This is a genomic window from Streptomyces sp. NPDC003011 (genome assembly GCF_053591515.1).
On the sequence record NZ_JBSFTY010000026.1, the window covers coordinates 1 to 56,916 of the forward strand.

52 protein-coding genes and 2 pseudogenes (1 of these 54 only partly in view) are annotated in these 56,916 nt (G+C 71.0%); 42 read left to right on the forward strand and 12 right to left on the reverse strand.

Annotated features, from left to right (window positions below; genetic code table 11):
* Together ACWD0J_RS15500 and ACWD0J_RS15505 are read right to left on the reverse strand one after the other, a co-directional pair.
* Window positions 1–1,006: pseudogene (locus tag ACWD0J_RS15500) on the reverse strand (tetratricopeptide repeat protein); the annotation flags it as partial.
* Window positions 1,003–2,841 carry an HSP90 family protein gene (locus ACWD0J_RS15505; RefSeq protein ID WP_451496318.1) on the reverse strand — a complete coding sequence of 613 codons (1,839 nt, stop codon included), beginning with the start codon at window positions 2,839–2,841 and terminating at the stop codon, window positions 1,003–1,005. The gene ACWD0J_RS15505 and the pseudogene ACWD0J_RS15500, both read right to left, overlap by 4 nt.
* A gap of 186 nt (window positions 2,842–3,027) precedes the next feature.
* Here ACWD0J_RS15505 and recG point away from each other — a divergent pair, with 186 nt between their 5' ends.
* From recG to mutM, 8 genes and pseudogenes are all read left to right on the forward strand, one after another.
* Complete coding sequence (gene recG / locus ACWD0J_RS15510) at window positions 3,028–5,229, forward strand: ATP-dependent DNA helicase RecG (protein WP_451496319.1); 2,202 nt, start codon at window positions 3,028–3,030, stop codon at window positions 5,227–5,229.
* Between the two features lie 146 nt (window positions 5,230–5,375).
* Window positions 5,376–5,969, forward strand: a pseudogene (rsmD, locus tag ACWD0J_RS15515) (16S rRNA (guanine(966)-N(2))-methyltransferase RsmD); the annotation flags it as partial.
* Window positions 5,970–5,995: 26 nt separating this feature from the next.
* Complete coding sequence (coaD, locus tag ACWD0J_RS15520) at window positions 5,996–6,475, forward strand: pantetheine-phosphate adenylyltransferase (protein ID WP_451496399.1); 480 nt, start codon at window positions 5,996–5,998, stop codon at window positions 6,473–6,475.
* 97 nt (window positions 6,476–6,572) lie between these two features.
* Window positions 6,573–7,706 (forward strand): cell division initiation protein, encoded by a 1,134-nt coding sequence (locus tag ACWD0J_RS15525; protein WP_451496320.1) that lies wholly within the window; start codon window positions 6,573–6,575, stop codon window positions 7,704–7,706.
* A gap of 163 nt (window positions 7,707–7,869) precedes the next feature.
* Entirely contained in the window at window positions 7,870–8,514 is a 645-nt protein-coding gene (locus ACWD0J_RS15530; RefSeq protein ID WP_451496321.1) for a YceD family protein, read from the forward strand.
* A gap of 2 nt (window positions 8,515–8,516) precedes the next feature.
* Window positions 8,517–8,690 carry a 50S ribosomal protein L32 gene (gene rpmF / locus ACWD0J_RS15535; protein WP_007493396.1) on the forward strand — a complete coding sequence of 58 codons (174 nt, stop codon included), beginning with the start codon at window positions 8,517–8,519 and terminating at the stop codon, window positions 8,688–8,690.
* 19 nt (window positions 8,691–8,709) lie between these two features.
* Window positions 8,710–9,582: a ribonuclease III gene (gene rnc / locus ACWD0J_RS15540; RefSeq protein WP_451496322.1), complete on the forward strand. Its 873-nt coding sequence runs from the start codon at window positions 8,710–8,712 to the stop codon at window positions 9,580–9,582.
* Between the two features lie 95 nt (window positions 9,583–9,677).
* Window positions 9,678–10,538: a bifunctional DNA-formamidopyrimidine glycosylase/DNA-(apurinic or apyrimidinic site) lyase gene (gene mutM, locus ACWD0J_RS15545; RefSeq protein WP_451496323.1), complete on the forward strand. Its 861-nt coding sequence runs from the start codon at window positions 9,678–9,680 to the stop codon at window positions 10,536–10,538.
* Here the strand turns inward: mutM and ACWD0J_RS15550 are convergent.
* Window positions 10,511–10,912 (reverse strand): winged helix-turn-helix transcriptional regulator, encoded by a 402-nt coding sequence (locus tag ACWD0J_RS15550; protein WP_451496324.1) that lies wholly within the window; start codon window positions 10,910–10,912, stop codon window positions 10,511–10,513. The genes mutM and ACWD0J_RS15550 overlap by 28 nt on opposite strands.
* 118 nt (window positions 10,913–11,030) lie before the next feature.
* The gene (locus tag ACWD0J_RS15555) at window positions 11,031–12,194 is read right to left on the reverse strand and encodes a CAP domain-containing protein (RefSeq protein WP_451496325.1); all 1,164 of its coding nucleotides are present in this window, start codon (window positions 12,192–12,194) and stop codon (window positions 11,031–11,033) included.
* Window positions 12,195–12,362: 168 nt separating this feature from the next.
* On the opposite strand from ACWD0J_RS15555, the gene ACWD0J_RS15560 reads away from it, so the two are divergent.
* The 4 genes from ACWD0J_RS15560 to ACWD0J_RS15575 all read left to right on the forward strand — a co-directional run bounded on the left by ACWD0J_RS15560 (window position 12,363) and on the right by ACWD0J_RS15575 (window position 18,771).
* Entirely contained in the window at window positions 12,363–12,644 is a 282-nt protein-coding gene (locus ACWD0J_RS15560) for an acylphosphatase (protein WP_451496326.1), read from the forward strand.
* A gap of 381 nt (window positions 12,645–13,025) precedes the next feature.
* Window positions 13,026–13,229: a hypothetical protein gene (locus tag ACWD0J_RS15565; RefSeq protein WP_030667279.1), complete on the forward strand. Its 204-nt coding sequence runs from the start codon at window positions 13,026–13,028 to the stop codon at window positions 13,227–13,229.
* 224 nt (window positions 13,230–13,453) lie between these two features.
* A complete protein-coding gene (locus tag ACWD0J_RS15570) occupies window positions 13,454–17,164 on the forward strand; it encodes an AAA family ATPase (RefSeq protein ID WP_451496327.1) in 3,711 nt (1,236 codons plus the stop codon).
* 188 nt (window positions 17,165–17,352) lie between these two features.
* Window positions 17,353–18,771 (forward strand): sugar porter family MFS transporter, encoded by a 1,419-nt coding sequence (locus ACWD0J_RS15575; RefSeq protein WP_451496328.1) that lies wholly within the window; start codon window positions 17,353–17,355, stop codon window positions 18,769–18,771.
* Window positions 18,772–18,994: 223 nt separating this feature from the next.
* Here ACWD0J_RS15575 and ACWD0J_RS15580 read toward each other — a convergent pair whose 3' ends face one another.
* Window positions 18,995–19,966, reverse strand: a complete 972-nt coding sequence (locus ACWD0J_RS15580) for an LLM class flavin-dependent oxidoreductase (RefSeq protein ID WP_451496329.1) — start codon at window positions 19,964–19,966, stop codon at window positions 18,995–18,997.
* Window positions 19,967–20,266: 300 nt separating this feature from the next.
* Here ACWD0J_RS15580 and ftsY point away from each other — a divergent pair, with 300 nt between their 5' ends.
* Window positions 20,267–21,469, forward strand: coding sequence for a signal recognition particle-docking protein FtsY (ftsY, locus tag ACWD0J_RS15585; protein WP_451496330.1), 1,203 nt, complete (start codon window positions 20,267–20,269; stop codon window positions 21,467–21,469).
* Window positions 21,470–21,625: 156 nt separating this feature from the next.
* Here the strand turns inward: ftsY and ACWD0J_RS15590 are convergent, their stop codons facing one another.
* The gene (locus ACWD0J_RS15590) at window positions 21,626–22,288 is read right to left on the reverse strand and encodes a bifunctional DNA primase/polymerase (RefSeq protein WP_451496331.1); all 663 of its coding nucleotides are present in this window, start codon (window positions 22,286–22,288) and stop codon (window positions 21,626–21,628) included.
* Window positions 22,289–22,722: 434 nt separating this feature from the next.
* On the opposite strand from ACWD0J_RS15590, the gene nsdA reads away from it, so the two are divergent.
* The 5 genes from nsdA (at window position 22,723) to ffh (ending at window position 30,367) form a co-directional block, all read left to right on the forward strand.
* Window positions 22,723–24,234: a transcriptional repressor NsdA gene (gene nsdA / locus ACWD0J_RS15595; RefSeq protein WP_451496332.1), complete on the forward strand. Its 1,512-nt coding sequence runs from the start codon at window positions 22,723–22,725 to the stop codon at window positions 24,232–24,234.
* Between the two features lie 326 nt (window positions 24,235–24,560).
* Window positions 24,561–25,901, forward strand: coding sequence for an ammonium transporter (locus ACWD0J_RS15600; RefSeq protein WP_451496333.1), 1,341 nt, complete (start codon window positions 24,561–24,563; stop codon window positions 25,899–25,901).
* Window positions 25,898–26,236: a P-II family nitrogen regulator gene (locus ACWD0J_RS15605; RefSeq protein ID WP_235474567.1), complete on the forward strand. Its 339-nt coding sequence runs from the start codon at window positions 25,898–25,900 to the stop codon at window positions 26,234–26,236. The genes ACWD0J_RS15600 and ACWD0J_RS15605 overlap by 4 nt, the downstream gene beginning before the upstream one ends.
* 26 nt (window positions 26,237–26,262) lie before the next feature.
* Window positions 26,263–28,710 carry a [protein-PII] uridylyltransferase gene (locus tag ACWD0J_RS15610; RefSeq protein ID WP_451496334.1) on the forward strand — a complete coding sequence of 816 codons (2,448 nt, stop codon included), beginning with the start codon at window positions 26,263–26,265 and terminating at the stop codon, window positions 28,708–28,710.
* Window positions 28,711–28,813: 103 nt separating this feature from the next.
* Entirely contained in the window at window positions 28,814–30,367 is a 1,554-nt protein-coding gene (gene ffh, locus ACWD0J_RS15615; protein ID WP_451496335.1) for a signal recognition particle protein, read from the forward strand.
* A 158-nt stretch (window positions 30,368–30,525) separates the two neighbouring features.
* On the opposite strand, the gene ACWD0J_RS15620 is transcribed toward ffh, so the two are convergent.
* Window positions 30,526–31,383 (reverse strand): methyltransferase domain-containing protein, encoded by an 858-nt coding sequence (locus tag ACWD0J_RS15620; protein ID WP_451496336.1) that lies wholly within the window; start codon window positions 31,381–31,383, stop codon window positions 30,526–30,528.
* A 200-nt stretch (window positions 31,384–31,583) separates the two neighbouring features.
* Here ACWD0J_RS15620 and proS point away from each other — a divergent pair, with 200 nt between their 5' ends.
* The 18 genes from proS to ACWD0J_RS15710 all read left to right on the forward strand — a co-directional run bounded on the left by proS (window position 31,584) and on the right by ACWD0J_RS15710 (window position 46,391).
* Window positions 31,584–32,999 (forward strand): proline--tRNA ligase, encoded by a 1,416-nt coding sequence (gene proS / locus ACWD0J_RS15625; protein ID WP_451496337.1) that lies wholly within the window; start codon window positions 31,584–31,586, stop codon window positions 32,997–32,999.
* A 260-nt stretch (window positions 33,000–33,259) separates the two neighbouring features.
* Window positions 33,260–33,862, forward strand: a complete 603-nt coding sequence (locus tag ACWD0J_RS15630) for a hypothetical protein (RefSeq protein WP_451496338.1) — start codon at window positions 33,260–33,262, stop codon at window positions 33,860–33,862.
* Window positions 33,863–34,154: 292 nt separating this feature from the next.
* On the forward strand, window positions 34,155–34,574 hold the full coding sequence (gene rpsP / locus ACWD0J_RS15635; RefSeq protein WP_451496339.1) for a 30S ribosomal protein S16: 420 nt from the start codon (window positions 34,155–34,157) through the stop codon (window positions 34,572–34,574).
* Window positions 34,575–34,579: 5 nt separating this feature from the next.
* Complete coding sequence (locus tag ACWD0J_RS15640; RefSeq protein WP_005479813.1) at window positions 34,580–34,819, forward strand: RNA-binding protein; 240 nt, start codon at window positions 34,580–34,582, stop codon at window positions 34,817–34,819.
* A 109-nt stretch (window positions 34,820–34,928) separates the two neighbouring features.
* On the forward strand, window positions 34,929–35,486 hold the full coding sequence (gene rimM, locus ACWD0J_RS15645; protein WP_451496340.1) for a ribosome maturation factor RimM: 558 nt from the start codon (window positions 34,929–34,931) through the stop codon (window positions 35,484–35,486).
* Window positions 35,483–36,316: a tRNA (guanosine(37)-N1)-methyltransferase TrmD gene (gene trmD / locus ACWD0J_RS15650; protein ID WP_451496341.1), complete on the forward strand. Its 834-nt coding sequence runs from the start codon at window positions 35,483–35,485 to the stop codon at window positions 36,314–36,316. The genes rimM and trmD overlap by 4 nt, the downstream gene beginning before the upstream one ends.
* Before the next feature lie 135 nt (window positions 36,317–36,451).
* A complete protein-coding gene (gene rplS / locus ACWD0J_RS15655; RefSeq protein WP_451496342.1) occupies window positions 36,452–36,802 on the forward strand; it encodes a 50S ribosomal protein L19 in 351 nt (116 codons plus the stop codon).
* A 45-nt stretch (window positions 36,803–36,847) separates the two neighbouring features.
* Window positions 36,848–37,591, forward strand: coding sequence for a signal peptidase I (lepB, locus tag ACWD0J_RS15660; RefSeq protein WP_451496343.1), 744 nt, complete (start codon window positions 36,848–36,850; stop codon window positions 37,589–37,591).
* Window positions 37,584–38,681, forward strand: a complete 1,098-nt coding sequence (lepB, locus tag ACWD0J_RS15665; RefSeq protein WP_451496344.1) for a signal peptidase I — start codon at window positions 37,584–37,586, stop codon at window positions 38,679–38,681. Before lepB (ACWD0J_RS15660) ends, lepB (ACWD0J_RS15665) begins: the two co-directional genes overlap by 8 nt.
* Complete coding sequence (gene lepB, locus ACWD0J_RS15670; protein WP_451496345.1) at window positions 38,569–39,546, forward strand: signal peptidase I; 978 nt, start codon at window positions 38,569–38,571, stop codon at window positions 39,544–39,546. Before lepB (ACWD0J_RS15665) ends, lepB (ACWD0J_RS15670) begins: the two co-directional genes overlap by 113 nt.
* Before the next feature lie 152 nt (window positions 39,547–39,698).
* Window positions 39,699–40,475: a signal peptidase I gene (gene lepB, locus ACWD0J_RS15675; RefSeq protein WP_451496346.1), complete on the forward strand. Its 777-nt coding sequence runs from the start codon at window positions 39,699–39,701 to the stop codon at window positions 40,473–40,475.
* Entirely contained in the window at window positions 40,465–40,989 is a 525-nt protein-coding gene (locus ACWD0J_RS15680) for an NUDIX hydrolase (protein ID WP_451496347.1), read from the forward strand. The genes lepB (ACWD0J_RS15675) and ACWD0J_RS15680 overlap by 11 nt, the downstream gene beginning before the upstream one ends.
* 56 nt (window positions 40,990–41,045) lie before the next feature.
* On the forward strand, window positions 41,046–41,354 hold the full coding sequence (locus ACWD0J_RS15685) for a DUF2469 domain-containing protein (RefSeq protein WP_003993268.1): 309 nt from the start codon (window positions 41,046–41,048) through the stop codon (window positions 41,352–41,354).
* Window positions 41,355–41,478: 124 nt separating this feature from the next.
* On the forward strand, window positions 41,479–41,841 hold the full coding sequence (locus ACWD0J_RS15690) for a YraN family protein (RefSeq protein WP_451496348.1): 363 nt from the start codon (window positions 41,479–41,481) through the stop codon (window positions 41,839–41,841).
* 1 nt (window position 41,842) lies between these two features.
* Window positions 41,843–43,468 carry a YifB family Mg chelatase-like AAA ATPase gene (locus ACWD0J_RS15695; RefSeq protein ID WP_451496349.1) on the forward strand — a complete coding sequence of 542 codons (1,626 nt, stop codon included), beginning with the start codon at window positions 41,843–41,845 and terminating at the stop codon, window positions 43,466–43,468.
* Window positions 43,465–44,625: a DNA-processing protein DprA gene (dprA, locus tag ACWD0J_RS15700; protein ID WP_451496350.1), complete on the forward strand. Its 1,161-nt coding sequence runs from the start codon at window positions 43,465–43,467 to the stop codon at window positions 44,623–44,625. Before ACWD0J_RS15695 ends, dprA begins: the two co-directional genes overlap by 4 nt.
* Before the next feature lie 271 nt (window positions 44,626–44,896).
* On the forward strand, window positions 44,897–45,739 hold the full coding sequence (whiG, locus tag ACWD0J_RS15705) for an RNA polymerase sigma factor WhiG (RefSeq protein WP_451496351.1): 843 nt from the start codon (window positions 44,897–44,899) through the stop codon (window positions 45,737–45,739).
* A gap of 94 nt (window positions 45,740–45,833) precedes the next feature.
* Window positions 45,834–46,391 (forward strand): TetR/AcrR family transcriptional regulator, encoded by a 558-nt coding sequence (locus ACWD0J_RS15710; RefSeq protein ID WP_451496400.1) that lies wholly within the window; start codon window positions 45,834–45,836, stop codon window positions 46,389–46,391.
* A gap of 464 nt (window positions 46,392–46,855) precedes the next feature.
* Here the strand turns inward: ACWD0J_RS15710 and ACWD0J_RS15715 are convergent, their stop codons facing one another.
* Window positions 46,856–47,446 carry a M23 family metallopeptidase gene (locus ACWD0J_RS15715; protein WP_451496352.1) on the reverse strand — a complete coding sequence of 197 codons (591 nt, stop codon included), beginning with the start codon at window positions 47,444–47,446 and terminating at the stop codon, window positions 46,856–46,858.
* A 273-nt stretch (window positions 47,447–47,719) separates the two neighbouring features.
* On the opposite strand from ACWD0J_RS15715, the gene rpsB reads away from it, so the two are divergent.
* The 5 genes from rpsB (at window position 47,720) to ACWD0J_RS15740 (ending at window position 52,544) form a co-directional block, all read left to right on the forward strand.
* Window positions 47,720–48,670, forward strand: a complete 951-nt coding sequence (rpsB, locus tag ACWD0J_RS15720) for a 30S ribosomal protein S2 (RefSeq protein WP_451496353.1) — start codon at window positions 47,720–47,722, stop codon at window positions 48,668–48,670.
* Between the two features lie 95 nt (window positions 48,671–48,765).
* Complete coding sequence (tsf, locus tag ACWD0J_RS15725) at window positions 48,766–49,602, forward strand: translation elongation factor Ts (RefSeq protein WP_451496354.1); 837 nt, start codon at window positions 48,766–48,768, stop codon at window positions 49,600–49,602.
* 183 nt (window positions 49,603–49,785) lie between these two features.
* A complete protein-coding gene (gene pyrH, locus ACWD0J_RS15730) occupies window positions 49,786–50,544 on the forward strand; it encodes a UMP kinase (protein ID WP_286065002.1) in 759 nt (252 codons plus the stop codon).
* A gap of 168 nt (window positions 50,545–50,712) precedes the next feature.
* Window positions 50,713–51,270, forward strand: coding sequence for a ribosome recycling factor (gene frr, locus ACWD0J_RS15735; protein WP_451496355.1), 558 nt, complete (start codon window positions 50,713–50,715; stop codon window positions 51,268–51,270).
* Window positions 51,270–52,544 (forward strand): phosphatidate cytidylyltransferase, encoded by a 1,275-nt coding sequence (locus tag ACWD0J_RS15740; RefSeq protein WP_451496356.1) that lies wholly within the window; start codon window positions 51,270–51,272, stop codon window positions 52,542–52,544. The genes frr and ACWD0J_RS15740 overlap by 1 nt, the downstream gene beginning before the upstream one ends.
* A gap of 342 nt (window positions 52,545–52,886) precedes the next feature.
* On the opposite strand, the gene ACWD0J_RS15745 is transcribed toward ACWD0J_RS15740, so the two are convergent.
* Genes ACWD0J_RS15745 through ACWD0J_RS15760 form a run of 4 tightly spaced genes read right to left on the reverse strand, consistent with a single transcriptional unit; the run spans window position 52,887 to window position 55,873 of the window.
* Complete coding sequence (locus ACWD0J_RS15745; protein ID WP_451496357.1) at window positions 52,887–54,122, reverse strand: tyrosine-type recombinase/integrase; 1,236 nt, start codon at window positions 54,120–54,122, stop codon at window positions 52,887–52,889.
* On the reverse strand, window positions 54,122–54,319 hold the full coding sequence (locus ACWD0J_RS15750) for a helix-turn-helix transcriptional regulator (protein WP_451496358.1): 198 nt from the start codon (window positions 54,317–54,319) through the stop codon (window positions 54,122–54,124). The genes ACWD0J_RS15745 and ACWD0J_RS15750 overlap by 1 nt, the downstream gene beginning before the upstream one ends.
* Complete coding sequence (gene repSA, locus ACWD0J_RS15755; RefSeq protein ID WP_451496359.1) at window positions 54,316–55,695, reverse strand: replication initiator protein RepSA; 1,380 nt, start codon at window positions 55,693–55,695, stop codon at window positions 54,316–54,318. Before repSA ends, ACWD0J_RS15750 begins: the two co-directional genes overlap by 4 nt.
* Window positions 55,688–55,873, reverse strand: coding sequence for a hypothetical protein (locus ACWD0J_RS15760; protein ID WP_451496360.1), 186 nt, complete (start codon window positions 55,871–55,873; stop codon window positions 55,688–55,690). The genes repSA and ACWD0J_RS15760 overlap by 8 nt, the downstream gene beginning before the upstream one ends.
* Window positions 55,874–56,306: 433 nt before the next feature.
* Between ACWD0J_RS15760 and ACWD0J_RS15765 the strand changes: the two genes are divergently transcribed.
* On the forward strand, window positions 56,307–56,916 hold the 5' portion of the coding sequence (locus ACWD0J_RS15765; RefSeq protein WP_451496361.1) for a class I SAM-dependent methyltransferase. The gene runs 20 nt beyond the window's last position; the window shows 610 of its 630 coding nt (coding positions 1–610); the start codon lies at window positions 56,307–56,309; the stop codon falls past the right edge of the window.

Consider the following 56,916-nt stretch of genomic DNA (forward strand, 5'->3'; position numbering starts at 1 on the left):
CCGCTTTCGGAAGTTCCCGTCGCGCATCGCCACGAGGGCCACCAGCAGTCGGTTCAGGGAAGCCGGCCGGGCCGGGCACCCGCTGGTCGTCGAGGCCGAGTTCGGACAGCCGGTCCATGAGGAGGGCCACCACGGCCATGAAGTCCAGCTCGCTGCGCGGGTGTCCGCCGTCGGTGAAGTACGCCGGCCGTTCCGCGAGCAGCTCCAGTCCACGCGCCTCGTTCCCGGTCAGCGCGCAGAACTCGACGTGGTCCGCGTAGGCGCCGCGCATGCTCTCCATGGCCCGCACGAGCCGGAAGCCCCGCAGATGGCTGGCGCGCGCCTCGTCCACGCGGCCGAGCCGCAGCAGGGGCGCCAGGGAGGACGCGAGGACCGTGTGCGGCTCGTGGGCACAGCTGAACTCGCCCGCCAGGACCGGCTCCCACAGCTCCAGCGCCTCGGCGTCCCGGCCCCGCTCCGCCTGCCACCAGCCCTGCCCGTGCAGCTCGCACGCGTGGCAGTCGGACATGGCGTCCCGGTCGGCGGCCAGCCACGCGGTGTACGCCCGCTCGGCCCGCTCCACGTCCCCGACATGCGCGGCCACGCTGAACTCGGCGCCCCGCACGGCCCGTTCGGAGTGCCCGGCGAGCCGGTAGCGGTGCTCCATCTCGCCGAGCCACTTCTCGACGGAGGCCAGCGGAATGTGCGGCTGGTCGAGCATGCCGGACGACACCCACTTGAACGTCCAGTGCAGCGAGTGCGTCTCGTACGCGTCGAAGTCCTCGGGCCGCTCGTCCCACATGCGCAGCAGCCGCGCGAACGGGACGAACATCCTCGCCTTCTCGGAGCTGTAGTTGTAGACCTTCAGCTGGTGCCCGAGCGCCTCGATCACCGCGAGCGGGATGTTCAGCTTCTCCGCCTCGGCGAGCAGCTGCTCCGCGCGCGCGTTGCGGGCGGGCCCCTCCGGCTCCTCGGAGTTCTCCGCCATCGCCCGGCGCAGGCCGTCGAAGTCCGTGATCCCACTCATCGGTGACCGTCCTCGCTGTGCGTGGCCCACTCCAGGAGGCCGATGAACGCCCGGTTCAGCAGCGCCGAGTCCGCGGGCCTGAGCGGCCGCTGCGCCATCAGCAGCGCCTGCCCGTACAGGGACTCCGTGGCGGTGCCGACCAGTTCCGGGTCGCCGAGTGAACTGATCCGCCGGATCAGCGGGTTGAGATGGTTGAGCACCAGCCGCGTGCGCGGGGCGCTGCCGCGCAGCGAGCCGAGGATGCCCGCCCACAGGTCGTCGGCCTGCTCCTCGGCCTCAGCGCGGGCCTGCTCGTGCCGGGCCGCCCGGTCGTCCAGGTGCAGCGCGGGCACGGACAGCGGACGGAAGGCCCGCAGGACGACGTCACAGCCCAGGGGGTCCAGCTTCGCTCGCGCGCTCGCCAGGAAGCCCGCCAGAGCCAGCTCCTCGGCCGGGTCGACCGTGTCCAGATGGGCGGTCACGGTGTCCGCGTCCAGCTCGGCGACCACCGTCCCCGGCCGCACCGACGGCAGCGCCTCGATCAGCTCGCTGTCGTACGTGTAACCACCGTTGATCACCCCGACGCCCTGCGCGGACGCGATCGGCGCGACCTGCCGGTACTCCTCGACGGTCCGCGTGAAGTGCACCACCGGGTGCCGCTGCGCGAAGTCCGCCAGGGACAGCCGCCCGTCCGTCGTCTCGAAGGGCAGCCACGGCAGCATCGTGCGCAGCATCTCCCGGTCGTGCCGGGCCAGCGACTTCACGCCCAGGTGGTGCACGGCCAGGAAGTCCGCCAGCCGTTCCGGGTCGCCGGCCGCCAGGCCCGTCAGCCAGGACCGGATCCTCTCGCCCAGCGCCTCCCGTACGGCGGCCAGCGTCTCGTCCTCGTAGAGCGACTCGCGGGAGGCCGTGGGCCGCAGGCTGTCGGTGTCCAGGACGCAGCGCACGAAGAACGCCCAGTCGGGCAGGAGCTGTTCGGCCCGCTCGGTCAGCAGCATGCCCTTCAGATGCACGCGATGACCCGCCCGCTGCGCCGGGCTGACCGCCGACGGCAGGACGTACGCGACCCCGCGGATCCCGGCGAGCGGCACGGCCAGGTCGATCGCGTCCAGCGGGGTGAACCCGAACAGGTCGTGACAGTGCCGGGCCAGCGCCACCCGCCGGTTGGCCGGACTCGGATACGCCCGGTCCCAGGGAGCGGGCAGATCGGTGACCGCCTCCTCGCCCACCCGCACGTCGTACGGCAGCAGCGACCCGAAGTCCCGCGCCAGCGCCAGGACGCGCTCCCCGGTGAGCCACTCGCCGGCGCCGGCCCGTGCCGTCAGGTGCACGGTGGTGCCCGGTTCGGGGCGCGCCGCCTCGGGCAGCGTCCGCACGGTGTACGAACCGTCGTCGCTCGCCGTCCACTCCACGGGCGGTGCATCCGGCGTACGGGCGCTGCGGCTGACCACCCGGATCCGCTCGGCGACCACGAAGCAGGCGAGCAGCCCGATGCCGAACTGCCCGAGGAAGTCGGAGCGGGCCTCCTGGAGCCCGTCGGCCCGCTTGGAGCTGCGCCCGATGGTCGCCAGCAGAGTGTGCACGTCCGACTCGCTGAGCCCCACGCCCGTGTCCTCGACACGCAGGGACCCGCCCTCGGCGTACAGCCGTACGCGGGCGGGGGCGTCGGGCTGCTCCGCCCGCCGGGCGGTGATCGCGTCGACCGCGTTCTGCAGCAGTTCGCGCAGGTAGACCCTGGGGCTGGAGTAGAGGTGCTGGGAGAGCAGGTCCACCAGACCGCGCAGGTCGACCTGGAACGTATGAGGGGGCTGAGCTGGCTGGGGTGCCTGGGATGACTGAGAGTTCTGGGAGTCCATCGTCGCAGCGCCGGTGGGGGGACGGGCGACGGCGCGGGGTCGGGCGGTCCCGGGTGAGGCGGTGACCGCGAGGTGGGATGGCAGCGGAACAAGATGACCGGGAGCGCGTCATCCTAAGTCCCCAACGAGCCGTCTGACCAGGGGTTTCCCAGGACGTATACGGCGATGTCAGTGGCGTGGTGTGCAATGGATCTCGTGCCCGCACTGGAAGAACCCCTGAAAAAGGTGCTCGGCCCCGCCACCGCGAAGGTGATGGCCGAGCACCTCGGCCTGCACTCCGTCGGCGACCTCCTGCACCACTACCCCCGCAGATACGAGGAGCGCGGCCAGCTCACCCACCTCGCCGACCTCCCCATGGACGAGCACGTCACCGTGGTCGCCCAGGTCGCCGACGCCCGCCTGCACACCTTCGCCTCCGCCAAGGCCCCGCGCGGCAAGGGCCAGCGTCTGGAGGTCACGATCACCGACGGCAGCGGCCGGATCCAGCTGGTCTTCTTCGGCAACGGCGTGCACAAACCCCACAAAGAGCTCCTGCCCGGCACGCGCGCGCTCTTCGCGGGCAAAGTCTCCGTCTTCAACCGCCGTCTCCAACTCGCCCACCCGGCGTACGAGTTGTTGCGGGGCGACGCCGAGGAAACGGTCGACAGCTGGGCCGGCGCGCTCATCCCGCTCTACCCCGCCACCGCCAAGCTGGAGTCCTGGAAGATCGGCAAGGCGATCCAGACGGTGCTGCCCAGCGCCCAGGAAGCCCTCGATCCGCTCCCGGACTCCCTGCGGGAGGGCCGTGGCCTCGTCTCCCTCCCCGAGGCCCTCCTCAAGATCCACCGCCCGCACACCAAGGCGGACATCGAGGAGGCCCGCGCCCGCCTCAAGTGGGACGAGGCGTTCGTCCTCCAGGTCGCCCTCGCCCGCCGCCGCCACGCCGACGCCCAACTCCCGGCGGTCCCGCGCAGACCGAAGCCGGACGGCCTCCTCACGGCCTTCGACGCCCGTCTCCCCTTCACCCTCACCGACGGCCAGCAGAAGGTCACCAGGGAGATCTTCGACGACCTGGCCACCGACCATCCGATGCACCGGCTGCTCCAGGGGGAGGTCGGTTCCGGGAAGACCATGGTGGCCCTCCGCGCCATGCTCGCCGTGGTCGACGCCGGAGGTCAGGCCGCCATGCTCGCGCCCACCGAGGTGCTCGCCCAGCAGCATCACCGGTCGGTCGTCGAGATGATGGGCGAGCTGGCCGAGGGCGGGATGCTCGGCGGCGCGGAGCAGGCCACCAAGGTGGTGCTGCTCACCGGGTCGATGGGGACCGCCGCCCGTCGGCAGGCGCTGCTCGATCTCGTCACCGGGGAGGCCGGGATCGTGATCGGCACGCATGCGCTGATCGAGGACAAGGTGCAGTTCCACGACCTCGGGCTGGTCGTGGTGGACGAACAGCACCGGTTCGGCGTCGAGCAGCGCGACGCCCTGCGCGGGAAGGGCAAGCAGCCGCCGCACCTGCTGGTCATGACGGCCACGCCCATCCCGCGGACGGTCGCCATGACGGTCTTCGGCGACCTGGAGACCTCCGTCCTCGACCAGCTCCCCGCCGGCCGGTCCCCGATCGCCAGCCATGTCGTCCCGGCCGCCGACAAGCCCCACTTCCTGGCGCGGGCTTGGGACCGGGTGCGCGAGGAGGCCGAGAACGGCCACCAGGCGTACGTCGTCTGCCCCCGCATCGGGGACGACGAGGACGACCCGAAGAAGCAGAAGAAGTCCGCCGAGGACGAGGCCGAGAAGCGGCCCCCGCTCGCCGTCCTCGACGTGGCCGACCAGCTCGCCAAGGGCCCGCTGCACGGCCTCGGGGTGGAGGTCCTGCACGGCCGTATGCACCCCGACGACAAGGACGCGGTGATGCGGCGCTTCGCCGCCGGCGAGACGGATGTCCTGGTCGCCACCACGGTCATCGAGGTCGGCGTCAACGTCCCGAACGCCACCGTGATGGTGATCATGGACGCCGACCGCTTCGGCGTCTCCCAGCTGCACCAGCTGCGTGGCCGGGTGGGCCGGGGTTCGGCCGCCGGTCTGTGCCTCCTGGTCACCGAGATGGCCGAGGCGAGCGCGGCCCGCCAGCGGCTGAACGCCGTGGCCGCCACCCTCGACGGCTTCGAGCTCTCCCGTATCGACCTCGAACAGCGGCGCGAGGGCGACGTGCTCGGCCAGGCCCAGTCCGGCACCCGCTCCTCGCTGCGCATGCTGGCCGTCATCGAGGACGAGGAGATCATCGCCGAGGCGCGGGAGGAGGCGACGGCGGTGGTGGCGGCCGATCCGGACCTGGAGCGGCTGCCGGGCCTGCGCACGGCCCTGGACGCCCTCCTGGACGAGGAGAGGGAGCAGTACCTGGAAAAGGGCTAGCGGGCAGCCGGCCCCGCAGAGCAGCCGGCTTCAACGGCGCGAGGAACCGCACGGGCGGCCTCGACGGACCCGCGGCCGTGCACGGCACACAGCGCCCGCCACCTCCGCCTGCCAGACTGAACCCGTAACCGCCCCTCGAACAAGGACCGCAGATGACCCGCGTGATCGCCGGCGCAGCCGGCGGACGCCGCCTGGCCGTCCCGCCGGGAACCGGCACCCGCCCGACCTCCGACCGAGCACGCGAGGGCCTCTTCTCCACCTGGCAGTCCCTCCTCGGCGGCCCCCTGGACGGCGAGCGCGTGCTCGACCTGTACGCGGGCTCCGGCGCCGTCGGTCTGGAGGCGCTGTCCCGCGGCGCCGGGCACACCCTGCTGGTCGAGGCCGATGCCCGCGCGGCCCGCACGATCCGGGAGAACGTGAAGGCCCTCGGCCTCCCGGGCGCCGAGGTGAGGGCGGGCAAGGCCGAGCAGATCGTCCGGACACAGCCGCCGGCGCACCCCTACGACCTCGTCTTCCTCGACCCGCCGTACGCCGTCACGGACGACGATCTTCGGGAGATTCTGCTCACACTCCGTACGGAGGGGTGGCTCGCAACCGAAGCCCTCGTCACCGTGGAGCGCAGCACCAGAGGCGGCACGTTCCACTGGCCGCACGGCTTCGAAGCGATCCGGGCCCGTCGCTACGGCGAGGGAACGTTTTGGTACGGTCGCGCCGCCTCTACGTGCGAAGACGCACGATGACCGGACCGGAGAGCGAGGGATCTCAAGTGCGCCGCGCCGTCTGTCCCGGGTCGTTCGACCCGATCACCAACGGACACCTCGACATCATTTCCCGCGCCTCCCGTCTGTACGACGAGGTCTATGTCGCGGTCATGATCAACAAGTCCAAGAGAGGCCTGTTCGAGATCGACGAGCGGATCGACCTGATCCGCCAGGTCACCGCCGAGTACGGGAACGTCAGGGTGGAGGCCTTCCACGGCCTCCTGGTCGACTTCTGCAAGGAGCGCGACATCCCGGCCATCGTCAAGGGTCTGCGCGCGGTCAGCGACTTCGACTACGAGCTGCAGATGGCCCAGATGAACAACGGCCTCTCGGGCGTGGAGACCCTCTTCGTCCCCACCAACCCCACCTACAGCTTCCTCTCCTCCTCCCTGGTCAAGGAGGTCGCGACCTGGGGCGGAGACGTCTCCCATCTGGTACCGCCGATCGTCCTGTCGGCCCTCGCCGAGCGGCTCCGCAGAGGCTGAGCCGCTGAGGGCCCGCGCGCGCTGTCCGCCGGTCGCCTCATGGCCGTACAGTCTTTCCGTCCGTCTCCAACACAGCTGTAGAGAGTGGCGAGCACAGGTGGACGTGCAGAAGAAGCTCGACGAGATCGTGGCCGCGGTCTCCGGTGCCCGGTCGATGCCCATGTCGGCCTCGTGCGTGGTCAACCGCGCCGACCTGCTCGCGAAGCTCGAAGAAGTACGCGAGGCCCTGCCCGGATCCCTCGCGCAGGCCCAGGAGGTGATCGGCGACCGCGAGCAGATGGTCGAGCAGGCCCGTCAGGAGGCCGAGCGGATCATCGGGCAGGCGCACGCCGAGCGCGGCTCCCTCATCTCCGACACGGAGATCGCCCGCCGCTCCCAGGCCGAGGCCGACCGCATTCTCGCCGAGGCCCGCCAGGAGGCCGAGGAGATCCGCGCGGAGGCCGACGACTACGTCGACTCCAAGCTCGCGAACTTCGAGGTCGTCCTCACCAAGACCCTCGGCTCGGTCGGCCGCGGCCGCGAGAAGCTCCTCGGCACCGGCCCCGGCGTCGACGAGCAGGGTTACCAGGACGAGGACGCCCCCGAGCGCAGCCACGACCCGGAGACCCTGCGCCGCACCGCCGACGAGTACGTCGACGTCAAGCTCGGCGCCTTCGAGGCCGTCCTCGCCAAGACCCTGGAGGCCGTCGGCCGCGGCCGGCAGAAGCTGCACGGCCGCATCGCCAGCGACGACCTCAGCTCCCTCGCCGACGACGCCCTGCAGCACTCCAGCGACGCCGACTACCTGGCCGACCTGGTCGCCCTCGCCGAGGCGGACGCCCCGGGCACCCGGTCAGCCCCGGCCGAACAGCCCGTACCGCGCCAGTACGACCAGCAGGACATGCAGCCGGCGTACGGCTACCAGCAGCAGACCGCCGACCCCTACGGCGGCTACCAGCAGCAGTACGGCACCGGGCAGGACGCCTACGGCTACCAGCAGGCCGACCCGTACGCCGCCTCCGGCTACGCTCCGGCGGAAGGTGCCCCCTTCCAGGGCTACGACGGCCAGCAGGGGACCTACGACCCGCACCAGGCCCAGCAGCCGGTCCAGCAGGACCACCGGGACCACCAGGACCACCAGGGGTACGTCCCGCAGCAGGCGCACGCCCTCGACGAGACCAGCCTCTTCGACACCGGCATGATCAGCGCGGAGCAGCTGCGCGCCTATGAGCAGGGGCGCGGGAACGGCTGAACCGCCTCCCCGAGCGGGGGCGCCGGCCGACAGCGCACACCGGATTGGGCCGTGAGGGAAAGGTCCAGTATCCTGGCTCTTCGGTCGCGTGTACGTCCGCGATCAACGCTGCCCGGGAACACCGAAGGGCAGCGTCCCCGAGCTCATGAGATCGAAAGCAGGAATGGCCCTGAACGCCCGCCTCGACCACCGCAACCCTCTCGTGTTCGACACACACGAGCTGGGTCGGCGGCCTGGTGCGCTGCAGCGCCTGACCCGCACGATCGACGCCCCCAAGGATCTCGGGATCCAGGAGGTCATCGGAGTGCCGGAAGGCGCCCCGGTGGAGCTCGAACTCCGCCTCGAGTCGGTCATGGAAGGTGTGCTTGTCACAGGCACCGCCCGTGCGGTGGCCGAGGGGGAGTGCGTAAGGTGTCTGGAGCCGGTCGAGCTGGAGCTCGAAACGGACTTCCAGGAGATGTTCTCGTACCCTGACGCCGACGACCGTGGCCGCCCCAAGGCGGAACCGGCCGACGACGCCGAGGAAGACGAGGACAGGCTCTTTCTCGAGGACGGTTTGTTCGACCTCGAACCCGTGCTGCGTGATGCGGTGGTGCTCGCACTGCCGATGCAGCCGGTGTGCCAGGAAGACTGCCCAGGACTGTGCGCCCAGTGCGGCGCGCGCCTTGCGGACGACCCGGAACACCACCATGACGCCGTCGACATTCGTTGGGCGGCACTGCAGGGACTCGCCGGTTCACTCGGAGACGGCGAGAAGGACGAGATCAGCGGCGCCGAAGCTGGCGTCGACGAGAAGCAGGAGAAGTAGCCGTGGCTGTTCCGAAGCGGAAGATGTCGCGCAGCAACACGCGCCACCGCCGGTCGCAGTGGAAGGCTGCGGTCCCCACCCTGGTTGCGTGTGAGCGCTGCCACGAGCCCAAGCTGCAGCACATCGCGTGCCCGTCTTGCGGCACCTATAACAAGCGCCAGGTCCTCGAGGTCTGAGCGGCTGGTGAGAGGCACTGTGTCCACGCCCAAGAAGAACGCCGCCCGCGCCAGCGAGGGTGGCCCGGCGGACAACACGGCCTCGTCCCACACACTGTTGGAAGGGCGGCTCGGGTACACACTCGAGTCCGCCCTTCTGGTGCGTGCGCTGACCCACCGTTCGTTCGCATACGAGAACGGCGGTCTGCCGACCAACGAGCGTCTGGAGTTCCTCGGGGACTCCGTACTCGGCCTCGTGGTCACGGACACGCTGTACCGCACCCACCCCGACCTGCCCGAAGGCCAGCTGGCCAAACTGCGGGCCGCGGTGGTCAACTCGCGTGCGTTGGCGGAGGTCGGCCGCGGCCTCGAACTCGGCTCCTTCATCCGGCTCGGCCGCGGTGAAGAGGGCACGGGTGGCCGGGACAAGGCGTCCATCCTCGCCGACACCCTGGAAGCGGTGATCGGCGCGGTCTATCTCGACCAGGGCCTGGACTCGGCGGCGGAGCTGGTGCACCGCCTGTTCGACCCGTTGATCGAGAAGTCCTCCAACCTCGGAGCCGGCCTGGACTGGAAGACCAGTCTCCAGGAGCTCACCGCGACCGAAGGGCTCGGTGTTCCCGAGTACCTGGTCACGGAGACCGGCCCCGACCACGAGAAGACCTTCACTGCTGCCGCCCGCGTCGGAGGCGTCTCGTACGGCACCGGCACCGGCCGCAGCAAGAAGGAAGCGGAGCAGCAGGCCGCGGAATCCGCGTGGCGGTCCATCCGGGCCGCGGCGGACGAGCGCGCCGATGCGGCGGTCGAGAAGGCCGCCGAGGAGGCTGCCGAGAAGGCTGCCGAGGCTGCCGAGGAGGCCGTCAAGGCCCCCGAGGACGGCGACGAAGGCCCGTCGTCGTCCGTCTCCGCCTGACCGAACAAGCGCAGCCGAGCGCCCGTCCCCGTCGGGGGCGGGCGCTCGGCTCATATTTCCGTGACAGGCTCATAGGTCCGTGACAGGGGAGCCCCATGCCCGAGTTGCCCGAGGTCGAGGTGGTCCGGCGCGGCCTGGAGCGGTGGGTCGCCCATCGCACGGTCGCCGAGGCCGAGGTGCTGCATCCGCGTGCGGTGCGCCGTCATCTTGCCGGCGCCGACGACTTCACGCACCGGCTCAAGGGCCACCGCGTCGGCCTGCCCAGCCGCCGCGGCAAGTACCTGTGGCTGCCCCTGGAGGACACGCATCAGGCGGTGCTGGCCCACCTCGGCATGAGCGGACAGCTGCTCGTCCAGCCGCACTCGGCGCCCGACGAGAAGCACCTGCGCATCCGGGTCCGGTTCGCGGACGAGGTCGACACCGAACTCCGTTTCGTCGACCAACGCACCTTCGGCGGGCTGTCGTTGCAGGACACGGCCCCCGACGGCCTGCCCGACGTGATCGCGCACATCGCCCGCGACCCTCTCGACCCGCTCTTCGACGACGAGGCGTTCCACCAGGCGCTGCGCCGCAAGCGCAGCACCGTCAAACGGGCCCTGCTGGACCAGTCGTTGATCAGTGGCGTCGGCAACATCTACGCCGACGAGGCCCTCTGGCGTGCCCGCGTCCACTACGAGCGCCCGACCGCCCACTTCACCCGCCCGCGCACCGCCGAACTCCTGGGCCACATCAGGGACGTGATGAACGAGGCGCTCGCGGTCGGCGGCACCAGCTTCGACAGCCTGTACGTCAACGTCAACGGGGAGTCGGGCTACTTCGACCGGTCGCTCGACGCGTACGGGCGTGAGGGCCTGCCCTGCAAGCGCTGCGCCACACCGATGCGCCGGCGGCCCTGGATGAACCGGTCCAGCTACTTCTGCCCGCGCTGTCAGCGCGCGCCGCGCGTCTCGTCGTAACGCGTCCGCGCCTCCAGGACGTCGTCCATCCTGCCCTCCACGAAGTGGATGAGGCTCAGCAGGCGCCGGGCGACCTCGCGGCCGAGGGGGGTCAGGTCGTAGTCCACCCGGGGCGGGTTGGTCGGCTGGGCCTCGCGGTGCACCAGGCCGTCGCGCTCCAGTGCGTGCAGTGTCTGGGAGAGCATCTTCTCGCTCACGCCGTCGACGCGGCGGCGCAGCTCGTTGAAGCGCAGCGACCCCTCGTGCAGGGCGCCGAGGGTGAGCGCGCCCCAGCGTCCCGTGACGTGCTCCAGCGTGCCGCGCGAGGGACAGGCCTTGGCGAACACGTTGTACGGAAGGTCCTGAGCCTCCGTGCGCTCCTGCGTGGTGTCCATACTTCAAGCCTACTCGAACGCAGCGCTCACCAGCAGATAGCACTAACCGATAGTTAGTACCGTGCGGGACGGGCGGCCACGCCGGACCAGGGGCGGGCCGCCGGATCCGGCGCCGGGTCTAGTAGCCGAAGTCCTGCGTCCACCAAGGGCCGCCCGACCCGAAGTGCACCCCGACGCCCAGCGTCTTGAAGTCGCAGTTCAGTATGTTCGCCTTGTGGCCGGGACTGTCCATCCAGGCCGCCATCACCGCGGCGGCGTCGGCCTGGCCCCGGGCTATGTTCTCGCCGCCGAGGTCGGTGATCCCGGCCTTCGTCGCCCGGTCCCACGGAGTGGCACCACTCGGGTCGGTGTGGTCGAAGAAGCCCTGCGCGGCCATCGCGTCGCTGAAGTCCTCGGCCAGCCCGGACAGCGCGCTGTTCGCGGACACGGCGTCGCAGCCCGCCTTCGCCCGCTCCTCGTTGACGAGCCTGAGCACCTCGGCCGCGGCCTGGGTCTCGGCGGACACGGTCACGGGGGCGCTGGTCTCCTGCGGCGCCTTCGTGGCCGCCCGCGAAGGAGTCGTCCTCGGCTTCTCGCTGGGCGTGGCCTTCGGCTTCTTCGTCGGCGCCTTGGTGGGCGCCGACGAGGTCGGCGTCGAGGGGGAGGGCGTGGGCGTGGGAGAGGCGGAGCGCTCGGCGTCGCGACTGGTCGAGGTGGAGCCGTCGCGGTTCTCGGCGCTGCCGGAGGTGCCGCCCTGCTCGGCGGGGCTGTTGGTCGGCGTGCCGGCGGCCTGCACGTTGCCGCCGCCGCTGCTGTCACCCCCGCCGATCCGGTAGTTGTCGAGGCCGGGCACGGCACCCGTGGCGACGGCGACCGTGCCGAGGGCGACCGCCGCGGAGACCCCGAGCAGGCCGGTCTTGACCGGCGTCGCGGCCCTCCTCCTGCGACGGCGCGACCCTCCGCGCCGGCCCTCGCCGGGGGTGAAGCCGTCACCGCGGAAGGACCCGGTGTCGGGGCCGAACACCGTGGCGTAGTCGGCTTCGGAGGCGAAGAGGTAGGCAGCGCTGCGCGCGGACGTCTCGGCGTACTCCTCGGAGTTCAGATACGGGGCGATGCCGTCCGTGGGCAGCCCGTCGGCGTACGGCCCCTGCGGGCCGTGCCCGTACGACCCCGGCACACCGTGGTCGAAGCTGTACGAGTCCTGCGGATCATGGCTCCCCATGGAGGAGCCGCCTGTCGGTGTGACCCCCGTGGCGCGGCCCGTGGCGGCGCGGCCGGCGGCGGAGCGTCGGTGGCGTCCCATGTCCTTGCCTTCCTCGTCCTGGCGGTCGACGCGTCCCCCCGGTCAACCAAGCTCACAAAACTCACACGATCGAGTGAGTTTCGTATGAGATTCATTGGGTGGGGACGGTACCGCATGACGGGAGAGGAGGAAGTGCCCGGAGAGACATTGCCCGGTTAGGTTGCACTCATGAGCGAGGATGTGCGACTGGTCGCCTGGGTGCGTGGACGCGTCCAAGGTGTGGGTTTCCGCTGGTTCACGCGGGCCAAGGCGCTGGAGATCGGCGGCCTGAGTGGTTTTGCTCTCAATCTGGCCGACGGCCGGGTCCAAGTGGTCGCGGAGGGCCCGCGCCCGGGATGCGAGGGACTCCTCGACTGGCTCCGGAGTGACGACACGCCCGGGCGCGTGGACGGCGTGACCGAGATCTGGGACACACCTCGCGGTGGTTACGACGGCTTCGCCATCCGCTGACCCGATTCTGTGAATCCGTCCCGGCGGAAGCGGAGGGACATGCCACCGGCAGGCGCCCGGAGCAGAAAGTCCCTGGTGGTTGCCAAGAATGGCTTGCCGTGGCAGGCTCCGCGGGTAAGGATGATCGCCACACCCTGAGCGCCCCGCGGGAGTCGCAGCGCCGCCGTTCCAGGCCGCGCAGACCCGGGTTGCCGCCAATACGGGGTGTGATCGTGTTGACCGTCAAACTTTTTGGTGAGACGCTGAAAGCACCCCGCGCACCTTCGCTGTTTGGCATGGATGAACGGCAGCACAACTCAACAGTGCCAAGCATCGCGGGTGCGAAATCCCTCACGACCCACACCGCTTCGGTCGGTCACTCATTGTGGAGGACCATCCATCATGGCAAAGGCGCTTCTCGGTTACGTCGGCGGCTCCGACCCTCGACTCCTCGCCGAGATGCGACGGCTCCAGCAGCGAGTCCAGGACCTGGAATCCGAGCTTGTGCGGATCCAGGCGGAGAACGACTCGCTCGCGGCTGCCGCTTCTCACGACAGGATCATGGAGAGCATCGACGCACACCAGGCGGAGCCTGCGCTCACCTGATCACTGCATCGCTCCACGACAGCTCACGCAGTGGTTGGGCAGCCCACATCAACCGCTAAGTTGTCAGAGTTGCAAGGGACGCTTCGGCGTCCCTTCTTTCTTTCCCCGGCTTCTGTGCCCCCGCATTCTTTTACTCTCTTTAACGTCTGGTGTGCCCTGGACGTTCAGGGGTGAAACCGTGGGTTCATGGAGTGAGACACCGCCGGAAGGTAGAGTCCGGCGGCGTGCACCTCAAGGCCCTGACCCTCCGAGGGTTCAAATCGTTCGCCTCCGCGACCACCCTTCGGTTCGAACCGGGGATCACCTGTGTCGTCGGACCGAACGGCTCGGGCAAGTCGAACGTGGTGGACGCGCTCAGCTGGGTCATGGGTGAGCAGGGCGCGAAGTCGCTGCGCGGCGGCAAGATGGAGGACGTCATCTTCGCCGGCACCACCGGCCGCCCGCCGCTGGGCCGCGCCGAGGTGTCCCTGACCATCGACAACTCCGACGGGGCCCTGCCCATCGAGTACGCCGAGGTCACCATCACGCGGATCATGTTCCGCAACGGCGGCAGCGAGTACCAGATCAACGGCGACACCTGCCGTCTCCTCGACATCCAGGAACTCCTCTCCGACTCCGGCATCGGCCGCGAGATGCACGTCATCGTCGGCCAGGGCCAGCTCGACTCCGTCCTGCACGCCGATCCCATGGGCCGCCGCGCCTTCATCGAGGAGGCCGCGGGCGTCCTCAAGCACCGCAAGCGCAAGGAGAAGGCGCTCAGGAAGCTGGACGCGATGCAGGCCAACCTCGCACGCGTGCAGGACCTGACGGACGAGCTGCGACGGCAGCTCAAGCCCCTCGGCCGGCAGGCCGCGGTCGCCCGTCGGGCCGCCGTCATCCAGGCCGACCTCCGGGACGCCCGCCTGCGCCTGCTCGCCGACGATCTCGTCCGGCTGCGGGAGGCGCTGCGGGCCGAGGTCGCGGACGAGGCCGCCCTCAAGGAACGCAGGGAAGCCGCCGGACTGGAGCTGAGGAAGGCGCTCCAGCGGGAGGCGCTCCTGGAGGACGAGGTACGGCAGCTCACGCCCCGCCTCCAGCGGGCCCAGCAGACCTGGTACGAGCTCTCCCAGCTCGCCGAGCGGGTGCGCGGCACGATCTCGCTGGCCGACGCACGGGTGAAGAGCGCCACCTCCGCGCCCCCCGAGGAGCGGCGCGGGCGCGACCCCGAGGACATGGAGCGCGAGGCCGCCCGGATCCGGGAGCAGGAGGCCGAGCTCGAAGCGGCCCTGGAGGCGGCCGAGCGCGCCCTGGAGGACACGGTCGCCCACCGCGCCGATCTGGAACGCGAACTGGCTCACGAGGAACGGCGGCTGAAGGACGTCGCCCGCGCCATCGCGGACCGTCGCGAGGGCCTCGCCCGGCTGAACGGCCAGGTCAGCGCGGCCCGTTCACGAGCGGCCTCGGCCCAGGCCGAGATCGACCGGCTGTCCGCCGCCCGGGACGAGGCCCAGGAGCGGGCCGACGCCGCGCAGAAGGAGTACGAGGCACTGAAGGCCGAGGTCGACGGCCTCGACGCGGGTGACGCGGAACTCGCCGAGCGACACGAGACGGCGAAACGGCAGCTGGCCGACGCGGAGGCCGTGCTCACCGCGGCCCGGGAGGCGGCGACCGCGGCGGAGCGCCGACGGGCCGCGACCCAGGCCCGCCACGAGGCACTGGCGCTGGGCCTGCGCCGCAAGGACGGCACGGGTGCGCTGCTGGCGGCGAAGGATCGTCTCAGCGGTCTGCTCGGCCCGGCCGCCGGGCTGCTGACCGTGGCCCCGGGCCACGAGGCCGCCCTGGCCGCCGCCTTCGGTGCCGCCGCCGACGCCCTCGCGGTCACCACCCCGTCCGCCGCCGCCGACGCGATCCGGCTCCTGCGCAAGCAGGACGCGGGGCGGGCGGCACTGCTGCTGGCGGGAGCGCCGCAGGACACGGGGACGGCCGCGGGAGTGCGGGAGCAGGCCGGGGCGGGCAGCGCCCAGGGCACAGGGCCGACGGACACCGGGGGAGGGGCCGGCACCCCGCGCTCAGAGGCCGCGGCCACCCCTGGCGCGGTCGGTGACCTCGCGAACGCCGTCGTCTCCAGTGCGGCCGGCAACCCCCGCCCTGACGGGCCTCCCTTCGCCGCCGACCTGGTCCGCGCCCCCTGCGACCTCATGCCCGCCGTACGACGGCTGCTGCGCGGGATCGTCGTCGTCGGCACCCTTGAGGACGCCGAGGACCTCGTCCACGCGCGGCCGGATCTCACCGCCGTGACCGCCGAGGGCGATCTGCTGGGCGCGCACTTCGCACAGGGCGGGTCCGCCGGGGCGCCCAGCCTCCTCGAAGTGCAGGCCTCCGTGGACGAGGCCGCCGCCGAGCTGGCGGAACTGGCCGTGCGGTGCGAGGAGCTGGCCGAGGCGCAGCACGCGGCCGTCGAGCGGCGCACGGAATGTGCCGCGCGGGTGGAGGAGCTGGGGGAGCGGCGCCGGGCCGCCGACCGGGAGAAGTCCGCCGTGGCCCAGCAGCTGGGGCGGTTGTCCGGGCAGGCGCGGGGGGCCGCCGGGGAGGCCGAGCGGTCCGTCGCCGCCGCCGCGCGGGCGCAGGACGCGCTCGACAAGGCCCTGCGGGACGTCGAGGAACTCGCCGAGCGGCTGGCCGTCGCCGAGGAGATGCCGGTCGAGGAGGAGCCCGACACCTCCGTACGGGACCGGCTCGCCGCCGACGGTGCCAACGCCCGGCAGACCGAGATGGAGGCCCGCCTCCAGGTCCGTACGCACGAGGAACGGGTCAAGGGGCTCGCCGGACGGGCCGACTCGCTCGACCGGGCCGCCCGCGCGGAACGCGAGGCACGCGCGCGTGCCGAGCAGCGGCGGGCGCGGCTGCGGCACGAGGCGGCCGTCGCGGAGGCCGTCGCCTCCGGTGCCCGGCAGCTGCTCGCGCACGTCGAGGTCTCCCTCGCGCGCGCCGACGGGGAGCGCACCGCCGCCGACGCCGCCAAGGCCCGCCGTGAGCAGGAGCTGGCCGCCGCCCGGTCCGCGGGGCGGGACCTCAAGGCGGAGCTCGACAAGCTGACGGATTCAGTCCACCGGGGCGAGGTACTCGGCGCCGAGAAGCGGCTGCGGATCGAGCAGCTGGAGACCAAGGCGCTGGAGGAATTCGGTGTGGAGCCGGCGGGACTCGTGTCCGAGTACGGTCCGCACCAGCTGGTGCCGCCCTCGCCCCCCGCCGAGGGCGAGGAGCTGCCGGAGGATCCGGAGCACCCGCGCAACCAGCCGAAGCAGTTCCACCGGGCCGAGCAGGAGCGGCGGCTGAAGGCCGCCGAGCGGGCGTACCAGCAGCTGGGCAAGGTCAATCCGCTCGCCCTGGAGGAGTTCTCGGCGCTGGAGGAACGGCACCAGTTCCTCAGCGAGCAGCTGGAGGACCTGAAGAAGACCCGCGCCGACCTGCTCCAGGTCGTCAAGGAGGTCGACGAGCGCGTCGAGCAGGTCTTCACCGAGGCCTACCGGGACACGGCCCGCGAGTTCGAAGGCGTGTTCAGCCGGCTGTTCCCGGGCGGCGACGGGCGGCTCGTGCTGACCGACCCCGACAACATGCTCACCACGGGTGTGGACGTCGAGGCCCGGCCGCCGGGCAAGAAGGTCAAGCGGCTGTCCCTGCTGTCGGGCGGGGAGCGCTCGCTGACCGCCGTGGCGCTCCTGGTGTCGATCTTCAAGGCGCGGCCCAGCCCGTTCTACGTCATGGACGAGGTCGAGGCGGCGCTCGACGACACCAACCTCCAGCGGCTGATCCGGATCATGCAGGAGCTGCAGGAGGCGTCGCAGCTGATCGTGATCACGCACCAGAAGCGGACGATGGAGGTCGCCGACGCGTTGTACGGCGTCTCCATGCAGGGCGACGGTGTGTCCAAGGTCATCTCGCAGCGGCTCCGCTGACCCTCCTTCGTTTCTTCAATACTTGAACTCAATGCTGTCGCTCGCAGGGGTATACGTCACAGGTGCCGCCTCTTGACTTCGATAGTTGAAGGCTTAGTCTCGGCAATGCTGCTTTTACCTTCAGGTAACACCTACCTCGAAGGGCCGATCCCCCGCCGGCAGCGTTGCCGGTGGCCCGAGGAGTACACGTGACCAGCACAGCGCAGGCACCCAAGTCAGGAGCCGCTCCGGCTCACCCCGATCATCTCGGGCACGTCATCTTCATCGCGGCGGCGGCCGCGATGGGCGGTTTCCTCTTCGGCTACGACAGCTCCGTGATCAACGGCGCCGTCGAAGCCATCCGCGGTCGTTACGACGTCGGATCGGCGGCCCTGGCGCAGGTCATCGCCATCGCCCTGATCGGCTGCGCCGTCGGCGCGGCGACCGCCGGCCGTATCGCCGACCGCATCGGCCGCATCCGCTGCATGCAGATCGCCGCCGTCCTCTTCACCGTCAGCGCCGTCGGCTCGGCGCTGCCCTTCGCGCTGTACGACCTCGCCTTCTGGCGCGTCGTCGGCGGCTTCGCCATCGGTATGGCCTCCGTGATCGGCCCCGCCTACATCGCCGAGGTCGCCCCGCCGGCCTACCGCGGCCGGCTCGGCTCCTTCCAGCAGGCCGCGATCGTCGTCGGCATCGCCGTCTCCCAGCTGGTCAACTGGGGCCTGCTGAACGCCGCCGGCGGCGACCAGCGCGGCAAGCTCATGGGCCTGGAGGCCTGGCAGGTCATGCTGGGCGTCATGGTGATCCCGGCCGTCCTGTACGGCCTGCTCTCCTTCGCGATTCCCGAGTCCCCGCGCTTCCTGATCTCCGTGGGCAAGCACGAGCGGGCCCGCGAGATCCTCGAAGAGGTCGAGGGCAAGGAGATCGACCTGGACGCGCGCGTCGCCGAGATCGAGCACGGGATGAAGAGCGAGCACAAGTCCACCTTCAAGGACCTGCTCGGCGGCTCCTTCTTCTTCAAGCCGATCGTCTGGATCGGCATCGGCCTGTCGGTCTTCCAGCAGTTCGTCGGCATCAACGTCGCGTTCTACTACTCCTCGACGCTGTGGCAGTCGGTCGGCGTCGACCCAGCGGACTCGTTCTTCTACTCGTTCACGACGTCGATCATCAACATCGTCGGCACCGTGATCGCCATGATCTTCGTCGACCGCGTCGGCCGCCGGCCGCTGGCCCTCATCGGCTCCGTCGGCATGGTGATCGGCCTCGCGCTGGAGGCCTGGGCGTTCTCCTTCGACCTGGTCGACGGCAAGCTGCCGGCCACGCAGGGCTGGGTCGCCCTGATCGCCGCCCACGTGTTCGTGCTCTTCTTCGCCCTGTCCTGGGGTGTGGTGGTCTGGGTCTTCCTCGGTGAGATGTTCCCGAACCGGATCCGCGCCGCCGCCCTGGGCGTGGCCGCCGCCGCGCAGTGGATCGCCAACTGGGCCATCACCGCGAGCTTCCCGTCGCTGGCCGACTGGAACCTCTCCGTGACCTACGTGATCTACACGGCCTTCGCCGCGCTCTCCATCCCGTTCGTCCTCAAGTACGTCAAGGAGACGAAGGGCAAGGCCCTGGAGGAGATGGGCTGAGCCTCGTACCGAGGCACTCCGTGACTCGGGGAGAAGGGCCAAGTCCCCGCTGCCCCTCTCCTCGTACCTCCCGCCGCCTCCGGCTCGGCCACTGCCCGAGCCGGAGGCGGCGGTTCTTGCGCGTCACCAGGTGAAGCCGCCGCCGAGACGCTGGGAGCACGGCGAGGTGACACCCCGCGGGATCGCCGCCGGGCCCGTCGGCCCAGCCGTTCGCCCCGAAGGGTCAGCCCGCCAGTTCCGGCAGGACCCGCTCCGCGAACAGCCGCAGACTGCGCCACCCCTCCTCCACCGGCATCCCGCCCGCCAGCGGATGCAGGACCAGGCTGTCCAGGCCCAGCCCCACGCACTCGCCCGGCGTGAGGATCCGGTAGACGCCCTCGGCGCGCAGCTCGTCCACCGTCGTGGCCGCCGACCGCACCGCCGAGCGGATGTCGCCGGACTGCCAGGAGGCGTACGTCCGTGCCTCGTGCAGGAAGCAGGAGCCGTAGCGGCTCCACGCCTCGTCCGGGTCCTCGGCGAGGTGCAGCAGAGGGGTCTCCGCGGCCGGCATCATCGTCCAGCCCGCCGTGCCGTACTCGACGAGCCGTTCCTTGTAGTACGCCTCCAGCTCCGGCAGATGCGCGCTGGGGAAGAAGGGCAGACCGAGCCGGGCGGCCCGGCGCGCGGCGGCCTTCGAGGAGCCGCCGACCAGCAGCAGGGGGTGCGGGTCGGAGCAGGGGCGCGGGGTGACCCGTACGGTACGGCCCCGGTACGTGAACTCCTCGCCGGTCCAGGCCTTCAGGAGGGTCTCCAGGACCTCGTCCTGGATCCTGCCGCGCCGCTTCCACTCCACGTCGAACAGCGCGTACTCCTCGGGCCGGTATCCGATCCCGGCGACCGTGATCAGCCGCCCGCCGCTCAGCAGGTCCAGGACGGCGATGTCCTCGGCCAGGCGCAGCGGGTCGTGCAGCGGGCCGATGACCGCCGAGACCGTGACGGAGATCCGGCGGGTGGCCCCGAACACCGCGCCCGCGAAGGCGAACGGCGAGGGCAGCCAGTTGTTGGCGACGCCGTGGTGCTCCTCGGTCTGGACGGTGGTGATCCCGCGTTCGTCGGCGTACGCGGCCATCTCCAGCGCGGCCCGGTAGCGGGCGCTGAGCGAGGCGGGGGTGGCACAGGGCTCGACGAGGTTGAAACGAATGACGGTGACGGGCATTACTGGCCCCCTTCGGGTGTGGAGGGGGACCGTAGCTGACGGAGGGTCAGGTATCCAGGGGTCGTCCGGCAGCTCGGTGAGGGCGTGTCGCGGCGCACGGAATGGACCGTGACACGTCCTGGGGACGCTGCTGCGTACCCGACGGGCTCCGCCGTACTGGAGCCGTTGTGACTCCGCCCCTCAGGGGCTTCCCCGGCCGACACGACATCGGTTCGGGCGGGCCGGCCCGACCCGTGGGGCCTGTGGCACCGCGTGGACGACGAACGTCCGAGCGGGAGGTCACGCATACTGGTCGGTGCTATGGAAACCGTCATCCTTGCTGTAGTCATCGCCGTGGTCGTGCTCGCGGTGCTCGGTGGGCTCGTCGTCGGCAGCCGGCGCAAGAAGTCGCCGCTCCCGCCGCCCCCCGCCGCGCCCGACATCACCGCCCCTCCGGCCGAGCCGCACGTCGGCGACGAGGCCGAGACACCGCGCGACGAACCGCGCCGGACGATAGAGGAGGTGGATCTCCCGGACGGCTCCGCTCCGGTCGTCGTCGAGGAGCCCCCTGCCGTACCCGCCCCCGAGATCGAGATCCCCGAGCCGGTGGCCGGGCGTCTGGTCCGCCTGCGCGCCCGGCTCTCCCGGTCGCAGAACGCCCTCGGCAAGGGCCTGCTCACGCTGCTCGCGCGCGAGCACCTCGACGAGGACACCTGGGAGGAGATCGAGGACATCCTCCTCACCGCCGACGTCGGCGTGCTGCCCACCCAGGAGCTGGTCGAAGGGCTGCGCGAGCGGGTACGGGTGCTCGGTACCCGCACTCCCGAGGAACTGCGCTCGCTGCTGCGCGAGGAGCTGCTCAAGCTGGTCGGCACCGACGTCGACCGGACGGTCAGGACCGAGCCCGAGGCCAGCAAGCCCGGCATCGTGATGGTCGTCGGCGTCAACGGCACCGGCAAGACCACCACTACCGGCAAGCTCGCCCGTGTCCTGGTGGCCGACGGCCGCAGCGTGGTGCTCGGTGCCGCCGACACCTTCCGGGCCGCCGCAGCCGACCAGCTGCAGACCTGGGGCGACCGGGTCGGCGCCCACACCGTGCGCGGTCCCGAGGCCGGCGATCCGGCCTCCGTCGCCTTCGACGCGGTCAAGGAGGGCAAGGAGATGGGCGCGGACGTCGTGCTCATCGACACCGCGGGGCGCCTGCACACCAAGACCGGCCTGATGGACGAGCTCGGCAAGGTCAAGCGGGTCGTCGAGAAGCACGCGCCGCTCGACGAGGTACTGCTCGTCCTCGACGCGACCACCGGCCAGAACGGCCTGGTGCAGGCCCGCGTGTTCGCCGAGGTCGTCGCCATCACCGGCATCGTGCTGACCAAGCTGGACGGCACGGCCAAGGGCGGCATCGTGATCGCCGTCCAGCGGGAACTGGGTGTGCCGGTCAAGCTGGTCGGTCTCGGCGAGGGCGCGGACGACCTGGCGCCGTTCGAGCCGGAGGCGTTCGTCGACGCCCTGATCGGGGAGTGAAGCACTTACCGCGTCCGGCAGCCGTGAGAAGCGCCCGCCCCCAGTGCAGTCGGGGACGGGCGCTTCGTCACGCGGGGCTGGGGCCGCACGCGCAGGATGTATGGCTACAGGTGACTGGCCACGGCTACAGGCGACTGACCACGGCTACAGCTGGGACTACGGCTCCGCGCGCGACCGGTGGGCCACGTACGCCAGCGTTCCCAGCAGCAGCCTGGCCGCCGGTGGCTTCGTCGCCGTGTCCAGGGCCGGCGGGCGCAGCCAGCGCACCGGCCCCAGACCGCCGCGGTCGGAGGGCGGGGCCGTGATGTGCGTGCCGCGGCCGAGGCCGCGCAGGTCCAGGGAGGCCGGGTCGTCCCAGCCCATCCGGTAGAGGAGCTCGGGCAGTTCGGCGGCGGCGCCGGGGGAGACGAAGAAGTGGGCGCGGCCCTGAGGGGTCACGGTCACCGGGCCGAGGGGGAGGCCCATGCGCTCCAGCCGGACCAGGGCGCGGCGCCCGGCGGGCTCGGCCACCTCGATCACGTCGAACGCCCGGCCGACCGGCAGCATCACCGCGGCACCGGGGAACTCCGCCCAGGCCCGGATCGCTTCGTCGAGTGTGACCCCGGCCGGGACCTGGGGCGCGAAGTCGAGGGGGTGGGCGCCGGGGGCGGCGCAGTCGGCGCGCCCGCACGAGCAGGCGCCCGCCGCGGCCCGCGCGCCCGGGACGACGTCCCAGCCCCAGAGCCCGGTGAACTCGGCGACGGCGGTGCACTGCGACGAGCGGCCGCGCCGACGTGAACCGGAGCGGATCTCCCGAATACCGCCGATCGTGAAGCCCATACCCCCTCCAACGTGTCCGACGTGCCCGTGGTTACGTGACGAACGCGAGCAGCGACGCTCCGTGGTCGCGTTCGGGTGCTTTCGGCGCTCGGGGGCGCTCCAAGTGGTGCGCCCGGCGGCGTGCGCCCCCGAATGCTTCCTTTCGCCCACTCCCGGTCGTCCTCTGTCAAGTGAATCGTGAGGAGGTCACCGTTAGTTCATTCGAAGGGGTGGCGAATGGTGGCGTTTCCGGGATCGCCGTGGCTGGACGCGTGATCGTAGGATTACTTTGAGTGCACGAGTCCTGGAGCCGCGTGCGCTCATGGGTATGCCGGAGGCAACTCGGCTCCCTGTTCGAAGGATGACAACCGCCGGACGGGAGGCCCTATTTACCGGCATTCTGATAAGGCTTGGCGCACTCAGTGACAAGTGGTCTCAGGGATGGGGGCGTTCCAGTGAGCGGCAACGGCGGTAGCGGGACGAGCGCGGCGAACGCGATGAGCGCGGCGAACGCGGCGAACGCCGACAAGCGCCCCAACGAGCTGCTCACCTCCTGGTTCGTGCGCAGCGGTTGGTCCAAGGGTGAGCTGGCCCGTCAAGTCAACCGCAGGGCCCGCCAGTTGGGGGCGAACCACATCTCCACCGACACCTCGCGGGTCCGCCGCTGGCTGGACGGCGAGAACCCCCGCGAACCCATCCCCAGGATCCTGTCCGAGCTCTTCTCCGAGCGGTTCGGCTGTGTGGTCTCCGTCGAGGACCTCGGGCTGCGCACCGCCCGCCAGTCACCCTCGGCGACCGGTGTCGACCTGCCGTGGACGGGCCCGCAGACCGTGGCCCTGCTCAGCGAGTTCTCGCGCAGCGACCTGATGCTGGCGCGGCGCGGCTTCCTCGGGTCCTCGCTGGTCCTCTCCGCGGGCCCGTCCCTCATCGAACCCATGCAGCGCTGGCTGGTGCCCGCGCCCCCGGCCCCGCGCCGCGAGCCCGAGCCGGCGGCCTCCCCGGCCCGCCGCGGCCGGCTGTCCAGGCCCGAGCTGGACCTCCTGGAGTCGACCACGATGATGTTCCGCCAGTGGGACGCCCAGTGCGGCGGCGGCCTGCGCCGCAAGGCGGTCGTCGGCCAGCTGCACGAGGTGACCGACCTCCTCCAGGAACCCCAGCCCGAGGCCACCACCAAGAGGCTGTTCAAGGTCGCCGCCGAGCTCGCGGAGCTGGCGGGCTGGATGTCGTACGACGTCGGGCTGCAGCCCACCGCGCAGAAGTACTTCGTCCTCGCCCTGCACGCCGCCAAGGAGGCGGGCGACAAGCCGCTCGGTTCGTACGTCCTGTCCAGCATGAGCCGCCAGATGATCCACCTCGCGCGGCCCGAGGACGCCCTGGAACTGATCCACCTCGCGCAGTACGGCAGCCGGGACTGCGCGAGCCCGCGGACCCAGTCCATGCTGTATGCGATGGAGGCCCGCGCCTACGCCAACATGGGGCAGCCCGGGAAGTGCAAGAGGGCGGTCCGGATGGCCGAGGACACCTTCGCCGACGCCGACGAGTGGGACGAGCCGGACCCCGACTGGATCCGCTTCTTCTCGGAGGCCGAGCTGTACGGGGAGAACTCCCACTCCTACCGCGACCTCGCCTACGTGGCCGGCCGCAGCCCCACCTACGCCTCTCTCGCCGAGCCCTTGATGCAGCGGGCCGTGGAGCTCTTCGCCGAGGACGACGAGCACCAGCGGTCGTACGCACTGAACCTCATCGGCATGGCCACCGTGCACCTGCTCCAGCGGGAGCCCGAGCAGAGCGCCGTGCTGGCCACACGGGCCATGCACATCGCCAAGAAGGTCCGCTCCGAGCGCGTCAACACGCGTATCCGCAAGACCGTCGACACGGCCGTACGCGATTTCGGTGATCTCGCCGAGGTGGTGGACCTCACCGACCAGCTCGCCATCGAGCTGCCCGAGACCGCCGAGGCGGTCTGACGGCGCGGCCCGGTCCCAGAACCCCGGCCGCGGCCGGCCCTCCCGAACTGCTCGACTCGGCTCCCCCGTGCCAGGTCATCGGAGGGCCGACCGCGGCCGGCCTGCTTCCCCCCGCCGAAGGTTGCGCCACGATAACGATCGACTCGGCCCCTTTCTGCCAGTTCATCTACGCGTAACACGCAAGGCGGCTTCGTCACGGCGGCGAAACAACGAGGGGCTTCCATCGAAACCGCGCTGCGCCAATCTCTTGGCGCATAACCGGCCCGCCCCTCACTACCGCTCAGGCTTCGCCCGCACGGGGCCGTACCAACGACGAGGAGACGCCGATGGCACCAGCCATCACGCTTGCGGCGGACGCACCGACACTGTCGGCCGCCAACACAGGCTTCATGCTTATCTGTTCCGCCCTGGTGCTGATCATGACGCCGGGTCTTGCCTTCTTCTACGGAGGCATGGTCCGGGTCAAGAGCACGCTCAACATGCTGATGATGAGTTTCATCAGCATCGGGATCGTCACCATCCTGTGGGTGCTGTACGGCTTCTCCATGGCCTTCGGTACGGACTCCGGCAGCGTCATCGGCTGGAACTCCGACTGGGTCGGCCTCAGCAACATCGGCCTGACCGAGCTGTGGCCGGGATACACCATCCCGATCTTCGTCTTCCTGGTCTTCCAGATGATGTTCGCCATCATCACCCCCGCCCTGATCAGCGGTGCGCTCGCCGACCGCGTGAAGTTCACGGCGTGGGCCCTGTTCGTCGCCCTGTGGGCCACGGTCGTCTACTTCCCGGTCGCGCACTGGGTCTGGGGCACCGGTGGCTGGGCCTTCGAGCTGGGCGTGATCGACTTCGCCGGCGGTACGGCCGTGCACATCAACGCCGGTGCCGCGGCGCTCGGCGTGATCCTGGTCATCGGCAAGCGCGTCGGGTTCAAGAGGGACCCGATGCGTCCGCACAGCCTGCCGCTGGTCATGCTCGGTGCCGGTCTGCTGTGGTTCGGCTGGTTCGGCTTCAACGCCGGCTCCTGGCTCGGCAACGACGACGGCGTCGGCGCGCTGATGTTCGTCAACACGCAGGTCGCCACCGCCGCCGCCATGCTGGCCTGGCTGATCTACGAGAAGATCCGCCACGGTGCCTTCACCACGCTGGGCGCCGCCTCCGGCGCGGTCGCCGGTCTGGTCGCCATCACCCCCTCGGGTGGTGCGGTCTCCCCGCTCGGCGCCATCGCCGTCGGCGCCATCGCCGGTGTCCTGTGCGCCATGGCCGTCGGCCTGAAGTACAAGCTGGGCTACGACGACTCGCTCGACGTCGTCGGTGTCCACCTGGTGGGCGGTGTCGTCGGCTCCCTGCTGGTCGGCCTCTTCGCCAGCGGCCACGGTCAGTCCACCGTCGAGGGACTCTTCTACGGCGGCGGCATGACCCAGTTCTGGAAGCAGTGCGCCGGTGTCTTCGCGGTGCTCGCCTACTCGCTGGTGGTCTCCGCGCTCCTCGCCTTCCTCCTCGACAAGACCATCGGTATGCGGGTCTCCGAGGACGTCGAGGTGGCCGGCATCGACCAGGCCGAGCACGCCGAGACCGCATACGACTTCAGCGGCGCCGGCGGCGGTGCCGCCCGGACCTCCGTCCCGGCCCCGGTCGCCGACGCTGGCAGCAAGAAGGTGGACGCATGAAGCTCATCACCGCCGTCGTGAAGCCCCACCGGCTCGACGAGATCAAGGAAGCCCTCCAGGCCTTCGGGGTCCACGGCCTCACGGTCACCGAGGCGAGCGGCTACGGTCGTCAGCGGGGCCACACCGAGGTCTACCGCGGTGCCGAGTACACCGTCGACCTGGTCCCCAAGATCCGCATCGAGGTACTGGCCGAGGACGACGACGCCGAGGGTCTCATCGACGTCATCGTCAAGGCGGCCCGCACCGGCAAGATCGGTGACGGGAAGGTCTGGTCCCTGCCGGTGGACACGGCCGTACGGGTCCGTACCGGCGAACGCGGTCCGGACGCGCTCTGACCGCAGAACAGAACAGGAGTCGCTGGGTGACGAGTACGGACGTGCGCAAGGATGCAGAGGACTCGGGACCCAGCGGCTACGCGGCGGCCCGGCTGCGCCTCCTCACAGAGGGGGCGCGGTCCGGGCCGCCGCGCCGTACGGCCCTGTCCGAACTGACGGACGACTGGCTGACGGGGCTGTTCGCGGCCGGCGCCGAGGGCCTGCGCGGGGTCTCCCTGGTCGCGGTCGGCGGCTACGGCCGCGGTGAACTGTCCCCCCGCAGCGACCTGGACCTGCTCCTGCTGCACGACGGCGGCGACGCCGACGGGGTCGCCGCCCTGGCCGACCGCATCTGGTACCCGGTCTGGGACCTCGGGCTCGCCCTCGACCACTCGGTGCGCACACCCGCCGAGGCCCGCAAGACCGCGGGCGAGGACCTGAAGGTGCAGCTGGGCCTGCTGGACGCCCGCCACCTCGCGGGCGACCTCGGCCTGACGGCGGGACTGCGTACGGCGGTCCTGGCCGACTGGCGCAACCAGGCGCCGAAACGTCTCCCCGAGCTCCAGGAACTGTGCGCGGAGCGCGCCGAGCGCCAGGGGGAGCTCCAGTACCTGCTGGAGCCGGACCTGAAGGAGGCGCGCGGCGGTCTGCGCGACGCCACCGCCCTGCGGGCCGTCGCCGCCTCCTGGCTGGCCGACGCCCCGCGTGAGGGCCTCGACGACGCCCGGCGCCGGCTGCTCGACGTCCGTGACGCCCTGCACCTGACGACGGGCCGCGCGACCGACCGGCTCGCGCTCCAGGAACAGGACCAGGTCGCGGCCGAGCTCGGCCTGCTCGACGCCGACACACTGCTGCGGCAGGTCTACGAGGCGGCGCGGGTCATCTCGTACGCCAGTGATGTCACCTGGCGCGAAGTGGGGCGCGTGCTCAAGTCCCGCGCTGTGCGGCCACGTCTGCGCGCCATGCTCGGGGGCGGGAAGCCGGTCGCCGAACGCTCCCCCCTGGCGGAGGGTGTGGTCGAGCAGGACGGCGAGGTGGTGCTCGCCCGCGCCGCACGCCCCGAGCGCGACCCCGTGCTCCCGCTGCGTGCCGCGGCCGCCGCCGCGCAGGCCGGGCTTCCGCTCTCCCTGCACGCCGTACGGCGTATGGCGACCGCGGTGCGCCCCCTGCCCACGCCCTGGCCCGCCGAGGCGCGCGAACAGCTCGTCACCCTGCTCGGCTCCGGCCAGCCCACCATCGACGTCTGGGAGGCGCTGGAGGCCGAGGGCCTGATCACGCGCCTGCTGCCCGACTGGGAGCGGGTGCGCTGCCGTCCGCAGCGCAACGCCGTGCACGTGTGGACCGTCGACCGGCATCTGATCGAGACGGCCGTGCGCGCCTCCGAGTTCACCCGGCGCGTCCACCGCCCCGACCTGCTCCTGGTCGCCGCGCTGCTGCACGACATCGGCAAGGGCTGGCCCGGCGACCACTCGGTGGCCGGCGAGATCATCGCCAAGGACGTGGCCGCCCGCATCGGCTTCGACCGTGCCGACGTGGCCGTGCTCTCCACCCTCGTCCGGCATCACCTGCTGCTCATCGACACGGCCACCCGGCGCGACCTTGAGGACCCGGCCACCGTGCGCTCGGTCGCCGAGGCCGTCGGCACGCAGAGCACGCTGGAGCTGCTGCACGCGCTCACCGAGGCGGACGCGCTGGCCACCGGCCCGGCCGCCTGGTCGTCCTGGCGCGGCTCGCTCGTCGCCGACCTGGTCAAACGGGTCAACGCGGTGCTGGCCGGAGACGTTCCGGAGGATCCCGGGTCCGTCGCGCCCACCGCCGAGCAGGAGCGGCTCGCCATCGAGGCGGTCGCCACCGGCAGCCCCGTGCTGTCGCTGCGCGCGCAGACCGAGCCGCCGACGGAGGAAGGGCCGTCCGGCGACCCGGAGCCGCTCGGCGTGGAACTGCTCATCGCCGTACCGGACCAGGTGGGCGTGCTGCCCGCGGTGGCCGGCGTCCTCGCCATGCACCGGCTCACCGTCCGCACGGCGGAACTGCGCGCCCTGGACCTGCCGGACGGCGTCGAGGGCTCCATCCTGCTGCTGAACTGGCGGGTCGCCGCCGAGTACGGCTCCCTGCCGCAGGCCGCCCGGCTGCGCGCCGACCTCGTACGGGCGCTGGACGGATCGCTGGACATCGCCGGCCGGCTCGCCGAGCGGGACGCCGCCTACCCGCGCCGCCGGGGTGTCGTGGCGCCCCCGGCGCGGGTCACGGTCGCACCGGCCGCCTCCCGGCTGGCGACGGTGATCGAGGTGCGCGCCCATGACGCCCCCGGCCTGCTGCACCGGATCGGCCGGGCGCTGGACGAGGCGAAACTGCGGGTGCGGAGCATGCACGTCTCGACGCTGGGCGCCAACGCCGTGGACGCCTTCTACGTGACCGGCCCCGAGGGGGCGCCGCTGCCGGGCGAGGAGGCGGCGGCCGTGGCGCGGAAGCTGGAGGAGACGCTGCGGGGCTGATCGGCCGTGACCCGGTCCGCGACCGACCGTGACCCGGTCTTGTGGAGCCGGGATACCCTGGAAGACGCTCACACTGCCCCCGACTCCGAGGACCGACGCCGCCGTGTTCGATACTCTCTCCGATCGCCTTTCAGCGACCTTCAAGAACTTGCGCGGCAAGGGGCGCTTGAGCGAGGCGGACATCGACGCCACGGCCCGCGAGATCCGCATCGCGCTCCTCGAGGCGGACGTGGCCCTGCCGGTCGTCCGGACGTTCATCAAGAACGTCAAGGAGCGTGCCCTGGGCGCCGAGGTCTCCAAGGCGCTCAACCCGGCCCAGCAGGTCCTGAAGATCGTCAACGAGGAACTCGTCACGATCCTCGGCGGCGAGACCCGGCGCCTGCGCTTCGCCAAGCAGCCGCCGACCGTGATCATGCTGGCGGGCCTCCAGGGCGCCGGCAAGACCACCCTGGCGGGCAAGCTCGGCCACTGGCTTAAGGAGCAGGGCCACTCGCCCCTCCTGGTCGCCTGTGACCTCCAGCGCCCGAACGCCGTGAACCAGCTCAGCGTGGTCGCCGACCGCGCCGGCGTGGCGGTCTACGCGCCCGAGCCGGGCAACGGCGTCGGGGACCCGGTCAAGGTCGCCAAGGACTCCATCGGTTTCGCGAAGTCCAAGGTCCACGACATCGTGATCGTGGACACCGCCGGCCGCCTGGGCATCGACCAGGAGATGATGCGGCAGGCCGCGGACATCCGGGACGCGGTCTCGCCCGACGAGATCCTCTTCGTCGTCGACGCGATGATCGGTCAGGACGCGGTCAACACCGCCGAGTCCTTCCGTGACGGCGTCGGCTTCGACGGCGTGGTGCTCTCCAAGCTCGACGGCGACGCGCGCGGTGGTGCCGCCCTGTCGATCGCCTCGGTCACCGGCAAGCCGATCATGTTCGCGTCGAACGGCGAGAAGCTCGGCGACTTCGACGCGTTCCACCCGGACCGGATGGCCTCCCGCATCCTCGACATGGGTGACCTGCTCACCCTGATCGAGCAGGCGGAGAAGACGTTCAGCCAGGAAGAGGCCCAGAAGATGGCCTCCAAGCTGGCGTCCAAGAAGGGCGAGGACTTCACGCTCGACGACTTCCTGGCTCAGATGGAGCAGGTCAGGAAGATGGGCAGCATCAGCAAGCTGCTCGGCATGCTCCCGGGCATGGGCCAGATCAAGGACCAGATCGCCAACCTCGACGAGCGCGACGTCGACCGCACGGCCGCCATCATCAAGTCGATGACCCCGGCCGAGCGCCAGGAGCCGACGATCATCAACGGCTCGCGCCGGGCCCGTATCGCCAAGGGCTCCGGTGTCGACGTCAGCGCCGTGAAGAACCTGGTCGAGCGGTTCTTCGAGGCCCGCAAGATGATGTCCCGCATGGCCCAGGGCGGCGGCATGCCCGGCATGCCGGGAGTCCCGGGCATGGGCGGCGGCCCCGGCCGGTCGAAGAAGCAGCCGAAGAAGACCAAGGGCAAGCAGCGCTCCGGCAACCCGATGAAGCGCAAGCAGCAGGAGCAGGAGGAGGCCGCGCGCCGCGCCGCCGCGGCCCAGGCCGGCGGCGCCTTCGGCGTGCCGGGCCAGCAGGCTCCTCAGGACTTCGAACTGCCGGACGAGTTCAAGAAGTTCATGGGCTGACGGTTCGTCCGGTCCCTCGCTCTCCTGTCCACGTCGCTGGGGGCGCCCCTCTTCGAAAGGGGCGCCCCCAGTGGCGTACGCGCACCCTGTGGTGCGGTTTTTCCCGTCCTGACGTTTTCCGGCCAATCTGCTGATCGCGCCGGCGCCCTCGACCGGGGCTAGGGGATGCGCGCGATCAGGTACCGGAACACGTTCGGCATCCACACCGTGCCGTCCCGGCGCTGATGCGGATGCAGGGCCTCCGTCAGCTCCGTGTCCACCTGGGCCTGGTCGCTCGCGTGGATCGCCGCGTCGAAGAGCCCCGTCGACAGCAGTCCTCGTACGGCGCTGCCGACGTCGGCGTACCCGAACGGGCAGGCGACCCGGCCCGAGCCGTCCGGTTGGAGGCCGGCCCGCTGGGCGACCTCCTCCAGGTCGTCGCGGAGAGCGGGGCGCCATCTGCCCGCCCCGCGCAGCGGATCCGCCAGCTTGGTGGCCACCCGCAGCACGGACGAGGTGGCGCACCGTTCCGGCGGACCCCAGCCGGCCAGCACCACCGGCGCCCCCCGCTCGGCCAGCGGGGTCGCCGAGGCGAGCAGCGCGCCGAGGCCCTCCGCGTCGCCCCCGAGGCACCCGATGGGCTCGAAGGCGGTCACCAGGGTGTACGCGGACGCCCTGGCGTCGGCCGCGTCCTCGGGCGTTCCGTCGACGAGCCGGGCCGCGCCCCGCGCGCGTGCGCCCCGCCCCTCCCTCACCAGCCGCTCGCGGGCGAGGGCGAGCCGCTCGGGCGCGGAGTCGTCGACACCGGTGACCGCGGCGCCTCTGGAGGCCGCCAGCAGCAGGGCCAGCCCGGAGCCGCAGCCGAGGCCCAGCACCCGTGTCCGCGGGCCCACGTCGAGTCGCTCGTAGACGGCCTCGTAGAGCGGCACCAGCATCCGCTCCTGGATCTCGGACCAGTCACGCGCGCGTGCACCGAGGTCCAGGCGGGGTTTGTTCCCCGTTTCGGGCCGGTGCTGCCGCACGAGCGTAGGTGTCATAGGTAAGCGCCCCAATCCGACGAGAGTTGCCCTTGTGCCCGATTTCCATAGCCCCCGTGCAGTGCGCTCGCACTCCCCCCGTATGCCAGGTAACTCCGCACTCGACCCCGCGTCCAGGGGTTGTCGGGTCCTGCTTGTGGGTCGCACATGCCTGTGGCGAGATTTCACATTCCGGCAACCTGGGCCCGTACCATCGCGCCATGGCAAAGGCACCCGTTCTCACCCCGCGGGCGGACGACTTCCCGCGCTGGTACCAGGATCTGATCGCCAAGGCGGAGCTGGCCGACAACGGGCCGGTGCGCGGCACCATGGTGATCCGGCCGTACGGGTACGGGCTGTGGGAGCGGATGCAGGCCGAGATGGACGCCCGCATCAAGGAGACGGGCACCCAGAACGCGTACTTCCCGCTGCTGATCCCGCAGTCGTACCTGACGCGCGAGGCGGACCACGTCGAGGGCTTCGCACCGGAACTCGCGGTCGTCACCCACGGCGGCGGCAAGGAACTGGAGGAGCCGGCGGTCGTCCGGCCCACCTCCGAGATGATCGTCAACGACTACTTCGCGAAGTGGGTGCAGAGCTACCGGGACCTGCCGCTGCTGATCAACCAGTGGGCGAACGTGGTCCGTTGGGAGCTGCGGCCGCGTCTGTTCCTGCGCACGACGGAGTTCCTGTGGCAGGAGGGCCACACCGCGCACGCCACCTACGAGGACGCCCGCGACTTCGCCTCCCGCATCCACCGCGAGGTCTACGAGGACTTCATGGTGAACGTCCTCGCGATGGACGTGGTCCCGGGCCGCAAGACCGTCAGGGAGCGGTTCGCCGGCGCCGTCAACACCCTCACGCTCGAAGGCATGATGGGCGACGGCAAGGCCCTGCAGATGGCCACCAGCCACGAACTGGGCCAGAACTTCGCCAAGGCCTTCGACACCCGGTACCTGTCGAAGGACGGCACGCAGGAACTGGTGTGGCAGACCTCCTGGGGCTCCACCACCCGCATGATCGGCGCCCTGGTGATGATGCACGGCGACGACAACGGCCTGCGTGTGCCGCCGCGCCTGGCGCAGACCCAGGTCGTCGTTCTGGCCGTCAAGGGCGACGACGCGGTTCTGGCCAAGGTCCGCGACATCGGCGCCCGGTTGAAGGCGGCCGGTCTGCGGGTCCACGTCGACGACCGCACCGACACCCCGTTCGGCCGCCGGGCCGTCGACTGGGAGCTCAAGGGCGTGCCGGTACGCGTCGAGGTCGGGCCCCGTGACCTGGAGAACGGCACGGCGATGCTGGCGCGCCGGATCCCGGGCGGCAAGGAGCCGGTGTCCCTGGAGGCGCTGGCGGGGCTGCTCCCGGCGATCCTCGAAGAGGACCAGGCGCTGCTGCTGAAGCAGTCCCGCGAGCGTCGCGCGTCCCGTACGTCCGACGTGGCGACGGTCGAGGAGGCCGTCGAGGTGGCCGGCGCCGGCGGCTGGGCGCGCGTCCCGTGGGCGGTGCTCGGCGAAGAAGGCGAGGCCAGGCTGGGCGAGCAGGCGGTGACCGTACGGTGTCTGGTCGCCGAGGACGGGTCGGTGCCGGACGCCGACGACGCGCCCGGTAACGTCGCGATCGTCGCGCGCGCCTACTGAGGCGGCGCCCTTTGGCACGAGAGCGGCCGAAACGCCCCTTGCGCCCGTGCGGACCACAGCCACCCCGGCGCGTGGACACGATCTACGCGCCGGCGCGTACGTCAGGCTACGCACCACCTTGGTAGGAGCTGTGAGGCTTCTCCGCAGATCAGCGCACCCGCCCTCGTCCGGACGCATCAGCGGCAACTGACGGGTACGTGCAAATTATTTGAGATGCCCCGGAATAGGAACACAGTGGCACCCTGGCTCGTTGTCATTACGTGAGCACGACACAGACACCACCTGTTCTCGCCGCAGAGCTGGCACAGGCGTGGGCCGACATTCAGCGGTACCACCCCGAGCTGCCCGATCTTGCCGCGCCAGAGTCCCTGATCGGGGAGTCGTCGTCCGCGTGCGGTCACGAGCTCTCCTTCGAGCGACTGCTTCACGAGGCAGTCCATGGCATCGCCGCCTCGCGCGGCATCCGCGACACCTCCCGTGCCGGCCGCTACCACAACCGCAGATTCCTCGCGATCGCCGAGGAGATGGGCCTGGACCACCCCGAGGAGCCGCACCCCAGCAGCGGTTTCTCCCTGGTCACGCTCACCCCCGAGGCGAAGCGCCGCTACCGCCCGACCATCGAGCGCCTGCAGCGCGCCCTCAAGGCGCACACGGTCGCGACCAACGCCGACACCTCCCGCACCTTCCGCGGGCCGGCCGCCCGCCACGGCTCCTCCGGCGGCGGAGTCCGCGTCAAGGCCGTCTGCGACTGCGGGCGCAACGTCCGTGTCGTCCCGTCGGTCCTGGCGCAGGCCCCGATCGTCTGCGGCGGCTGCGGCAAGCCCTTCAGAATCCCGGACGTCGTGGGGGCGGCGGCCGGCTGACTGCCTTCCCGGCATCTCGTGGGTGCCGGACGAGCAGGCGGCGTGAGTGCGGGGTGACGGCGCGGTCGTAGCGGCGGCACCCCGCAGCGCGCCGGGTGCGGGTCCCGCCTGCCCACCGCGGCCTCGGTCCGAAGCGACTCACCGGGTATGGCACAATGGCTAGCTGTACTCGACAGCCGCACAGGAACCCTCTCGCCTCCGGCTGACGCGTCCATCGGGCACTCGGGTACCGCAACCCCACGCGGCCATCTCGCCGTGCCCAACCACGTCAAATCCAGGAGAACCAACTCCCGTGGCAGTCAAGATCAAGCTGAAGCGTCTGGGTAAGATCCGTGCGCCTCACTACCGTATCGTCGTCGCCGACTCCCGTACCCGCCGTGACGGCCGGGCCATCGAGGAGATCGGCCTGTACCACCCGGTGCAGAACCCCTCGCGCATCGAGGTCGACGCCGACCGCGTGGCGTACTGGCTCTCCGTCGGTGCTCAGCCGACCGAGCCCGTGCTCGCCATCCTGAAGAAGACCGGCGACTGGCAGAAGTTCAAGGGCGAGCCCGCCCCGGCTCCGCTGCTCCAGCCGGCTGAGAAGGCCGCGCGTCCGTCGTTCGAGGCTCTCGGCGGCGACGACGAGGGCAAGGGTGAGGCGATCACCCAGAAGAAGAAGGCTGAGAAGAAGGACGAGGCTCCCGCCGAGTCCGAGTCCTCCGAGGCCTGAGCAGCATGCTCGAAGAGGCGCTTGAGCACCTCGTGAAGGGCATCGTCGACAACCCTGACGACGTGCAGGTCGCCTCGCGTGACCTGCGTCGTGGGCGCGTGCTCGAGGTCCGGGTCCACCCGGACGACCTCGGCAAGGTGATCGGCCGCAACGGCCGCACCGCGCGGGCCCTGCGTACCGTCGTGGGCGCCATCGGCGGCCGCGGTGTCCGCGTCGACCTCGTCGACGTGGACCACGTCCGCTGACGCGATCGCAGCACCGGCTCGGGCCGGGGAGGGCCACTGGGCCGTCCCCGGCCCGTAGTCGTATGAGCCGATCTCGGCTCACCGTCGTTCCGACAGGAGAGCAAGCACAGTGCAGCTGGTAGTCGCACGGATCGGCCGCGCCCACGGCATCAAGGGCGAGGTCACCGTCGAGGTACGTACCGACGAGCCGGAACTCAGGCTCGCCCCCGGCGCCGTCCTGGCCACGGACCCGGCCGCCACCGGGCCGCTGACCATCGAGACGGGCCGTGTCCACAGCGGCCGTCTGTTGCTGCGCTTCGAGGGTGTCCATGACCGCACCGCCGCCGAAGCGCTGCGCAACACCCTCCTGATCGCCGAGGTCGACCCGGAGGAACTGCCCGAGGACGAGGACGAGTACTACGACCACCAGCTGATCGACCTGGACGTCGTCACCGAGGACGGTGCGGAGGTCGGCCGGATCACCGAGATCTCCCACCTGCCCTCCCAGGACCTCTTCATCGTGGAGCGCCCCGACGGCAGCGAGGTGCTGATCCCCTTCGTCGAGGAGATCGTCGCCGAGATCGACCTGGAGGAGCAGCGGGCCGTCATCACCCCGCCGCCCGGTCTGATCGACGACCGGGCCGAGGTCGCGTCCTCGCGGGACTCCGCCGAGGACGACGGCGCATGAGGCTCGACGTCGTCACGATCTTCCCCGAGTACCTCGACCCCCTGAACGTCTCCCTCGTCGGCAAGGCACGCGCGCGTGGGCAGCTGAACGTGCACGTGCACGACCTGCGCTCCTGGACGCACGACCGGCACAACACCGTCGACGACACGCCGTACGGCGGCGGCCCGGGCATGGTCATGAAGACCGAGCCCTGGGGCGACGCCCTCGACGCGATCCTGGCGGACGGCTACGAGAGGGGTTCCGGCCGGCCCGCGCTGATCGTCCCCACGCCCAGTGGCCGTCCCTTCACGCAGGAACTCGCCGTGGAGCTCTCCGAGTGCCCCTGGCTGGTCTTCACGCCCGCCCGCTACGAGGGCATCGACCGCCGGGTCGTCGACGAGTACGCGACCCGGATGCCCGTCCACGAGGTCTCCATCGGCGACTACGTCCTCGCCGGCGGGGAGGCGGCCGTCCTCGTCATCACGGAGGCCGTGGCGCGGCTGCTGCCCGGCGTCCTCGGCAACGCCGAGTCGCACCGGGACGACTCCTTCGCGCCCGGAGCGATGGCCAGCCTGCTGGAGGGGCCCGTCTACACCAAGCCGCCGCAGTGGCGCGGGCGCGGGATCCCGGACGTGCTGCTCAGCGGCCACCACGGCAGGATCGCCCGCTGGCGACGCGACGAGGCGCTCAGGCGTACGGCGGCCCACCGGCCCGATCTCATCGAGCGCTGCGACCCGAAGGCCTTCGACAAGAAGGACCGCGAGATGCTCTCCATCCTGGGCTGGGCCCCGGATCCGGCGGGGGAGCCGTACGGCCGATTTTGGCGCAGGCCCGAGGGCGTGGAAGAATAGGCCGCTGCTGTGCGCTGTCCGGTGTGCGCCCCTGCCACAGGGGGACACGACGCCCGCCCCGACGTGCACGGCTCTCCTTCAGAACTCCTAGTTTCCGTTGATGACCTGTGGCATCAGCGAGGAAAGCAGACCGAAATGTCTCACCTGCTCGACTCCGTCGACTCCGCGTCGCTGCGCACCGACCTCCCGGCCTTCCGCCCGGGTGACACCGTCAACGTCCACGTGCGCGTCATCGAGGGCAACCGCTCCCGTGTGCAGCAGTTCAAGGGCGTAGTCATCCGTCGCCAGGGTGCCGGTGTCCGCGAGACCTTCACGGTCCGCAAGGTCTCCTTCTCCGTCGGCGTCGAGCGCACCTTCCCGGTGCACACCCCGATCGTCGAGAAGATCGAGCTCGTCACCCGCGGTGACGTGCGTCGCGCGAAGCTGTACTACCTGCGCGAGCTGCGCGGCAAGGCCGCGAAGATCAAGGAGAAGCGCGACAACTGAGGGCTTCTCGGGCGTCACAACCGGGCCGGATAGCATCTGGCTCCGATGGACACCGAAGCACAGCCGACGGAGCGCGACCGCTCCTCCCGCCCTTCCGTTGCCGAGGAGATCTCGGACACCGGAGGGCCGGAGGACCGGTCGCGTTTCGCGTTGGTGTCCCGGGCCGCCGCATGGCTGCCCGGCGGGCGGATCACCCTGACCCTGCTGACCTGCCTCGTGTTCCTGCTGCTGCTCAGCACATTCGTGCTGCAGCCGTTCCAGATCCCCAGCGGATCCATGGAGCGCGGATTGAGGATCGGGGACCGCGTTCTCGTAAATAAGTTGGCGTACCGTTTCGGTGCCGAGCCGCAGCGCGGCGACATCGTCGTGTTCGACGGCACCGGATACTTCGGGGACGCGGACTACATCAAACGCGTTGTGGGCGTGGGGGGAGACCACGTGGTCTGCTGTGACAAGGAGGGGAGGATCGAGGTGAACTCCCGGTCCGTCGACGAGACGACGTTCCTGTATCCCGGCGACAGCCCGTCCACCGTGCGCTTCGACGTCGTCGTGCCCGAGGGCACCCTGTTCGTCCTCGGCGACCACCGCGGCAACTCCAGCGACTCCCGCGACCACCTGGGCTCACCGGGCGGCGGCATGATCCCCGTCGGCGGCGTCATCGGCCGGGCCGACTGGATCCTGTGGCCCGCCGGCCACTTCACCCGCCTGCACCGCCCCGACGCCTACGCGCGCGTGCCCGCCGCCGAAGGGGCCGGCGAACCGACCACTGTGGCCGGCGCCCATGGGTAACCGCGGCAGACCGCGCGGTACGTCGAGCAGCGCGGCCGACAACCTGCTGCCCACCGGCTCCCGGCGCGCCTCCGCCGGCGCGGCAGCCGGGCGCAGCCGTGCCGAGCGGCGCAAGCTCCAGCGCAAGGTCAAGCGGCGCCGCAGGCGCTCCGCGATCAAGGAGATCCCCCTCCTCGTCGGTGTCGCCGTCCTCATAGCCCTCGTCCTGAAGACGTTCCTCGTCCAGGCGTTCGTGATCCCGTCCGGCTCGATGGAGCAGACGATCCAGATCGGCGACCGGGTCCTGGTGGACAAGTTCACCCCGTGGTTCGGCTCCAAGCCGCAGCGCGGGGACGTCGTCGTCTTCAAGGACCCCGGTGGCTGGCTCCAGGACGAGCAGCCGACCGCGACGAAGGAGGATCCCATCGTCGTCAAGCAGGTCAAGGAAGGGCTCACCTTCATCGGCCTGCTGCCGTCCGACAACGAGAAGGACCTCATCAAGCGGGTCGTCGGCGTCGGCGGCGACCGTGTCACGTGCTGCGACACGCAGGGGCGGGTCACCGTCAACGGTGTTCCCCTGAACGAGGACTATCTGTATCCCGGCAACGTCCCGTCGACGACGCAGTTCGACATCACCGTGCCGCAGGGACGGCTGTGGGTGATGGGCGACCACCGGGACAACTCCGCGGACTCCCGCGCGCACCAGGACACCGACTACGGCGGCACGGTCTCCGAGAACTCGGTGGTGGGGCGGGCCATGGTCATCGCCTGGCCCTTCGGCCACTGGAACAAGCTGGAGGAGCCGAAAACCTATGCCTCCGTGTCCGACTCGGTATCCGGGTCGACCGCGGCCGCTCCGCCGTCGCTTAGGGTTGCACCCGACGATCCGAACGGATCGGTCCAGCTCCCGAGCCCTGCGGAACTCCCGCTCGTTATGGGAGTGGTGGGCCTGCGCCGTGTATGGGGCAGGCAGCGGCGGCACAGAGTAAGGAGTTGGCGTGGGGGATGTGGCGGTTGGCGCACGGTCCGGACACGACGGCGAGGAGCACCGCGGGCGTCCCGCGGAGACAGCCGTCCCGGCCGCGGACAGCGCCGTGACCCCCGGGAATGACTCCGGGGCGGCCGAGGACGGCACGGTGACCGAGCGGACAGGGACGGACGGCCAGGGACCCGGTGACCCCGGCTCCCAGGGGAAGAAGCAGCGCTCCTTCTGGAAGGAGCTGCCCATCCTGATCGGTATCGCGCTGGTGCTGGCACTGCTGATCAAGACCTTCCTGGTGCAGGCGTTCTCGATCCCGTCCGACTCGATGCAGAACACCCTCCAGGAGGGCGACCGTGTTCTGGTCGACAAGCTCACCCCGTGGTTCGGCTCCGAGCCCGAGCGCGGCGAGGTCGTGGTCTTCCACGACCCCGACCAGTGGCTGGCGGGTGAGCCGACGACGGACCCGAACGCGGTGCAGACGTTCCTCAGCTGGATCGGCCTGATGCCGTCCGCCGAGGAGAAGGACCTCATCAAGCGCGTCGTCGGTGTGGGCGGCGACACCGTCTCGTGCAAGAACAGCGGCCCGCTCACGGTCAACGGCAAGGCGCTGAACGAGCCGTACGTGTACCCCGGCAACACCCCGTGCAGCGTCGACGACCAGGGCGGCCAGTTCACGGTGAAGGTGCCCAAGGGCTTCATCTGGGTGATGGGCGACCACCGGCAGAACTCGCGGGACTCGCGCTACAACCGGAACGACAAGAACAAGGGCATGGTGCCGGTGGACGAGGTCGTTGGGCGGGCCGTGGTGAAGGCCTGGCCGATCAACCGCTGGGGCACCCTGCCGGTCCCGGACACCTTCGACCAGGACGGGCTGAAGGCCCAGTCGGCGTCCTCCGCCACCCTCGCCATCGCCCCGAACGGGATCGCCCTCGTCGGCGTCCTGCCGGTGGCCCTGTGGCGCCGCCGGAAGATCGCCGCCGCCCAGACCCGCTGAGGGAGCCGCCGCATCCCGCGGTGGGCTCCCGGGCCGTACGACGGGGCTTGCCGGCCGTACGGTCAAGGCTCGTCAAACCCTCGTGCGGTGGTGACCTTGGCCGGACCGGAAGGGCTGACCAGGCCGGGTACCGCCGGGTAGGGTGCGGACCCATGGGTGGTGAGAGCACGACACGTACGGCCCCGCACGGCGGTGGCACGGACACGGGCCCGGTGGGCAGCCGGACCGGACAGCGACTGTCCGGACTGGCCGTCGCACTGGGCCTTGTGCTGTTCCTCGGCGGGTTCGCCTGGGGAGCGGTGATCTACCGGCCGTACACCGTGCCCACCAGCTCGATGACGCCGGCGATCGACGCCGGCGACCGGGTCCTGGCCGAGCGCGTGGACGGTGACGCGGTGCGCCGGGGTGACGTCGTCGTCTTCAAGGACACGGCCTGGGTGGCCAACGCCCTCGTGGTCAAGCGGGTGGTCGCCGTCGGCGGCGACACCGTGTCCTGCTGCACGAACGGCAGGCTGACCGTCAACGGCAAGCAGATCGACGAACCGTATCTGCCCGCGGGCAGCCTCGCCGAGGGCACGGACTTTCCGGCCGTGACCGTGCCGGAGGGCCGGCTCTTCCTCCTCGGTGACGAGCGTCAGGGCTCGCTGGACTCCACGGCCCACCTCACCGACGCGGCGAGCGGCACGGTGGCGCGGAGCGCCGTGACAGCCCGCGTGGACGCCGTCGTGTGGCCCATGAACGGCATGCTGAAGCGGCCGGCCGGCTTCGAGACGCTCGGTGCGCTGTCCGCACCCGGGCCGCTCCGTACGATCGGCGTCCTGATCGTCGTCGGCGGGGCGCTCGTCCTGGGCGGCGGCGCGTACGGTCCGGTCGCCAAGCGGCTGGGCGGCCGCTCCCGGCCCCGGACGGAGCCCGCCGGTGCCGGCTGAGGCGGCGGACACCGCCACCGACACGTACGACGGCGGGTTGCGCCGGGTCGCCCGGGTGGTGCTGCTCGACCCGCGTGACCGCATCCTGCTCCTGCACGGCCACGAGCCGGACGATCCGGCCGACGACTGGTGGTTCACGCCCGGCGGCGGCCTGGAGGGTGACGAGACTCGTGAAGAGGCCGCCCTCAGGGAACTCGCTGAGGAGACCGGCATCACCGAGGTCGAGCTCGGCCCGGTGCTGTGGCGGCGGACGTGCTCGTTCCCGTTCGCGGGCCGCCGCTGGGACCAGGACGAGTGGTACTACCTGGCCCGGACCACCCAGACGGCGACCCGGGCGCTCGGCCTGACCGAACTGGAGCGGCGCAGTGTCGCCGGAGCGCGCTGGTGGACGTGTCAGGAACTGACCCAGGCACATGAGACGGTGTATCCGACCAGACTCGCCGAGCTGCTCCGGAGGCTGCTCGACGAAGGTCCCCCGGCCGGCCCCGTGACCCTTGACACCGAAATCGTCTAGGGGCTCGCGGGACTGGCGCACAATGGTGGGATCGCACGGCTGAAGGGGAACATGCCATGAGCGCCGAGGACCTCGAGAAGTACGAGACCGAGATGGAGCTCAAGCTCTACCGGGAGTACCGCGATGTCGTCGGTCTGTTCAAATACGTGATCGAGACCGAGCGCCGCTTCTACCTCACCAACGACTATGAGATGCAGGTGCACTCGGTCCAGGGCGAGGTGTTCTTCGAGGTGTCCATGGCGGATGCCTGGGTGTGGGACATGTACCGGCCGGCTCGGTTCGTGAAGCAGGTGCGGGTCCTCACGTTCAAGGACGTGAACATCGAGGAGCTGAACAAGAGCGACCTCGAACTGCCGAGCGGATGACGGTCCCCGGCGGATGACGTCCCCCGAGTGGGTGACGGAGTTTTCCACAACCGGTGAGTAGTCCACCAAGATCCACTCGGGTGGACCTGTCTGCGTGACGGTTGGCGCCGGAGGTGGTGCCGACATGAACGCACGAAGCGCACTCGGCAAGTACGGCGAGACCCTGGCCGCCCGGCGACTGGCGGAGGCCGGGATGACGGTCCTGGAGCGCAACTGGCGCTGCGGCAGGACCGGGGAGATCGACATCGTGGCGCGGGACGGCGACGTCCTGGTCGTCTGCGAGGTCAAGACACGGCGAGCGGGGCTCTTCGAGCATCCGATGGCCGCGGTGACCCCCGACAAGGCGGAGCGCCTGCGCGGCCTCGCCGAGCGCTGGATCCACGCCCACGGAGGCGCACCACCGGGAGGCGTCCGTATCGACCTGGTGGGCGTCGTACTGCCCCGCCGCGGCGCGCCCGTCGTCGAGCATGCGCGGGGGGTGGCCTGAAATGGGGTTCGCACGGACCTGCTCGGTGGCGCTGGTGGGTGTCGAGGGCGTGGTGGTCGAGGTGCAGGCCGACCTCGAACCGGGAGTGGCGGCGTTCACGCTGGTGGGGCTGCCCGACAAGAGCCTGACGGAGAGCCGGGACCGCGTACGGGCCGCGGTGGTCAATTCCGGGGCCGAGTGGCCGCAGAAGAAACTGACCGTGGGGCTCAGCCCGGCCTCGGTGCCCAAGGGCGGATCCGGCTTCGACCTCGCCGTCGCCTGCGCGGTGCTCGGCGCCGCCGAGCGGATCGACCCACGGGTGCTCGCCGACATCGTGATGATCGGCGAGCTGGGCCTCGACGGCCGGGTCCGGCCGGTCCGGGGCATCCTCCCGGCGGTCCTGGCCGCGGCGGACGCCGGATACGAGCAGGTCGTCGTGCCCGAGTGCGCCGCCGCCGAGGCGTCATTGGTGCCGGGTGTCTCCGTCCTGGGGGTGCGCACTCTGCGGCAGCTGATCGCGGTCCTCGCGGACGAGCCCGTGCCCGACGAGGAGCCGGACGAGGCGGGCCGACCCGACCCGCTGCTCGCCGGACTGCGGATGCCCGGCACGGGCGCGGCCACGGGCATGCACAGCATGGGTGCCGCCCAGCTCGACCACGGCCATGACCTCGCCGACGTCGTGGGGCAGGTGTCCGCGCGTACGGCGGTGGAGGTCTCCGCGGCGGGCGGGCACCACCTCTTCCTGGAGGGGCCACCCGGAGCCGGCAAGACGATGCTCGCCGAGCGGCTGCCCGCCGTCCTGCCCCGGCTCAGCCGGCAGGAGTCGCTGGAGGTCACGGCGGTGCACTCGGTGGCGGGGCTGCTGCCCGCGGGCAGGCCCCTGGTCGACGTCGCTCCCTACTGCGCCCCGCACCACTCGGCGACGATGCAGGCACTGGTCGGCGGCGGCAACGGCATCGCGCGGCCCGGGGCGGTCTCGCTGTCCCACCGTGGCGTCCTCTTCCTGGACGAGACGCCGGAGTTCAGCAGCCGGGCCCTGGACGCCCTGAGGCAGCCGCTGGAGGCGGGGCACGTCGTGATCGCGCGCAGTGCGGGGGTCGTGCGCTTCCCGGCGAAGTTCCTGATGGTGCTCGCGGCCAACCCGTGCCCGTGCGGACGCTTCTCCCAGACGGGTGACCTGTGCGAGTGCCCGCCCTCCGCGATCAGGCGCTACCAGGCCAGGCTGTCCGGCCCGCTGCTCGACCGGGTCGACCTGCGCGTCGAGGTGGACCGCATCACCCGTTCCCAGCTGACCGGGAGCGGGACGCGGGGCGACTCGACGGCGACCGTGGCCGACCGGGTCCGCGAGGCCAGGGCACGCGCGCTGGCCCGACTCACCGGCACTCCCTGGCGCACCAACAGCGAGGTGCCCGGACGCGAGCTGCGCAGCCGCTGGTACGCCGTACGCGGCGCCATGGACGAGGCGGAGCGGAGCCTGGAGCGGGGTGTCCTGACCGCTCGCGGGCTCGACCGCGTCCTGCGGGTGGCCTGGACCGTCGCGGACCTCGTGGGCCACGACCGCCCCGACGCGACGGACGTCGCCCTGGCCCTGCAACTGCGGACCGGGGTGCCACGCGGTGTGCCCATGGCCCTCGGGGCGCTGACATGAACGCCGACGACGATCCGGGCCGCCGGCTGCTCGACCGTGTCTTCCTCACCCGGGTCGTCGAGCCCGGCGACGAGGCCGCCGGACGGTGGGTGCGCGAGCTCGGCGTGAGCGAGGTGGCGCGGCGCTTGCGGGAGGGCGGGACGGCTCTCCCCAGGGCCAGCGGGAAGCGGTGGGCGGGGCTGCTGGGACGGGCCGGGCAGGCCGAGCCGGGGCGGGATCTCGCCGTCGCCCGGGAGGCCGGGGTGCGGTTCGTGGCGCCGGGTGACGCCGAGTGGCCGGGGCAGCTCGACGATCTCGGTGACGCGCGGCCCCTGGGGTTGTGGGTCCGGGGCAGGCCCAGCCTGCGGATGTGGGCGCTGAGGTCGGTCGCCGTGGTCGGCGCCCGGGCCTGCACCGAGTACGGCGCCCACATGGCGGCCACCCTCGCCGCCGGCCTCGCCGAGCGGGGCTGGGTCGTGGTGTCCGGCGGGGCCTACGGGGTCGACGGTGCCGCCCACCGCGGTGCCCTCGGCGCAGGCGGCGCCACCGTCGCCGTGCTGGCCTGCGGTGTCGACCGGCCCTACCCGCGCGGACACGCCCAGTTGATCACCAGGATCGCGGAACAGGGTCTGGTGGTGGGGGAGTTGCCGCCCGGCGACCATCCGACGCCGAGCAGATTCGTGCTGCGGAACCGGGTGATCGCCGCGCTCACCCGGGGCACCGTGGTCGTGGAGGCCGCCTACCGGAGCGGTTCCCTGGTCACGGCACGGGCGGCCCAGCGGCTGGGCCGCCACACCATGGGGGTGCCGGGGCCCGCCACCAGCGGCCTGTCCGCCGGTGTGCACGAGCTGCTGCGCCAGGACGCCGTACTGGTCACCGACGCCGCGGAAGTCGTGGAGCTGGTCGGCGACATGGGCGAACTGGCCCCGGACCGGCGCGGGCCGGTACTGCCGCGCGACCTCCTGGACACCGCCGCCCGGCGGGTCCTGGCCGCGCTGCCGGGGCGCGGCACAGCGACCCCCGAGGAGATCGCGCGCGGCGCGCAGACCACCCAGGACGACGCGGTCGCGAGACTGTACGAACTCCGATCACTCGGTTACGTCGAACGACACGGCGACGGCTGGAAGTTGACACGCCAGTCAATGATCTCCGTACGCGATGCTCGGCGTGGGTGTTGACGGTGCGTGTTCGGCCGTCCGGGGGAACCCTGACGCCCTTGCGGATTCCCGCAGTTGGCGTGGTCCCGTGATCACGCAGAGCGATGGGGCGGGCTCGGCCGGGCGCCCGGCGGAACGTCTCTGCGTATGCCCCGAGCGACGCCGTTCGCGCACTGCGACGCTCCAGTCACGCTACGCTCACCAGGATTCCGACGACGACAGGCAACTCGGCATCAGACCGACAGCTCACCCAGACAGCACCACTTCACGGCAGAACGGCACAAGGCGACGCATGCCCCAGCACACCTCCGGGTCCGACCGGGCGGCCATCCCCCCAGCCGCCCGCGAGGGTGGCAGCGTACGGCCGCCCGCTCCCTCGACAGTCGACGAGCTGTGGCGGTCGTACAAGGCGACAGGAGACGAGCGGCTGCGCGAGCAGCTGATCCTGCACTACTCGCCGCTGGTGAAGTACGTGGCGGGACGGGTGAGCGTGGGCCTGCCGCCCAATGTGGAGCAGGCGGACTTCGTGTCCTCCGGCGTCTTCGGACTGATCGACGCGATCGAGAAGTTCGACATCGACCGGGAGATCAAGTTCGAGACGTACGCGATCACCCGGATCCGGGGCGCGATGATCGACGAGCTGCGCGCGCTGGACTGGATCCCTCGCTCGGTGCGGCAGAAGGCACGCAACGTCGAGCGGGCGTACACGACGCTGGAGGCGCGGCTCAGACGTACCCCGTCGGAGGGGGAGGTGGCCGCCGAGATGGGCATCGCGGTGGATGAACTCCACGCGGTGTTCAGTCAGTTGTCGCTGGCCAACGTGGTGGCTCTGGAGGAGCTGCTGCATGTCGGGGGCGAGGGCGGGGACGGACTCAGCGTCATGGACACGCTGGAGGACACCGCCGCGGACAACCCGGTCGAGGTGGCCGAGGACCGGGAGCTGCGGCGGTTCCTGGCGCGGGCGATCAACACGTTGCCCGAACGGGAGAAGACCGTGGTGACGCTGTACTACTACGAAGGCCTCACGCTCGCCGAGATCGGGAACGTGCTGGGTGTGACGGAGAGCCGGGTGAGCCAGATCCACACCAAGTCCGTGCTCCAGCTGCGGGCGAAACTGGCGAGCTTCGGTCGGTGACCTGGCCGGGTGATGTCCGGTCGGGCGCAGTGACTCCCGTCCGGGGTGGTCCGTCCGTAGAGTGGTTGACGTGCCAAGGATTCGAGCGGCCTCCGTGGCCGAGCACCGGTCGATGCAGCGAGCCGCCCTGCTGGACGCGGCTCGTTCCCTGCTGTCCGAAGGCGGGACGGAGGCACTGACCTTCCCCGCCCTCGCCGAGCGGACGGGCCTCGCGCGCTCGTCCGTGTACGAGTACTTCCGATCGCGGGCCGCCGTGGTCGAGGAACTGTGCGAGGCCGACTTTCCCGTCTGGGCGGCGGAGGTGTCGGCGGCGATGGAACGGGCCGGGACACCCGAGGGCAAGGTCGAGGCGTATGTCCGGCAGCAGCTGGCCCTGGTCGGGGACCGGCGCCACCGGGCCGTGGTGGCGATCTCCGCGAGCGAGCTGGACGCGGGGGCCCGGGAGAAGATCCGGGCCGCGCACGGCGGGCTGGTCGCGATGATCGTCGAGGCGTTGGCGGAGATGGGGCACGCGCAGCCCCGGATGGCGGCCATGTTGCTCCAGGGAGTGGTGGACGCGGCGGTGCGCAGGATCGAGCTGGGGGCGGCGGAGGAGCCCGCGGTGATCACCGAGGCGGCGGTGTCCATGGCGCTGCGGGGCGTGCGGGGCTGAGGGCGGCCGGCATCGGCGGGGCCGCGCGGCTTGACGTTCGCAGGGGGCCGTTCGTCCCGGCCTGTGCCGTCCGGGGAGGCGGGGGGCCGCTTCTCCGGACGGGAGCCGTCCTGGGAGACCCGTGCCGTTCTTCCGGGACGGGTGGGCGTCCCCATTCCCAGGGGCTGGGGCCCGTTTCTCCGGGGTGTGGTCGCCCTGGCAGGCCGGGTGCCGTCTCTCCGGGGTTCCGGGGTTCCGGGGCTTCGGGGCGAGTGCCGTCTCTGGCAGGCCGGCCGGGCGGGCTTTCCGGGGGAGTCGTGCCGGGAGGCCGTGTGCCGTTTCTCCGGGCCGTGTGCCGTTCCTCCGGGCCCGAGTCATCCTGGGGGTGCCGAGTGCGTCCCTCCGGGCCGCGGTGCCGCTGTGCCGCGGTGCCGCCCGGTGCCGCTCCGGGGGTCCGACTGCCCGTCGTTCTCGTGACCCGGCGGTTATGAGGGCAGCGGGACGCCGGTCACCGGCAGTAGTCGTGACGGTCCCCGGCGCAGGAGCCAGGCCGGCAGCAGTGCCAGCGGGTCCAGATAGGCCTCGCCTCTGCGCAGGCCCCAGTGGACGCACGGAGCCGTGCAGTGGGAGCCCGTCGGTTCCACCGTGCCCAGGGGTTCGCCCGCCGTCACCTCGTCGCCCTTGCGCACCGAGGCCCGTACCGGCTCGTAGGTCGTCCGCAGTGGGGGATCACCGGTTCCCGTGAGCTCCACCGCGATGACGCCCCTGCCCGCCACCCGGCCGGCGAAGGAGACCCGGCCCGCCGCCACCGCCCGGACCGGGGTGCCGGGAGCGGCCGCCACATCGACGCCCCGGTGGCCGCGGCCGTAGACCGTCGCCGGGGGGAGCCAGCCGCGCAGGACCGGGGGGCGGGTGCCCACGGGCCAGCCGCGGCCGAGGGGCGGGACGGACGTGTCCGTGGCCGCCGGGACGAGGGTGACCGGCCGGACGCTCGGCCCGGCCGGGCACGTCAGCACCGCTGCCGTCAGGAGCAGCAGCGCCACCGCCCACGTCACCACGCATCGTTTCGTTCGCATGCCGGAAACCGTCCCGCATCCGGCGCGATCATGGTTGGGGCCTGTGGACTACTCCCCGGTTGTGGACAGTGGCGTCACCCGGTGCCTCGCGGGTCCCGTACACTTCCTTTGGCGATCCGGGTCACCGGGTCGACTTCGCACGCCCCGACATCAGGCCGTCAAACAGCCGGTGTCAGCGCCTCTCGGTCCCTAGCGGCAAGGCGCATCGCGGGCGTCAGGCGCGAGTGCCATCCGGCGCGCGCGGTACAACCGAGAACACCAAGGAGAACGGCCATGGCCGTCGTCACGATGCGGGAGCTGCTGGAGAGCGGCGTCCACTTCGGTCACCAGACCCGTCGTTGGAACCCGAAGATGAAGCGGTTCATCTTCACGGAGCGCAACGGCATCTACATCATCGACCTGCTCCAGTCGCTGTCGTACATCGACCGCGCCTACGAGTTCGTCAAGGAGACCGTCGCCCACGGCGGCACGGTCATGTTCGTCGGCACGAAGAAGCAGGCGCAGGAGGCCATCGCCGAGCAGGCCACCCGTGTCGGCATGCCCTACGTCAACCAGCGCTGGCTGGGCGGCATGCTCACCAACTTCTCGACCGTCTACAAGCGTCTGCAGCGCCTCAAGGAGCTCGAGCAGATCGACTTCGACGACGTCGCCGCGTCCGGTCTGACCAAGAAGGAGCTTCTCGTGCTCTCGCGCGAGAAGGCCAAGCTGGAGAAGACCCTCGGTGGTATCCGCGAGATGTCCAAGGTGCCCAGCGCCGTCTGGATCGTGGACACCAAGAAGGAGCACATCGCGGTCGGCGAGGCCCGGAAGCTCAACATCCCGGTCGTCGCCATCCTCGACACCAACTGCGACCCCGACGAGGTCGACTACAAGATCCCCGGCAACGACGACGCGATCCGCTCCGTCACGCTGCTCACCCGTGTGATCGCTGACGCGGTCGCCGAGGGCCTCATCTCCCGCTCCGGTGTCGCCACCGAGGGCAAGGGCGACAAGGCCGCGGGCGAGCCGCTGGCCGCGTGGGAGCGCGACCTGCTCGAGGGCGAGAAGAAGGCGGACGAGGCCGAGGCCCCCGCCGCCGAGGCGCCCGCCGCTGAGGCTCCGGCCGACGAGGCTCCGGCCGCCGAGGCCGCCGCCGACGAGGCTCCCGCCGCCGAGGCGCCCGCTGACGAGGCCCCGGCCGAGGCTGCCGCCGAGGCCCCTGCCGCGGACGCCGAGCAGGCCTGACCCCTCACCCCTTCGGGTTCTGGACGGCGGGGGCCCACGAAGCCCCCGCCGTTCGGCCCGTAGATCTTCGGACTTCGAGAGAGATTCCAGAAATCATGGCGAACTACACCGCCGCCGACGTCAAGAAGCTCCGTGAGCTCACGGGCGCCGGCATGATGGACTGCAAGAAGGCGCTGGACGAGGCCGAGGGCAACGTCGAGAAGGCTGTCGAGGCGCTCCGTATCAAGGGCCAGAAGGGCGTCGCCAAGCGCGAGGGCCGCTCCGCCGAGAACGGCGCCGTGGTCTCGATCATCGCCGACGACAACTCCTCCGGTGTCCTCGTCGAGCTGAAGTGCGAGACGGACTTCGTCGCCAAGGGCGAGAAGTTCCAGGCCGTCGCCACCGCGATCGCCGAGCACGTCGCCAAGGTCTCCCCGGCCGACCTGGAGGCGCTGCTCGCCTCCGAGATCGAGCCCGGCAAGACCGTCCAGGCGTTCGTGGACGAGGCCAACGCCAACCTGGGCGAGAAGATCGTCCTGGACCGCTTCTCGCAGTTCTCCGACGGCTTCGTGACGGCGTACATGCACCGCACGATGCCCGACCTGCCGCCGCAGATCGGTGTCCTCGTCGAGCTCGACAAGCCCAACGCCGAGATCGCCAAGGGCGTCGCCCAGCACATCGCCGCCTTCGCGCCGAAGTACCTCTCCAAGGAGGACGTGCCGGCCGAGGTCGTCGAGTCCGAGCGCCGCGTCGCCGAGGAGACCACCCGCGCCGAGGGCAAGCCCGAGGCCGCCCTGCCGAAGATCGTCGAGGGTCGCCTCAACGGCTTCTTCAAGGACGCCACGCTCCTGGGCCAGCCGTACGCGCTCGACAACAAGAAGTCGGTCCAGAAGGTTCTGGACGAGGCCGGTGTCACCCTGAAGCGCTTCACGCGCATCAAGGTCGGCATCTGAGTCCGTACCGCGATCGACGCGCGACCCCGATAGGGTCGGCAGCAGTCGTCCGCGTACGCCGTCACGTGTGTGGCGGACGACAGCAGATCTGACGAGGAGGCCATTGCCGCGCATGGGATGCGAACGACACCCCACCGGCAGTGGCCTTCTTCGTATGTGCGACACGTGAAAGAAGAGAACGCCATGACCACCAAGGCCCACAAGAGCGACGACGGCAAAGTACGCGGGCGGTTTCTGCTGAAGCTGTCCGGAGAGGCGTTCGCCGGTGGCGGGGGCCTGGGTGTCGACCCCGACGTGGTGCACAAGATCGCGCGCGAGATCGCGGCCGTCGTGCGTGACGGCGCGGAGATCGCGGTCGTCATCGGCGGCGGCAACTTCTTCCGTGGCGCCGAACTCCAGCAGCGCGGCATGGACCGGGCCCGCTCCGACTACATGGGCATGCTCGGCACCGTCATGAACTGCCTCGCCCTCCAGGACTTCCTGGAGAAGGAGGGCATCGACAGCCGGGTGCAGACCGCCATCACCATGGGCCAGGTCGCCGAGCCGTACATCCCGCTGCGTGCCGTGCGCCACCTGGAGAAGGGCCGCGTGGTCATCTTCGGCGCCGGGATGGGCATGCCGTACTTCTCCACCGACACCACCGCCGCGCAGCGCGCCCTGGAGATCGACGCCGAGGCGCTGCTGATGGGCAAGAACGGCGTGGACGGGGTCTACGACTCCGACCCGAAGACCAACCGGGACGCGGTCAAGTTCGACTCCCTCGGCTACGGCGAGGTCATCACCCGCGACCTCAAGGTCGCCGACATGACCGCGATCACCCTGTGCCGCGACAACAAGCTCCCGATCCTGGTCTTCGAGCTCCTGGCCGAGGGCAATATCGCGCGCGCCGTCAAGGGTGAGAAGATCGGCACGCTCGTGGGTGACCAGGGCAGCCGGGACTGACGACCCCGGAACCACCCCGTCCGGGGGACGGACGGGACGGACCCTGGCCGGGGGATGGACAATGTCCAGCCGGTCGGGAACCGTGCAGGAAGAAGACGCGACGCAGCCGGCCGCCGCCTCCGTCAAGGAACCGCAGCCGGGCCTACTCAAGACACGCAGGAGCAAGTGGTGATCGAAGAGACCCTCCTCGAGGCCGAGGAGAAGATGGAGAAGGCCGTCGTGGTCGCCAAGGAGGACTTCGCCGCGATCCGCACCGGCCGTGCGCACCCGGCGATGTTCAACAAGATCGTGGCCGACTACTACGGTGCGCCGACGCCGATCAACCAGCTGGCTTCGTTCTCCGTGCCGGAGCCGCGCATGGCGGTCGTGACGCCGTTCGACAAGAGCGCGCTGCGCAACATCGAGCAGGCGATCCGCGACTCCGACCTGGGCGTCAACCCGAGCAACGACGGCAACATCATCCGAGTGGTGTTCCCCGAGCTCACCGAGGAGCGCCGGCGCGACTACATCAAGGTCGCCCGGAGCAAGGCCGAGGACAGCAAGGTCTCCATCCGCGCGGTGCGCCGCAAGGCCAAGGACGCCATCGACAAGCTCGTCAAGGACGGCGAGGTCGGTGAGGACGAGGGCCGCCGTGCGGAGAAGGAGCTCGACGACACCACCCACAAGTACGTCGCCCAGGTGGACGAGCTCCTCAAGCACAAGGAAGCGGAGCTGCTCGAGGTCTGATGAACGACTCTTCCTGGGGAGCGCCGCCACCCACCGGGTACTGGGGGCCGTCCGACCGGGGGCCTGTCCAGGGGGCGGCCCCGGCGGGTCCCGCGTACGATGCGCATGACGCGCAGCACACTCGCCCCATGCCCATCGTGCCCGAGGTACCCGCGTACGGCGGAGACCAGGATGACGACCGGGGGCCCGCTCGGCTGAGCGGCCCCTTGTTCCGCGAGGAGACGCCGCAGACGCAGTCGTACGACGCCCAGCGGACTCCGCCGCATTACGACACGCCGCAGGCACCCGCCCACGGGCCTTACGACACGCCGCAGGCCCTCACCCACGGGCCTTACGACACGCCGCAGGCCCTCACCCACGGGCCCTACGACACGCCGCAGGCCCGGCCCTACGGGGCGGTGCCGCAGAATCCGGAGCCCATGCCCGACGCCTCGCAGCCGGCGTCCGCGCCGCAGAAGAAGAGCGCGGGCCGTGACCTGGGTGCGGCCATAGGGGTCGGGGTCGGGCTCGGCGTGGTGATCGTCGCGTCCCTGTTCGTCGTCAAGGCCGCGTTCGTCGGCGTGGTGGCGGTCGCCGTCGTGGTGGGCCTGTGGGAGCTGACCCGGCGGCTGGAGGAGCGCAAGGGCATCAAGGCGCCCCTCGTCCCGCTGGCGCTCGGTGGTGCTGCCATGGTCGTCTCCGGGTACGTCCGGGGCGCCGAGGGCGCGTGGGTGGCGATGGCGCTCACCGCGCTGGCCGTCCTGGTCTGGCGGATGACCGAACCGCCGGAGGGCTACCTCAAGGACGTCACCGCGGGTGTCTTCGCCGCGTTCTACGTCCCGTTCCTGGCGACCTTCGTCTCCATGATGCTCACGGCCGACGACGGGTCGCGTCGCGTGCTGACGTTCCTGCTCCTGACCGTCGTCAGCGACACCGGCGCGTACGCCGTCGGCTGGCGCTTCGGCAAGCACAAGCTCGCTCCGCGGATCAGTCCCGGCAAGACCCGCGAGGGCCTGCTGGGCGCGGTGTCGTTCGCGATGGTCGCGGGCGCGCTGTGCATGCACTTCCTGATCGACGACGGCATCTGGTGGCAGGGCCTGGTGCTGGGGTTCGCGGTCGCGGCCAGTGCCACGCTGGGTGACCTCGGCGAGTCGATGATCAAGCGGGACCTGGGCATCAAGGACATGGGCACGCTGCTGCCGGGGCACGGCGGCATCATGGACCGGCTGGACTCGTTGCTGCCGACGGCGCCGGTGGTGTGGCTGCTGCTGGTGCTCTTCGTCGGGTCCGGCTGACCGTCGTACGTCGTCTTCGTCTTCGTCTTCGTGGGGCCCTCGCTTCGGCGGGGGCCCCTGTCGTTCCGGGCGAGGACATTCCCGTTCGTCCAGCGGGACGATCGATGTCTGACGCGTTCCCGGACCATTCCGAGGCGGTGGTGCGGCGGCGGCCACGCGGTGGCGGGGCCTGCCGGGCGCCCGGATTCCGGCGGCCCGGGTCACTGCCGGAGATCTGCGACACTGGAAGGGTTATGCCTGCACCCGGAGAACTCATGTTCTGCGGGTACGAAGAAGCCCCCTACCAGCGAGTTTGTCGCCAGTAGGGGGCCGTCTTACGCCTGGTGGGCCGTCTCTGGGCCGTCAGGGCTCCTGGGCCGTGCCGAAGACACCATCCAGGGCCCGGCGGGCGCGCTCGTTACTGCTCGGCATCAGGTGGGCGTACACCCGCAGCGTCATCGCGGGATCGGAGTGCCCGAGGTACTCGCTCACGGCCTTGATGCTCTCGCCCGCGTCCAGGAGGACCGAGGCGTAGAAGTGGCGCAGGGCATGCATTCCGTGCTGCCGGGCGGAGGCATACGGCTCGCCGGGTTCGGGAGTCGGGATAAGGCCGGCGGCCGCAAGAGCGGGCTTCCACTCGTGGATGTTGAAGTTGCTCCGCCAAACGATCCCGTCGGCGGTGTTGGTGAAAATCAGACGCCGCTCGACGAGAGGCCCATCCGGCCTCATCCACGGCAGCTTGATGCCCAGAGGCGAGTGCTTCTCGATGTGCCGCCGCAAGGCCGAGGCAACGGAGGACGGCAGCGGAACGTCCCGCTCCTTGTTGCCCTTGGGCGGGGCGAAGACGGCGACGCCCCGGATCAACTTGACCTGAGCGGTGACCCGAAGGGTGTCCCTGTCGAGTCGCACGGCGTCTTCGGCCAGGCCCAGGATCTCGCCCTGCCGGAGGCCGCAGCCGCTGCCGACGTCGACCATGGCCCGGTAGCGCTCGGGCAGGGCGTCGCGGACCGCGCGCACCTGGGAGGGGAGCCAGGGCACGACCCGGGCGGCGGAGATGGCGGGCGGGCGGACGGAGGCCGCCGAGCACGGATTCCGGGCGAGGTGGCCGTCGTCGACGGAGGCCGACAGGACTGCCCGGACGTTGGCGTAGATGGTGCGGGCGTAGGTGCCGGCCATCGGGTCGTGCTCGAGGTCGCGCACGAACTCGCGGATGTGGACCGGACGGAAGGACCCCAGCGGCCGGGCCCCGATGCGAGGGAAGGCGTGCAGGCGGAGGCGCGTTTCCACGGCGATGCGCGTGGTCGGGTCGGTCGTCTGACCGGCGATCCAGCGTTCCGCGTACTGCTGGAACGTGATCCGGGCCGCCTTTGGATCGACGTACTGACCGCGGGACATGTCGGCAGCTGTCTCGGTCAGCCACTCTTCCGCCCGGCGCTTCTGGCGGTCTGGGAATGACCTGCTCTTCTCGGTGCCGTCCGGACCGACGTACCGGGCGCGGTATCGGAGCCCGTTGCCGTAGCGCTCGGTCTTGACCTTGACCGGCTTGCCGTTCGGACCCAGCTCGGTCTTATACCAGCGGTCTTGGACGTGTCCGGCCATCAGGCAGCCACCTCAGTCAGACCGTCGACCCACTGACGGAGCCGGGCCGGGTCGTAGCGGAGATGCCGACCAACACGGAAGGCCGGGGGACCGGTGCGCTTGCGCCGCCACTGGTACAGGGTCTCGACCGGGACGCCGAGAAGGTCGGCGACATCGGCAGGAGTCAGGTACCGCTCGGGGAGCGTGCGGATGGTCATGCGGTGGCTCCTTCCAGGGCGAGCTGGTCGCGCAGGGCTTCGCGGGCGGTTTCGCGGTTGTGTTGGAGGTCGCGGGCGATGGTTTCGGCGAGGACGGATTCGCCGGGGGTGTGGCCGTGCCCGGCGTACTGCCAGTCGGCCAGGACCAGCACGGTGTCGGGCTCGTGGTCCTCCAGGCCGAGGGCTTCGCGTTCCTGGGCGGCGCGGAAGTCGGCGCGGGCCTGGCGGAGTTCGCCGAGGGTGGTGGAGTAGCGGCGGGACTTGGAGGAGAAGTGGCCGCGGAAGCCGAGCATGTGCGCCCAGGCCCACAGGCGCCGGTCGGGGTAAAGCGGGTCGAGCTGCTTGCAGGCTTTGATCAGGCGGCGGGTGTGGTCGGGGACCTGGTGGCGGTCGAGTTCGGAGAGTTCGCCGATGCGGCGGTCGAGGGTTCCGGTGTTCTCGGCGGCTTTGGTGGCGTACTTGGCGACGTAGGAGGCGACGGCTTGTTCGGTGATGTCGGAGCCGTCGCCGAAGGCCTTGATCGGGCGGACGTCGAGCTGTGTGCCCCAGCGGAACGTGCGGGCGGGCTGGTCTGGCACGGCCGGCGCAGAGACCGAGGTGTAGGAGTGGGCTGCGGCGGCGTGGATCGCGTCGTCGAGCAGCTGCACGGTGGCCCAGGCCGGAGGTGGGGTGTTTGGTCCGTCGGGGCCGTCGATGCGGATGACGGCGTGGAAGTGCAGGGCGCCGCGCTTCTGGAACTCGGCGACCTTGCCGTAGGAGATGCGTGCGTGGTCGGCGAGTTCGCGGCGGGTGAGTCCGGCGCGGGCGGCGATCTCGCGGCGGAGGCGGGTGGTGAAGCGCTGCCACAGGTTGCCTGCGTGGTTGTTGAAGAGGACGGTGCCCGCGTAGTCGTACGTGGCCGGGTCGAGGGCCGTGCCGAGTGCTGGGTCATCCTCGCGGTGGCGGGTGCCGCAGCGGCAGATGCCATGGTCAGGACGGTTGTGGACCGGGCCGAACGAGGGGGCGGTGAGGGTGGCGAAGACGCGGGGGTGGTCGCGGACGGTGGCGGGGATGTCGCGACGGTCGTCCCCGGCGAGCCCTGCGCGGATGAGGTGATAGGTGTCGCCCGCGTAGGTGAAGGCGCAGGAGGGGCAGCGGGAGGCGCGGCGGTTTCCGCAGGCGAGGCGGAGGCGTCCGCCGGGCTCGGTCTCGGTGGAGTAGTGGTGCAGAGTCTCGCCGGTGGTCTTGTCCTTGGTGAGGGTCCAGCCGGTGAGGTGGATGGGGTCGGCGCAGCCACCGGTGCGGCGGATCTGCTCGTGCCAGCGGTCGAAGTCGTCGGCCGAAGCCACCCTCAGCAGGTCGCTGAGGGTGGCCGGGTCGCGAAGCAGGTCAGGCACGGGCGCCCTCCTGCGTGCGGCGGGTACGAGCGGTGCCGGTGCCGTGGCAGGCCGGGCAGTTGGCGGTGATGGTGCGCAGGTGACCCCGGTGGTCACGGCCGCCGAGGGTGATGGCGGCGGAGGCCTGGCCGTCGCAGTCCGGGCAGATGCGGGACGGCGGGCGGGTGCGGTGCGTCATGCTGGTGGTTCCTTTCGATTGCGGTTGGAAGGAACGGCCCCGGGTGGCGGCGTGCTTGGCGGCTTGTGCGCCACCCGGTGGCCGGTCAGCGAGAGGCGCGGGAACCTCGGCGGGCACGGCCTTTCGCGGCGTACATGGCAGCGTCGGCGGCGGCGAGCGCGTCGGTCAGGGTGGGCACCGGAAGTTCGGCGATGGGGCAGGCGCCGACCGAAGCGGCCAGCGGCAGCGAGACGCCGGCGTAGTGCAGCGGCCGGTGCAGTGCGGCAGTGAGCGCGTCGAGGTCGGCGGCGGCCAGGTCCCGGACGACGGCGACGAATTCTTCTCTGAACTAACGAGAGCGTCCCGTGATCAGGTGACGGGATGATCAGTCCTGAGGGAACCGGTGTGGGGCCGGAGAATGGCTGCGAACGGCGCGGGTGTTAGTTTCCTTCCCGTGTTAGGACACCAGGACGAGATGAGGGCGGCCTACGACGGGGTCGTCGATCTGTACGCGTCGATGTTCGCCAATGGGCTGGAGACGCACCCGTTCGCGCGGAACATGATCGGCACTTTCGCCGAGCTCGTGCGTGGCACGGGGAACCTGCGGGTAGCCGACGTCGGGTGCGGCCCCGGTCATGTGACGGCGATGCTGCATGACTTGGGGCTGGACGCCTTCGGGCTCGACCTCTCCCCAGCCATGGTCGCCCACGCCCGGCGGGCCCATCCGGCGCTGCGGTTCGACGAAGCGCGGATGGAGGCCCTGCCGGTCGAGGACGGTGCGCTGGGCGGAGTGCTGTCCCACTACTCGATGATCCATACCCCACCTGGAGAATTGCCCGCGCTGCTCGCCGAGCAGGTGCGTGCCTTGGCACCAGGGGGCCTGCTCTTGGTGTCCTTCTTCGGGACCGAGGGACCGGAGCCGGTTCGCTTCGACCACAAGGTGACGCCCGCCTATAGCTGGCCGGCGGAGCAGTTTGCCGAGTTGCTGGCCGGGGCCGGTCTCGTCACATTTGCTCGGTTGCTCCACGACCCAGCTTCCGAGCGGGGTTTCCTCGACACTCATT

Coding starts and splice junctions, on each gene's coding strand:
- ACWD0J_RS15505 (WP_451496318.1), bottom strand. CDS start 2,841: ATGGACTCCCAGAACTCTCAGTCATCCCAGGCACCCCAGCCAGCTCAG.
- recG (WP_451496319.1), top strand. CDS start 3,028: ATGGATCTCGTGCCCGCACTGGAAGAACCCCTGAAAAAGGTGCTCGGC.
- ACWD0J_RS15530 (WP_451496321.1), top strand. CDS start 7,870: ATGGCCCTGAACGCCCGCCTCGACCACCGCAACCCTCTCGTGTTCGAC.
- mutM (WP_451496323.1), top strand. CDS start 9,678: ATGCCCGAGTTGCCCGAGGTCGAGGTGGTCCGGCGCGGCCTGGAGCGG.
- ACWD0J_RS15550 (WP_451496324.1), bottom strand. CDS start 10,912: ATGGACACCACGCAGGAGCGCACGGAGGCTCAGGACCTTCCGTACAAC.
- ACWD0J_RS15555 (WP_451496325.1), bottom strand. CDS start 12,194: ATGGGACGCCACCGACGCTCCGCCGCCGGCCGCGCCGCCACGGGCCGC.
- ACWD0J_RS15560 (WP_451496326.1), top strand. CDS start 12,363: ATGAGCGAGGATGTGCGACTGGTCGCCTGGGTGCGTGGACGCGTCCAA.
- ACWD0J_RS15565 (WP_030667279.1), top strand. CDS start 13,026: ATGGCAAAGGCGCTTCTCGGTTACGTCGGCGGCTCCGACCCTCGACTC.
- ACWD0J_RS15580 (WP_451496329.1), bottom strand. CDS start 19,966: ATGCCCGTCACCGTCATTCGTTTCAACCTCGTCGAGCCCTGTGCCACC.
- ftsY (WP_451496330.1), top strand. CDS start 20,267: ATGGAAACCGTCATCCTTGCTGTAGTCATCGCCGTGGTCGTGCTCGCG.
- ACWD0J_RS15590 (WP_451496331.1), bottom strand. CDS start 22,288: ATGGGCTTCACGATCGGCGGTATTCGGGAGATCCGCTCCGGTTCACGT.
- ACWD0J_RS15600 (WP_451496333.1), top strand. CDS start 24,561: ATGGCACCAGCCATCACGCTTGCGGCGGACGCACCGACACTGTCGGCC.
- ACWD0J_RS15605 (WP_235474567.1), top strand. CDS start 25,898: ATGAAGCTCATCACCGCCGTCGTGAAGCCCCACCGGCTCGACGAGATC.
- ACWD0J_RS15620 (WP_451496336.1), bottom strand. CDS start 31,383: ATGACACCTACGCTCGTGCGGCAGCACCGGCCCGAAACGGGGAACAAA.
- proS (WP_451496337.1), top strand. CDS start 31,584: ATGGCAAAGGCACCCGTTCTCACCCCGCGGGCGGACGACTTCCCGCGC.
- ACWD0J_RS15640 (WP_005479813.1), top strand. CDS start 34,580: ATGCTCGAAGAGGCGCTTGAGCACCTCGTGAAGGGCATCGTCGACAAC.
- trmD (WP_451496341.1), top strand. CDS start 35,483: ATGAGGCTCGACGTCGTCACGATCTTCCCCGAGTACCTCGACCCCCTG.
- rplS (WP_451496342.1), top strand. CDS start 36,452: ATGTCTCACCTGCTCGACTCCGTCGACTCCGCGTCGCTGCGCACCGAC.
- lepB (WP_451496343.1), top strand. CDS start 36,848: ATGGACACCGAAGCACAGCCGACGGAGCGCGACCGCTCCTCCCGCCCT.
- lepB (WP_451496344.1), top strand. CDS start 37,584: ATGGGTAACCGCGGCAGACCGCGCGGTACGTCGAGCAGCGCGGCCGAC.
- lepB (WP_451496346.1), top strand. CDS start 39,699: ATGGGTGGTGAGAGCACGACACGTACGGCCCCGCACGGCGGTGGCACG.
- ACWD0J_RS15685 (WP_003993268.1), top strand. CDS start 41,046: ATGAGCGCCGAGGACCTCGAGAAGTACGAGACCGAGATGGAGCTCAAG.
- ACWD0J_RS15690 (WP_451496348.1), top strand. CDS start 41,479: ATGAACGCACGAAGCGCACTCGGCAAGTACGGCGAGACCCTGGCCGCC.
- ACWD0J_RS15695 (WP_451496349.1), top strand. CDS start 41,843: ATGGGGTTCGCACGGACCTGCTCGGTGGCGCTGGTGGGTGTCGAGGGC.
- dprA (WP_451496350.1), top strand. CDS start 43,465: ATGAACGCCGACGACGATCCGGGCCGCCGGCTGCTCGACCGTGTCTTC.
- whiG (WP_451496351.1), top strand. CDS start 44,897: ATGCCCCAGCACACCTCCGGGTCCGACCGGGCGGCCATCCCCCCAGCC.
- ACWD0J_RS15715 (WP_451496352.1), bottom strand. CDS start 47,446: ATGCGAACGAAACGATGCGTGGTGACGTGGGCGGTGGCGCTGCTGCTC.
- rpsB (WP_451496353.1), top strand. CDS start 47,720: ATGGCCGTCGTCACGATGCGGGAGCTGCTGGAGAGCGGCGTCCACTTC.
- tsf (WP_451496354.1), top strand. CDS start 48,766: ATGGCGAACTACACCGCCGCCGACGTCAAGAAGCTCCGTGAGCTCACG.
- pyrH (WP_286065002.1), top strand. CDS start 49,786: ATGACCACCAAGGCCCACAAGAGCGACGACGGCAAAGTACGCGGGCGG.
- ACWD0J_RS15740 (WP_451496356.1), top strand. CDS start 51,270: ATGAACGACTCTTCCTGGGGAGCGCCGCCACCCACCGGGTACTGGGGG.
- ACWD0J_RS15745 (WP_451496357.1), bottom strand. CDS start 54,122: ATGGCCGGACACGTCCAAGACCGCTGGTATAAGACCGAGCTGGGTCCG.
- ACWD0J_RS15750 (WP_451496358.1), bottom strand. CDS start 54,319: ATGACCATCCGCACGCTCCCCGAGCGGTACCTGACTCCTGCCGATGTC.
- ACWD0J_RS15760 (WP_451496360.1), bottom strand. CDS start 55,873: ATGACGCACCGCACCCGCCCGCCGTCCCGCATCTGCCCGGACTGCGAC.